Source organism: Actinotalea sp. Marseille-Q4924 (genome assembly GCF_916618755.1).
In the GTDB taxonomy this organism is placed as follows: domain Bacteria; phylum Actinomycetota; class Actinomycetes; order Actinomycetales; family Cellulomonadaceae; genus Actinotalea.
In genome coordinates this window covers 173,015-229,838 of sequence record NZ_CAKAKB010000002.1, presented here as the reverse complement: position 1 = coordinate 229,838, position 56,824 = coordinate 173,015, and the positions used below count along the sequence as shown (strand labels likewise).

Sequence of the window (56,824 nt, the reverse complement as noted above, 5' to 3'; positions counted from 1 at the left end):
CCATCGCCATGGCCATCGCGGCCGGTGCAGTGGAGCGCGGCATGACGCTCGGCGAGGTCGGCGACTTCCGCAGCACCCCGGGTCGGGGCGTCGAGGGCGTCGTCGAGGGGCGCACGGTCCTGGCCGGTCGCCCGGCGTGGGTCACGGAGGCCGGTGCCGCCCTGCCGTCGGTGCTCGCGGCCGCCCTGGAGGAGGCCGAGGACGCCGGCCGCACCGCCGTCGTCGTCGCCTGGGACGGCGCGGCACGCGCGGTCCTCGTCGTGGCGGACACCCTCAAGCCGACGTCCGCGGAGGCGATCAGCCAGCTGCGCCGACTCGGCCTGCGGCCCGTGCTCCTCACCGGCGACAACGCCCGCGCCGCCCGCGCGGTGGCCGCCCAGCTCGGGATCGAGGACGTCGTCGCGGAGGTGCTCCCCGAGGACAAGGTCGCCGTCATCACGCGGCTGCAGGCCGAGGGCCGCACGGTGGCGATGGTCGGCGACGGCGTCAACGACGCGGCCGCCCTCGCGCAGGCCGACCTCGGCCTCAGCATGGGGACCGGCACGGACGCCGCCATCGAGGCGTCCGACCTGACCCTGGTCCGTGGCGACCTGCGGTCGGCCGCGGACGCGATCCGCCTCGCCCGCCGCACGCTCGGAACGATCAAGGGCAACCTCTTCTGGGCGTTCGCCTACAACGTCGCCGCGATCCCGCTCGCGGCGTCCGGCCGCCTCAACCCGCTCGTCGCGGGCGCCGCGATGGCGTTCTCGAGCGTGTTCGTCGTGTCCAACTCGCTGCGCCTGCGCCGCTTCGCCGGGTGGTCGCAGCAGGGTGGGGAGTCCTGATGCCCGCCACCGTCGAGCTGCCGGTGCAGGGCATGACGTGCACGGCCTGCGAGCGGCGCATCGCCAAGGCCCTGACGAAGGTCCACGGCGTCAGCGACGCCCGTGTCTCCGTCCGGCGCGGGCGCGCGACCGTCCGCACCACGGGCCGGGTGCCGCGCAGCGCCCTGGTCCGCGCCGTCCGTGCCGCGGGCTACGAGGTCGGGGAGGACGCGAGCGCCTGGTTCAGCCGCGACCGGACCGTCTGGCGGGACCTCGCGGTCGCGGTCGCCGTCCTCGTCGTCCTCGGGCTCGCGCTCGAGGCCAGCGGGCTCACCGGTCTCGCCGACCGCGTGGGCGGCCTCGCCTCCTCGGGCAGCCTCGCGCTCGTCGTCGTGCTCGGCCTGGCCGCCGGGTTCTCGACGTGCATGGCGCTCGTCGGCGGCCTGGTCCTGGCGGTCTCCGCCCGGCACGCCGAGCAGCACCCGGGCGGGTCCACGCGGCAGCGGATGCGCCCGCACGTGGCGTTCAACCTCGGCCGCGTCGCCGGGTTCGCGGTGCTGGGCGGTCTCACCGGCGCCCTCGGCTCGGCGCTCAGCCTGAGCGGGCACATGGTGGCCGTCCTCATGGTGGCCGTGTCCGTCGTCATGGTCGGCCTGGGCGTCCGCCTCACCGGCCTGTCGCCGCGCCTGTCCCGCAGCACCGCGGTGACCCTGCCCACCGGCCTCTCGCAGGGGCTGGGGCTGGAGAGCACCGGCAGCAGCTACTCCGACCGCCGCGCCGCACTGCTCGGGGCCGGGACGTTCCTGCTGCCGTGCGGGTTCACGCAGGCGGTGCAGGTGTACGCGCTGTCGACCGGCGACCCGCTCCAGGCGTCGGCGATCATGACGCTGTTCGCGGTCGGCACGATGCCGGGCCTCCTCGGCGTCGGTGGGCTTGCCGCGCTGGCCCGCGGCGCCTCCGCGACCCGCTTCTTCCGGTTCGCCGGCGTGGCCGTGCTGGCGTTCGCCGCCGTCAACGTCAGCGGCGCCCTCGGCATCCTGGCGCCCGGGCTCGTCGCGCCGGCGACGGCGGCGTCGGGCGGTGCGGGGTCCGGCTCGTCGGCCGCCGGCCCGGGCGCGGTGTCCGAGAACGTGACCCTCACCGAGGACCTCCAGACGGTCCGCACCACGCAGGTCGCCGCGGGGTACGAGCCGTACGAGGCGGTCGTCGTCGCCGGGGTGCCGATCCGCTGGGAGATCGACTCGGTCGCCGTCAGCTGCGCCGCGTCGCTGTGGGCGCCGGACCTCGGCATCGAGCCGCAGGTCCTCCGGCCCGGCGTGAACGTCGTCGAGCTGGTCCTGGACGAGCCGGGGACGTACGCCTACTCCTGCGGGATGGGCATGTACTGGGGCGCGATCACGGTCGTCGAGGCGGAGGCGGCGGGCGTCGGCGCGGCGGGGTGACAGGGGTTCCCGGGGAGCGACCGCTCCCCGGTCTTCATCGAACCTTCATCGGACGCGACGGGTCCCGCCCGGGGTCGTCACGGAGGGTGGACCGGTACTCGCCGGTCCACCGGGCCGGCCCCGCACCACCCCTGGGAGCCCGCCGATGACCCGCCGCCTCGCCACCGCGTCCGGAGCCCTCGCCCTCACCCTCGCGCTCGGCGCGTGCGGCTCGACCGCCGAGACGGTCGACGCGCCGACGCCGTCCAGCGTCTCGGAGCAGGGCGTCGACGACCCGGCGACCTTCGCGGAGGCGGACACGGAGTTCGCCCAGATGATGGTCGTCCACCACGAGGGCGCCATCGAGATGGCCGGGTACGCCGCGGAGGATGCGACCACCGAGGAGGTGCGGGCGCTCGCAGAGCGCATCGAGGCGGCCCAGCAGCCCGAGATCGAGCTCATGACGGGCTGGCTGCAGGAATGGGGCCAGGACATGCCGGACGACGCCGACATGAGCGGCATGGACCACGGCGGCATGGACATGGACGGCATGGACCAGGAGGGCGCCATGGCCGAGCTCCGCGACCTGTCGGGCGCCGACGTCGACCGCCGGTTCCTCGAGCTCATGATCGACCACCACCGTGGCGCGGTGGAGATGGCGGAGACCCAGCGCTCGTCCGGCGAGAACGCCGAGGCGGTCGAGCTGGCCGGCCGGATCATCGACGACCAGCAGGCGGAGATCACCGAGATGGAGCGGCTCCTCGCGGACCTGTGACACGCAGGTGGGAGGGTGTCGCCATGACACCACCCCCCAGGGACGACCCGGTCCCCGCGCCCGGGGCGGGGCGCGAGGGCGGCGCCGCACGCCGCCCCCGGTTCGAGGAGCTCGGCTGGGAGCGCACGCCGATCGGCGACATCAGCCTCCGCCGCCGCGTGGACCCGCGCTCCGGCGAGGACGTGTACGAGGTCAAGCTCGACGAGGCGTACCTCATGTCGAGCCTCTTCACGGCCGGCGAGGTCGAGCTGAGCCGCCTCGCCCTCGCGCACGCCCCCGCGCGGGCCGGTCTGCGCGTCGTCGTCGGCGGCCTGGGGCTGGGCTGCACGGCGGCGGCGGTGCTGGACGACCCGCGCGTCGGAGAGCTCGTCGTCGTGGACGCGCTGCGACCCGTCATCGGCTGGCACGAGGCGGGGCTCGTCCCGCTGGGGCGGCGGGTGTCGGGTGACGCGCGCTGCCGGCTGGTCGAGGGCGACTTCTTCGCCCTCGCGGCCGGTGACGGGGCCCTGGACGGCGGCGCCCCGCGCCGCTTCGACGCCGTCGTCGTGGACATCGACCACTCCCCGCGCCACGTCCTGGACCCGGCCAACGCGACGTTCTACACCGAGGCCGGCACGCGCCGGCTGCTGGACCACCTCGAGCCCGGCGGCGTGTTCGCGCTCTGGTCCGACGACCCGCCCGACGACGACTACCTGCGCGTCCTGCGCACAGGGTTCGCCGAGGCGACGGCCACGACCGTCGACGTCCCCGGGGCCGTGGCCGGGCTCCGCTCGGCCAACACGGTCTACGTGGCGGTCGCCCCGGCCTGAGCGTCGTCCACCCGGTCGTCGTCCGCCGTCTCGTCGTCCTCCGCGCGCGCCCGCTCGTCGGAGCCCGCCTCGGCCTGGAGCTCCGGCAGCAGCTCGTACCGCGTGCGGTAGAGGTTCAGGAGGGACAGCAGCATCGCGACGACGGGGATCGCCAGGAGCGCCCCGGCGACGCCGAACATGGACACGCCGAGGATGACCGACGCGAAGCTCACCGCCGGGTGGATGTTCACGGCGCGCGCGCTGATCCGCGGCTCGATCGTCAGGTTCTCGATCTGCTGGTAGACGATGCCCCAGGCGAGCACGATGACGCCGAGCCACGGGTTCGGGCTGAGCAGCCCGACCAGCACCGGCAGCACGATCGAGATGTACGTGCCGATCGCGGGGACGAACTGCGCCACCAGACCCGTCCACAGCGCGAGGGCGAGCCACGACGGCAGCCCGATGACGAGGAAGACGATGCCGCTCGCGGTCGAGTTCACCGCGGCGAGCAGGACCCGGGCCGCCACGTACCGGCCGGTCTTCTCCGCCGTGGTGTCCCACACGACGAGGGTGGTGCGCTGCGCCGCAGGCGGGAAGAGGGAGGCGATCCAGCGGCGCAGCCGGGGGCCGTCGGCGGACAGGTAGAACAGCAGCAGCGCGAAGGTGAAGAACGTCGCAACCGCCCCGGCGACGGAGCCGAGGATCGCCAGGACGCCCCCCGCGAGGTCGCTCGCGACGCCGGCCGCACGCTCCGGCGACAGGTCGATGGACGACATCAGCGCGCGCAGCTCGTACTCGGTGCCGAAGGTGCGGTTGACCCACGCGAGCCCGTTCTCGACCAGGTCCGGGACGCTGCGGACGAGGTTCGCGACCTGCTCCACGACGAGCTGGCCGAACAGCCCGAAGAACAGCACGAGGAAGACGACGACGCCGAGCATCACCAGACCGGTCGCCGCGCCGCGCCGCATGTGCTGGGAGAGCCGGCTCACCGCCGGCTCCATCGCGAGCGAGAAGAACCACGCCATGACGGCGGTGAACAGCAGCGAGCTGCCGTGGTCGAGCACGAACCGGACGACGACGACGAGGACGAGCAGGCCGACGACGACCAGGCCGATCCGCCACACGTTGCCCGGGTCGAGCTCGACCCGTCGCCGGACGCCGACCTGCGTGACCCTGCTGCGGTTGCCGACCACCCCGCCTCCTTCGCTCACGACGATCCTGCCGGACCGTACGGGCGCGCCCCGTGAGGCGCGCGTGGACGATGCCCTGCCATGCCCGAGCCGGCGGGCGTCCGGAGGGGGCCCGCACCCACCTGTGGATCGGCTGGCCGGCGCCCGGCCCGCCGCGCGGTCCGGCACCCGCCCTCCTAGCGTGGCCTGGTCCCGTCGTCGGCAGGTCTGGAGCGTGAACCGGTCATGAGCACCCCGCGGCACCACGACGTCGTCGTCATCGGCGGCGGGAACGCCGGGATCTCGCTCGCCGCGCGCCTGCAGCGCGACGGCTGCCGCGACGTCGCGATCGTCGACCCGAGCCTCGTCCACCACTACCGGCCGCTGCTCTCGTACGTCGCGGGCGGCATGGCGACGCTGGAGGACCTGCGTCGCCCGCAGGAGGACGTGGTCCCCGCGGGGTGCCACCGGTACGTCGACCGCGTCGTCGGCGTGGACCCGGAGCGGTCGGTGGTGCGGCTGTCCGGCGGGGAGGAGCTCGGTTACGGCGACCTCGCCGTCTGCCCCGGCTCGGAGGTGGACTGGGACGCGATCCCGGGGTCGCGGGAGGCGATGGACACCCCGGCGGCGTCGACGAGCTACCTGCCGGAGCACGCGGCGGACACCTGGACGATGCTGTCCGGGCTGCGCGCGGGTCGGGCGGTCTTCGCGATCGCGGACCGGCACGTGCCCTGCGCCACCGTGGGGCTCAAGCCGCTGTTCCTCGCGGCGGACCACTGGCGGCGCGAGGGCGTGCTGGAGGGGGTCGAGATCGAGCTGCTCGTCGAGAGCGACGACCTGGTGCCGTTCGGTCGTGCGGACCGGCTGCTTCGCGAGGCGGCCGCGGAGCACGGCGTGCGCGTCCGCACCGGGGTGCGCCTCGAGACGGTGGACCCGGTCGAGCAGGTGCTCCACGTCACCACCGACGGCGCGGCGGCCGACCGGTCCGCGGAGGCCGTGCCCTACGACGCCCTCTACCTCGCTCCCCCGCACCGCGCTCCCGGGTGGGTCGCGGCGAGCGGGCTGGCCACGGACGACAGCGCCGGCTTCGTCGCCGTCGACCCCGGGACGCTCCAGCACGTCCGGCACCCGCGCGTGTGGGGGCTCGGGGACGCCGCCGCGACCGACGCGCTGCCGTCGGGTGGTGCGCTGCGCAAGCAGGTGCCGGTCGTGGCCGAGAACATCGCCGCACGACGCACCGGCCGGCCGATGCGCCGCTACAGCGGCTACTCCGTGGCGCCGGTGACGACGTCGCGCCGTCGGCTGCTGCTCGCCGAGTTCGACCGGGCCGGACGCGCGGAGCCGACGGTCCGCCTGCCCGACCTCGTCCGTCCGCGCCGGAGCCTGCTCCTCTTCGACCGGCACGTCGAGCCGCAGGTGTACTGGCACCGGCTGCTGCGCGGGAAGGTGTCCTGAGGCGCGTCCCGCCGTCCGGGACCCGCTGCTCTGGATGCGCCGTGCCCCGTCGCGCGTAGTGTCGTGAGAAGGACTACGGGAGGGGCGCACGTGAGGCGGGACGTCGTCGGCTCGTCGGCAGGCGGGGTGCAGACCCTGGTCGCGCGCCCAGCCCTGCGGAGCGTGCAGTGACGGCGGCGGCACAGCCGGACCGCGCGACCGGGCGCCAGGCGCTCACGACGGTGCCCGTCCTGGGGACCTACGTCCGCATGGCCGCCGCCCGGCTCGCCGTGCGTCTCGGTCCCGGTGTGGCCGCGACGGCGGTCCAGCGGTCCGCGGGGCAGCTCACAGGTGTCGGTCGGGACCCGGGTCACGTGGCGCTCGCGACCCAGGTGGGACCGGTCACCGACGCGCTCTCGAGCTCGCAGGTCCTCGCCGTGCCCGACGTGCTCACCACGGACCGGTGGCCGGCGTGGCGCTCGGCGGCCGAGGAGGCACAGGTGCGCTCCGCCCTCGTCGCGCCCGCGCGGTCCGGGGCCCGCTGCGCGGTCGCGATCGCCGTGCTCGGACCCCGGCCGCGCCGGTGGACCGCCATGGAAGTCATGGCCGCCGACACCGCGGCGCAGGAGGTGGCGAGGGCGGTCCAGCTCTGCGAGAGCCTCCTCACGTCCGCTCCCGCACCGATCCGCCGCTCCGGCGAGGCAGCGCTCCTCGTGGACCAGGCCGTCCAGGCGCTCGTCGAGCAGACGGGTGTCGACGTCCTCCAGGCCCTCCGCGAGCTGCGACGCGCCGTCGCCGACCACGGTGGCGACGTGCCGGCGGCATGCCGCGCGGCGACGGGGGTGACGGGTCCCGCGGAGTCGGTGGCGTTGCCCGCCCCCTGACCCCGCTCACGGGCGTCGCGCGGCGTATCGTTCGCCGGTGCTCATCGACCCCGCGGCCGGCGCCCCGCGCCCCGACGTCCCCGGTCTCACCGCCTGCAGCCTGTGCGCCGGAGAGACGCTCGGCGAGGCCGACGCTCCGGGCGGCCAGCTCGCCCGCCTGCGCCGCCTGGCCGACGACGGCGTCGCGCGCCTGACGCTCTCCGAGTGCCTCGACCAGTGCGAACGCGGGGACGTGGTCGTCGCGCGGCCCGCGGCGGCGTGCCGGAAGGCCGGCGCGCGCCCCGTGTGGTTCGACCGGCTCGCCGGCGCCGAAGCGACCGCGCACCTGGCGACGTGGCTGAGAGACGGCGGGCCCGGCGCGGCACCGGTTCCGCGCCAGCTGCGCGCGAACGTCATCGCGCGGGTGACGACGGACCCCGAGGCGGACGGAGCGGGCCCGACGGACGACGCGGCCGGGGCCGACGACGCAGCCGGCTGACGACCCGCCCGAGGACCGACCTGCCCGGCCATCTGGGACCTTCGTCCATGTGAGCGCTCTCATCCCCGGTCGTAGCCTGGCGCACAGATCTCCGGACCCCCCACCGGTCGATCTGCTGGACGGGCGCCCCTCCCCCCTGCAGGGCGCCCGGACGCCTCGCCCACGACGCGCCACGACGCCGTCGGGGTGGGATGGACGGTGCCGCCCCCGCTGCGACGGGTGGACGGGGGCGGCGCCGGTCACCCGGGCGTGCCGGTGACGCGCCGTGCCGTCAGCCGCGCACGGTGACGCAGCAGTACCCCGCCTCCGGCGCGAGCCGTGCCTGGAGGTCTGTCGCCCCGACCCCCTCGAGGACGCCCTCCACCAGGGACACGTTCATGCCGCACACCAGGCCGGTGTGGTCGGCCGCGAGCCGGTCGAACGGGCAGTTCACCAGGCGCAGGTCGCCCCCGACGACGCGTGGCTCGTACCCGTTCCGTTCGAGCACCGCCCGCGCGCGCTCGAGGCCGCTGCCCCGCCCCACGGCTCCGGCGGCGTCGTCGTCGGCGAGCTCCCGACCGGTCTCGCGCGCGACGGCGGGCAGCGTCTCGGCCACCGGCACGCCGCCCCGCGTCGCCCGCTCGATGGCCTCCGCCATGACGTCACTTGCGAGGTCGTACCGGCGCGGCGGGACGGACAGGGAGACCTCCCTGTCCGAGCGGCGGTACAGCTTGGCCGGCCGGCCCGCTCCCGGCCCGGTGCGGCCGGAGAGCCGGCGGTACTCGACCTCCAGCAGACCCGCCGCGGCGAGCCTGTCGAGGTGGAACTTCGCCGAGTGCACCGGAGTGCCCAGAGCCTGCGCCGCCTGCTCGCGGCTCACCGGCTCCTGCTGGCGCAGGACGTACTCGTACAGCGCCCGGCGCGCCGGCTCGGCGAGGACACCGACGCCTTCCAGCCGACCTGAGAGATCGCCCACGGGAACCTCCATCCCTAACGGAGACAAGTATTGACGAAAACTCCTCGAACTTCTACCGTCGAGTCAGGAGTTCTTTAGAACGTCGAGGAGGTCGCCGTGCAGCACGCATCCGCCACCGGGCACGCCCCACCGGAGAGGTCGTGGCGTCCGAGACTCGTCCCCCAGGTCGCCGTCGTCGACCTCGCCGCCGCCGAGGCCGCTGCCGCGGCGCTGCTCAGGGCGCTCGGCCAGTCGCTCGACTCGCCGCACCTAACGGAGACGCCCCGGCGCATGGCGGCGGCCTACGCCGAGCTGCTCACCGCCGAGCCGTTCGACTTCACCACGTTCCCCAACGACGGCGGCTACGACGAGCTGGTCCTCGTGCGTGACATCCCCGTCACGTCCGTGTGCGAGCACCACATGCTGCCCTTCACGGGCGTCGCGCACATCGGCTACCTGCCGGGCGAGCGGGTGCTGGGCCTGTCCAAGTTCGCCCGGCTCGTCGAGGTGGTCAGCCACCGCGCCCAGACGCAGGAGCGGCTCACGACCCAGGTGGCGGACCACCTCCAGCAGCAGCTCGCGCCGCGGGGGGTCGGCGTCGTCGTCGAGGCGGAGCACAGCTGCATGAGCCTGCGCGGTGCCCGCGCCGTCGGCGCCCGCACCGTCACGTCCGCGCTGCTCGGCACGCTGCGCAGCGACCCCGCCTCACGAGCGGAGTTCCTCTCCCTCGTCCGATCCCACCAGGAACGACGATGAGCACCTCGAGCACCGACCACCGCACCTTCGTCATCGTCGGCGGCGGGCTCGCCGCCGCGACGGCCGCCGCGACGCTGCGGGAGGAGGGATTCGACGGCCGGCTCGTGCTGCTCGCCGCCGAGCGGCACCTGCCGTACGAGCGCCCGCCGCTGTCCAAGGGCTACCTCGCGGGTGAGGCGACGCTCGCGGACGCGACCGTGCACCCGGCGGACTTCTACGAGACGCACGGGGTCGAGCTGCGGCTCGGCACACCCGCGACCGCGCTCGACGTCGACGCCCACACGGTCACCGCCGGCGACGAGACGATCACCTACGACCGGCTGCTCCTCGCCACGGGCTCCTCCGCACGCCGGCTGCCGCTCGCCGACGACAGCGGTGCTCCCGTCGCGTACCTGCGCACGATCGACGACGCGGAGCGGATCGCGGCGGCGCTGCGGGAACGGGCCCGCCTCGTGGTTGTCGGCGGGGGCTGGATCGGGCTCGAGGTCGCCGCGGCGGCGCGGGCAGCCGGCTGCGACGTCGTCGTGGTCGAGCCGCTCGAGGAGCCGCTCCTGCGGGTGCTCGGGCCGCAGGTGGGGCACGCCTTCGCCCAGCTGCACCGTCGGCACGGCGTGGACGTGCGGACCGGCACGTCGGTGGAGGACATCACCACCGCGGGCGCGCCGGGTGTCGCCCTGGTGCGCCTCGGCGACGGCACCACCGTCGAGGCGGACCTCGTGCTCGTCGGCATCGGCGCGGTGCCGAGCACCACGCTGGCGGAGAAGGCCGGGCTCAAGGTCGACGACGGCGTGATGGTGGACGAGCACCTGCGGTCCTCCCACCCGGACGTCGTCGTCGCCGGGGACATCGCGCGGGCGCACCACCCGCTGCTGGGGCAGCACGTCCGCGTCGAGCACTGGGACACGGCCCTCGGGCAGGGGGCCGCGGCCGCGCGGACGATGCTGGGCACCGGCGAGCCGTACGAACGGCTGCCGTACTTCTTCACGGACCAGTACGAGCTCGGCATGGAGTACGTCGGGTACGTCGACCGCGACGGGTTCGACGAGCTCGTCGTGCGCGGGGACCTCGACGGCGTGTACCTCGCCTTCTGGGTCCGCCAGGGGCGGGTGCTGGCCGCCATGCACACCGGGGACTGGGACGCCATGGACGACCTGCGGGCCGTCGTGCGCGCCGGCGCGGTGGACCTCGACCGGCTCCGGGACCCGCAGGTGCCGCTGGGCGACGTGCTGGGCTGAGGCGGCGCGCTGCTGGGCTGGTCCGGGCGCCCTGCTGGCCGGAGCCCGACGGCGCCGTGCCGGCGAGCCCTCAGCCCCGCAGCAGCCGCTCGAAGAACGCGCCCTTCTGCGCCTCGTACTCCTGCGGGGACACCGCCCACGACGCGGCCTTGAGCGCGTTGAGCTCCGCGACTGCGTCGGGCTCGGCCGCGAGGCGCTGCCAGGTCCGGGTGAAGCGGACGTCGTGCTCCGAGCCCACAGGCGTGGCAGCGAGCCCCGCGGGCAGCCCGCCCGACAGCCCAGGGGGCACGGCGAAGGTCGCGAGCGTCGCGCACCAGATCTCCGGGTGGACGACCGGGAGGAGGTCCCGCAGGGCCGGCAGCGCCTCCTCCCACACGTCCGGCGGGACCCGTAGGTGGAGGTCGACGTCGCCTCGGGTCAGGACGCCGGGCACGGACAGCGCTCCGGTCAGGTGGACGGACCCGGGGACACGGCGGGCGCCCAGCCACCGGGCGACGTCGGCGTGGACCGCCGCTGCGGCGTCGTGCAGGTCCTCCGACCGGACGAGCCGTGCCGGTCCCCCGCCGTCTCGCGTCCGCCCCATGACCACCCGTCCGCCGACCCCGGACCGACCCGCCCGGACCGACCCGCCGGAGGACCGACCCGTCCGCCGTCCTCGCCGACGCTAGCCGCCGCGACGGGCGTGCGGGTCCGGAGTGCGCGACCCAGCGCGGGACGTCATCGCGCGGGGTGCCGTCCGCCCGGATACCGTCGATCGGTGAGTGCGGAGCCGCGGGGACCCAGCACACCGGCCGGTCGGGGCGACCGCTCGGTGACGGGGCGACTCGTCGCCGGCCGCTACCGCCTGGACCAGGTGCTCGGACGCGGGGGCATGGGGGTCGTCTGGGGTGGCCACGACGTCCTGCTGGACCGGCCCGTCGCCATCAAGGAGGTCGTCCCGCCCCGCGAGGCGGACGACACGGAGCGCGTCCTGCTCCGGGAACGCACGATGCGGGAGGCCCGGACGGCGGCGCGGATCTCCGCCGAGGGAGTCGTGGCGCTCTACGACGTCGTCGAGGACGACGCCCGGCCCTGGATCGTCATGGAGCGCCTGCCCGCCCACACCCTCGCCGACGAGGTGGCCCAGCGTGGCCCCCTGCCGCCGGAGGAGGTCGCGGCGATCGCCGACGCCCTCCTCGCCGGGCTCACCGCCGCACACGCCGCCGGGATCCTCCACCGCGACGTCAAGCCGAGCAACGTCATGTTCCGTCACGGCCCGGCGGGACGCCGCGTGGTCCTCGTGGACTTCGGGATCGCCCAGCTCGACGGGGACGCCAGCCTGACCGCGACCGGCCTGATGATGGGCTCGCCGGCGTTCCTGGCCCCCGAGCGCGCCCAGGGGCGTCCTGCCGGGCCGGCGGCGGACCTGTGGTCCCTCGGCGTGACCCTGTGGACGGCCGTCGAGGGGCACTCGCCGTTCCAGCGGGACAACGCCCTGGCGACGCTCACCGCGGTGATCACCGAGGACGTCCCCGCCGCCGAGCGCGCCGGACCGCTCGCGCCGCTGCTCGAGGGCCTGCTGCGCAAGGACCCGGCCGAGCGGCTCGACGCCCCGGCCGCGCGCGAGCTGCTCGACCGCCTCGACGCCGTGCCGTCCCGCCGGTCGGGAGGGACCTCCCAGCTTCCCGTCGCGGACCCCCGGGCGACCCAGGCCGCAGCGACACGGACCGCACCGACGCGCTCCGGCCCAGCGGGTACCCCGCCGGTCTTCGCGCCGACTCCCCCGTCGTCGGGCGAGGAGCGTGCCCACCCCGGTCTCGACGCCGCGGGCGGTGGGCCGGCGCCCCGGCAGGACCGTCGTCGTCGACGGCCCCTCGTGCTGCCGGTGGTCCTGGCGCTGCTGCTCGTCGCCGTGGTCGGGGGCTTCCTGGCGCTCGACGGCCTCCGGCCGGACGGCGACGGGTCGGCGACGCAGGACCAGGAGCAGGAGGCTCCGGCCGATCCCGGCGGCGCCGACACGGACCCCGAGCCTCCCGCCGACGGCGGCGAGCCGGCACCGCCCGCGGAGGAGCCTGCGGCGGAGGAGCCCGCGGCACCGGCGCCTCCACCCGCACCGGAGCCGCCGCCGGAGGGCGGCGCCGAGGAAGGGTCCGGTGCCGACGGGTCCGAGGGTGCCGCCGCGCCTCCGGGGATGGAGCTGTACACGGACCCGAGCGGCTTCAGCGTCGCGGTGCCGCAGGGCTGGGAGGCGGAACAGGACGGCCCGCGCGTCTACCTGCGGGACCCCGCCTCGTCGGCCTACCTGCTGGTGGACCAGACCGACACCCCCGCCGCCGACCCGGTCGCCGACTGGAAGCAGCAGGAGCCCGCCGTCGCCGGGCGGCTCACGAACTACGAGCGCATCGGCGAGATCGAGGCCGTGGACTTCCGGGGGTGGCAGGCCGCCGACTGGCAGTTCGTCTTCGGGGAGGACCAGGGCACGCGGGTCCTCAACCGGAACGTGGTCACGGCACCGGACCAGGCGTACGCGCTCTACTGGTCGGTGCCCACCTCACGGTGGGAGGAGATGCTCCCGGTCCACGAGCAGGTCGTCGGGAGCTTCCAGCCGCGGCCGTGAGCGGTCCGTGCGGTCCCGATCGGGACCACCCGCGTTCGCGGTCTTCCGGACCGCTGCAGAGACTGGGGTGATCCCACGACCCCGGCAGGAGGAGTACGGCATGTCGACCAGCAGCAGGACGATCCGCGCCACCGTGACGGCGGCCGCCGTCGCGGTGGCGGTCCTGAGCGGATGCGGGCAGGAGCCGCCGGCCCCCGGCGAGGACGTCACGGTCGCCGACGTGGCGGGCGCCGAGTTCAACGCGGGCGACGGGGAGAGCGGCTGGGACGAGCGGGTCGTCACGGTGCGCGGCCAGGTGCTGCGGATCCTCGATCCGGGGGTGTTCCTGATCGGCGATCCTGGCGCGTTCGAGCCGTCTGTGCTCGTGATGAGCCCGTCGACCGACTTCTCTGATCTCGGTCTGGACGTGACCGACGTGCTCATCGCGGAGGACACCGTCGTGGAGGTGACCGGGGCGGTCCGACGGCTGTCGCTGGGCGAGTTCCAGGAGGACTACGCCATCCCGTATGACGAGGACGTCTTCGAGGAGTACGCCGGTGACCCGGTCATCGTCGCCGACCGGCTCACGGCGGTCACCGGGGACTGAGCGCCGCGACGCCGGCCGCCGTGCTGAGCGGACACGCCCGGCTCCGCCGGGACCGTCGCTCGCGTGGTGGATCAGCCCTCCGGTGCCGGTGTCGGGGTGACCGCCTCGGCCGGGGTCACGTTCTCCGCCACGAGCACCAGGTCGCCCTCGTAGACCGAGTACACCCCGTCGTCCAGGTCCATCCCGAACTCCTCCTCCAGCTCTGCGATGTCGAACTGGCGGACGGTGCCCTGGACCTGGACGTACTCGCCGGTGTCCACGGCAGCCTGCTCGGCGTCCAGGACGACGACGTTCCACCCGGCACCGGCCAGCTGGAACGCCACGGTGCTGAGCACGCCCTGGACCTCACCGGCGATCGTGAGCGACTCGCCAGGAAGCGTCGCGACCTGGTCGGCCACGATGACGTTCTGGCCCTCGAACTCCTCGTAGAGCTCGTCGTCGTAGTCGACGTCGAGCTCCTCCTCGAGGTCCTCCTCGACGAACTCCCGGACGGTGCCCGTCACCTGCAGCACCCGGTCCTCGTCCGCGAGGTCCTGCGTGAGCTCGATCCCGAGGTCGGCGAAGGCCGGGGTGGAGCTGACGACGAGCACCGAGTCGCCGCCGAGGCCGTCACCACCGATGCGGAACGCCGTCTCGTCGACGATCTCGTCGATCTCACCGCTCACGGTGACCGTCTGGCCCAGCAGCTCCGCGCCGGGGTCGTTCTCGTCGGGGTCGGACTCGGCGACGTCCTCCACGCTGGTACCCGCCTCGGGCCCCGCGCTGTCGTCAGAGCAGGCGGTCAGCGTGAAGGCGGTCGCGATGGCGACCGGGGCGGCCAGGTACTGCTTGCGTGTGGCGATCATGGGGGTCTTTCCTTCCGTCACGAGCCTGGAGGCTCTGGCGTTCGGACTCCTCCACCGTGCGCAGCCGGTTCTGGACGTCGCAATCGCTGGCCGGCCGAGCGGTCGGAACGTTACGCCTTCGTGACTCCGGGGGCCACATTCCCAGGCCTTTTCCAGGCTCGTGCCAGGATATCCGCAGGTCAAAGTCCAGAATAATGATTCGAATTCCCAAGCAACGGTCATGTGGTCGTCGTAAAACAGACTTGCTGACAGGCGGGGCGCCACCGACGCACGTACCGTCATGACGGTTCCTCCAGCGAGAGAGGCTTTCGCCACCATGGCTGCCAGCGCGTCCAGTGATCCCCGACGACGCCGCGGGTCGCTCGAGGTCGAGTCGTCGCCGCGCACCCCGACGCCTCCTGAGGCCCACTCGGAGGCGGACCTTCGCGGCGTCGGGCGGTTCGGCGGCGCGGTGGCCCTGGGCCTGGTCGGCGTCCTGGTGGGTGCCGTGCCGTTCCTGGGCCTGCTGGCCCTGGTCGAGAGTCGGTGGGAGCCGCTGCACCGGCTGGATCTGGCGGTCGCGGACGGCCTCAACGCGCTGGTGGTGGGCACTCCGGTGGTCGTCCGGGTGCTCGAGGTCGTCTCGAGCTGGGCGGTGGAGCGGCGGCGAACCTCATCATGGCGGTGGCTGCGGTGTGGCTCCTGGTCCGCCACCAGCCACGCCTGGCCGCCTACGTCGCAGTGACCGGCGTGGGCCTGGCCGTCCTCGTCCCGGCGACGAAGTCCTGTCCCTCCTGTGGCTGACGGCCCTGCACCGCTACGTCCTGGCGCCGACGCAGCACCCCCCGAGGACGGCGACATGGCGGTACCGGGCGCGCGACGACCGCGCCGTCGGCGCCGCCGGCTCCTGAACGCCGCCGTCCGCACCGCGCGGGCCCGTCGCCGTGGCGGTGCTCATGGCGCCACGAGCTCGAAGAAGACGACCTGCGGTGCCGCGTTGATCCGGACCGGCACGATGCTGAAGCCGATGCCGCAGGTGACGAACAGGCTGTTGCCCTCCGCTCCGTACTCCTCGGGGGCGAAGCCATCGGCCACCACCTTCTCCTCCTCGGTCAGTGCGAGGTACGACCATCCCGGCGTCCCGGACAGCGCGATCTGGCCGCAGTGGGTGTGCCCGGCCACCGCGAGCGGCGCCGTACCAGCGGGCAGCCGGGGGAAGGCGGTGGGGTTGTGCACCATCACCACGCGCGGCGCGTCGGACGGCAGCCCACCCAGCGCTGCGTCGACATCCGTGAGACCGGGTCGGGTGGCCGCCAGACCGACGACGTGCAGCGGCTCCTCCCCCTCGGCACCGGCAGCGGGGGCCGGCGCGGGCACCTCGGCCGCCTCGTTCCGCAGGACCGTGAAGCCCATCTCCTCGAACGCCGCGGTGAGCTCCTCGGACGCCCCGACCGCGTGGTCGTGGTTGCCGAGGACGACGTACGTCGGCACACCGGCGTCGCGGAGGGGCTCGAGCAGCCGGGTCACCGTGTCGACCTGCTCCGACAGCCGCGGCGCCTCGCTGTAGACGAAGTCCCCGCCGACCAGGGCCGCGGCCGGGTCCTCCGCGACCACACGGTCGACGATCCGCTCGATCATCCCCTCGTTGGACCACCACATCCCGACCTGCAGGTCGGAGAAGACGGCCACCTCCGTACCGGCCCAGGAGTCGCCGAGACCCGGGACCGTGACCTCGTAGCGCCGGTCGTCCAGGACGAACCGCGGCTCCACGGCCACGCCGTACACCGCGAGCAGGAGCACGATCGACCCGAGGACACCGGCGACCCGCAGTGCCGTTCGGCGGCGGCTCCGACCGCGGTCCGCCATGTGGGTGTCCCTCCGTCGTCCGTCTTGCCCCTTGCGGGTCGCGGCCGTGTCACCGTGGCGTCCGGCCAGTCTCGCCCAGGAGCGGCGTGACCGCGCGGGGGGCCGCTCCGGGCGGGGCACGTCGGCAGCTCGGAGCCCGGGCCGTCGAGGCCGAGCTCAGCGCGCGCCCGCTGCACCCGACAAGCTCTCCGCCTGCGCGGATGCCGGGCTCCGAGACGTCAGGTGCCGGACGACGTACTGCGCGTCGGCCCCGGCGCCCCCGATCAGCATGGAGCGGAAGGAGGACTGGAAGGACAGGCCCGTGAAGTAGAGCCCCGGCTGGGACCGGACGACGCCACGGTGCTCGAGCGGCCACCCGTCGGGACCCGTCACGGGAAGGTCGATCCAGCTGAGGTCCTGCTGGAACCCGGTGCACCAGACGACGTTCTCGACCTCCAGGACGCGGCTGTCCCCGAGGACGGGCATCCCGTCGTGGATGCCGGTCATCCTCTCGGTGACGCGCTCGACGCCGGCGGCGGCGAGATCGGCCCGCTTGACGCGGGTGAAGGGCGCACCGTGATGGCGAGCGGCTTCGCGCTCCTTGCGGCCCATGGGGGTGCGGGTCGACAGGACGTGTCCCCACACGAACCACAGCACGGGCATCGCGACGCGCAGGCGCCGGCTCTCCCACGGGAGCGGGATCTGCCCGGTGTCGCGTCCGCAGAGCACCGTGGGATGCGACTGCGCCGCCTCCAGGGCGATGTCTCCGCCCGAGTGGGAGGCGCCGACGACGAGCACCCGTCCGGGACGCAGCTGCGAGGGATCCCGGTACTGCGAGGAGTGCAGCTGCAGCACGCCGGCGTCGAGATCCGCCGCGAAGTCCGGGACGGAGGGCGTCCGGCCGAACGTCCCGGTGGCGACCACGACGTTCTCGCACTCGACCCGGAGGTCACGTCGGTCGTCGCGCCCGTCGACGCTGCAGTCGACGACGTAACGATCCCCGTCGCGGCTGAGACGTCGGACGCGCGTCCCGCTCCGCACGGGGAGCCGGAAACGCTCGGCGTACTCCTCCAGGTAGTCCGCGACGTCGTCCTTCGCCGGGAAGGAGAAAGGGGGCGCAGGGAACCGCATGCCCGGCAGGCCGTCGTAGCCGGCGGGGCTGTAGAGCCGGAGCGTCGACCAGTGGGAGCGCCAGCTGTCGCCCACGCGACGACCGGCGTCGAGGATGACGAACGGCCGACCCCGCCTGGTCAGGTGGTAGCCGACGGACAAGCCGGCCTGACCCGCACCGATCACCACGGTCTGGGTCGTCTCCATGGTTCCTCCTGGTGTCACACCTGCATCTGCCTCGCGACGGTGCCGGAGCGCACGCCGAGAGAGGGGGGACGGGACACGTGGGTCCTCTGGTGCCGGTCCTGGTGCCGGTCCTGGTGCCGGCCTGCCCGGACCTCGTAGCGCACGTACCACGCGAGCATCAGGGCGGTCGAGACGAAGTAGAACGAGTGCAGGACCCAGATCGGGCCGGCGGGCAGGCTGAACACGTACGCCGAGTGGATGGCGTTCCCGAGGTTGGCCAGGCCGATGTTCCCGAGGCTGTAGGAGCGCAGGTCCCTGCTCCGACCGGCCTTCACGAGCATGGGCAGCATGCTGGCCGCGAAGATCGTGGTCGAGACGGAACCGGCGATCACCGCCAGGTCGAGGTCCACCGACATCACTCCCGCCCTCGTCGATGTCGAGGACTCTAGGAAGGGACCGGCGGGCGCCGCGTCGGACGAAGCGCGCAGACGCCATGGCGCAGACGTGGGTATTTCTGCGCAGTGCCGCCCCTACACCAGGTGGTGCTCGTAGGCGTAGGCCGTCGCGGCGGCCCGCGAGGAGAGGTCGAGCTTGGTGAAGATGTTGCTGACGTGGCGCGCGACGGTCTTCTCGCTCAGGAGGAGATCGCGGGCGATGGCTCGGTTCGTCTTGCCGGTCGCGACCTCCCGGATGACCTCGAGCTCGCGGGCGGTGAGGGGCCCGGTGCTCATCCCCTCGACCTCGGCACCGAGACCCGTCGCCGTGGCCAGGTCCAGCTCGGCGCCGAGTCGGCGGAAGACCCGAGCGGCAGCGTCCAGCTCCAGCTGCGCTGCGTCGTCGTCACCGAGCGCACGGCACGCCAGGGCATGCAGCTGCTGCACCCGGGCACCCAGGTACGGCGCGCCCAGCTCCCGGTAGCCGGCCAGCGCCCTGCGCAGCTGACCCGTCGCCGAGCGGGCGTCGCCCTCGGCGAGGAGGACCGCACCGTGCGCGTGCGCGTCCATCGCCGACAGCATCGTCGTCGCGTGGTCACGGGCGACGGCGGCCAGCGCGGCACAGGCCCGACGGGCCTCCTCCAGGTCCTCGGCGGCCAGGGCGATCTCCACGCACGCCATCAGCGTCCTGGGGTCGTCGCGCAGCAGCGGGTCGTCGAGCGCCCGGAGGATCCCTGCCCTCGCCGCGGCGTGGTTCCCCTGGGCGAGGCGCAGCAGAGCGAGTCCGGGCTGCGGCTCGTGGCCCACCTCGCTCGCCTGGAGGTACACGTCCTGGGCGGCCGCCAGCTCCCCGCGCAGGCGGTGCAGCTCCGCCTGCTCGTACAGGGCCATGCCGATGGCGTCCTGGCCGTCGGGCCCCGCGAACCGCAGACGGGCCAGCCGCACCTGCTCCATGGCATCGGGCCACGCCCCGGCCAGCAGGAGCAGCTGTGCTCGGTGCACGAGACACCGACCGCGGAAGGCCACGAGGCCGGGCTGGCTCTCGCACCACCTGCTGAACGAGCGGGTCCACTCGTTCGCCCTCTCCATCTCGTACGTCTTGTGGCATGCCCCCAGCACGGCGCAGTAGACGACGCCGGAGACGATCGGGTCGACCTCGTCGGCGGTCACGGCCACCATCACCTCGTCCAGCGAGGCGAACGCCCCGGTGTGGTCGCCGAGCAGGAGCATCGACTGTCCGCGACCCAGTCCGCCGAGGGCGCTGAGACCGGCGTCCCTGCAGCGCCGGCCGATCGACCAGGCTCTCGTGAACACGGAGAGGCTCTCTGCGGCATCGCCATGGAACAGGCTGTGAAGCGCACGGGGGACGAGGAGCAGCCCGGCGATCGGGCGGTCGGTGAACTGCTCGTCCGCCAGCTGGTGCGCCCTGGCCAGCCACCCCCCTGCCCGCGCCGTCTCCCCGCGGTTCAGCAGCTGGAAGGCGATCCAGAAGGCGCTGTGAGCGGCGTCCTCGGCCCGGCCGTGCCCGAGGTGGTCGTGGTAGGCGCGTTCGAGCAGACGCACACTGCGGTCCTCCTCGCCGAGCAGGTAGGCGGCGCGCGCGAACGCGTCGAGGTCTGCGGCCTCGAGGCCCGACTCCCCGTCCGCCGTCTCGAACAGCCGGTGGACCTGCTGCCACGCGTGTGCCCGGTATGCGTCTCGCGCCTGGCGCAGAACAGCGTCACTGCTCATCAGCGCTCCCGTCCTGAGCGCTCCCCTGCGCTCTCGAACGCGGACCTCCGTCCTCCGCACTCTACCGCCGGCCCCCCGGCAGCATGGAGGGGCGTCGTCGTCGCCGGCAGTCGCACGAGCCGGCAGCGGGCCGGGGGTACCGCTCCCGCTCCGACGGTGCTCGGGCACGGTGACGGGGCCTGTCGTAGCGTCGACATCTGCGTCGACACCCGTGCGGACAGATCCGACCACCGCACCCAGCGAGCTGCCCGGAGGAACTGGATGGCCAACCGCCTCGCCCGCAGCACCAGCCCGTACCTGCAGCAGCACGCCGACAACCCCGTCCACTGGTACGAGTGGGGCGAGGAGGCGTTCGCCGAGGCGCGCCGTCGCGACGTCCCGCTGCTGATCTCCGTCGGCTACGCGGCGTGCCACTGGTGCCACGTCATGGCGCACGAGTCGTTCGAGGACGACGCGACCGCTGCCGTGATGAACCGGCACTTCGTCACCGTCAAGGTCGACCGGGAGGAGCGCCCGGACGTCGACGCCGTCTACATGGAGGCGACCCAGGCCATGACCGGCCGCGGTGGGTGGCCCATGACGGTCTTCGCGACGCCCGACGGGCAGCCCTTCTACTGCGGCACCTACTACCCGCCGCGTCCGGCGCACGGCATGCCGTCGTTCGGCCAGGTGCTCGAGGCGATCGCCGACGCGTGGGGCAGCCGTCGGTCGGAGGTCACCGACACCGCCGTCGGCATCCGCCAGGCGCTGGCCGCACGGCCGCCGGTCGCGCCTGACACCGGACCGGTCACCCCGGACCTCACCCGCGCCGCCCTGGCCGCGCTCGAGCAGACCTTCGACGCCACCCGCGGCGGCTTCGGCGGCGCACCCAAGTTCCCGCCGTCGATGGTGCTCGAGTGGCTGCTGCGGCACTCCGCGCGCACGGCCGCGGCGCGCGTCCGCGACCTCACCGAGGACCCGTCGCTGACCACCGGTACGCCCGCGCGCGACCACGACCACGCCCTCGCCATGGCGGAGCGCACGCTCGAGGCGATGGCCCGCGGCGGGATGTACGACCAGCTCGGCGGCGGGTTCGCCCGCTACTCCGTCGACGCCGACTGGGTCGTCCCCCACTTCGAGAAGATGCTCTACGACAACGCCCTCCTCCTGCGCGTCTACGCGCACTGGTGGCGCCAGACGTCGTCCCCGCCGGCGGCGCGCGTCACGACCGCGACCGCCGCGTTCCTCCTTCGGGAGCTGCGGACCCCTGAGGGCGGCTTCGCGTCGTCGCTCGACGCGGACAGCCTCGACGAGCACGGGCAGCCCGCCGAGGGGGCGTTCTACGCCTGGACCCCCGCGCAGCTCACCGAGGTCCTCGGCGACGACGACGGCGCCTGGGCGGCCGACCTGCTGCGCGTCACCCCCGCGGGGACGTTCGAGCACGGCAGCTCCGTCCTCCAGCTCCGCACGGACCCGGAGGACGACGACCGCTGGGAGTCCGTGCGGGAACGCCTCCTCGCCGCCCGCGAGCGCCGGCACCGCCCCGGCCGGGACGACAAGGTGGTCGCCGGCTGGAACGGCCTCGCGATCGCGGCCCTCGCCGAGGCGGGCGCGCTCCTCGACCGCCCGGAGTGGGTCGACGCCGCACGAGACGCGGCGCGGCTGCTGCTCGACGTCCACCTGGTGACGGGCAGCGACCCCGTCCGCCTCCGCCGGACCTCGCGCGACGGCGCCGTCGGTACCGCGCCCGGTGTCCTCGAGGACTACGTGCACGTCGCGGACGGCCTCCTCACCCTGACGCAGGTGACCGGCGAGACCTCCTGGGCCGGGCACGCCCAGGCGCTGCTGGACTCGGTGCTCGCCCGGTTCGGCGACGGCACGGGCGGCCTGTACGACACCGCCGAGGACGAGACGGACTCGGTGCTGTCGGCGATCCGTCGTCCGCGCGACGTGGGCGACGGCCCCGCGCCGGCCGGTCAGTCCGCCGCCGCGGGGGCGCTGCTCACCTCGGCGGCCCTCACCGGTTCGAGCCCGCACCGGACGGCCGCAGAGGCAGCACTCGCCGAGCCCGCGGCGGTCGGCGCCCGCATACCCCGCGCCGCCGGGTGGGCGCTCGCCGTCGCGGAGGCCCTGCTCGACGGGCCGCGCGAGGTCGCCGTCGTCGGCCCGGCGGACGACGGGCGCACCCACGCGCTCCTGGCGGAGGCGCGACGGTCGGCCGCACCCGGCGCCGTCGTCGTCCACGGGGAACCGGGCGCCGATCCGGGACCGGTGGCGCTCCTCGCCGACCGGCCGCTCGTGGACGGCGCCCCGGCGGCGTACGTGTGCCGCGGCTTCGTCTGCGAGCGCCCGACGACGGAGCCGGCGACGCTGCGGGCCCAGCTGCGCGCCTGACGCCAGCTCCTCACATCGCGTGGGGCACCGCTGTGCGGTGACCGTTCCCGGGAGGTAACACCCCCGGAACGGCGACCGAACAGCGGCTTCCTAGCGTCGGCAGCACGGTCACTCCGACCGTCCTCAGCCCGCCGACGCAGGAGGACGCGATGTCCGCTCCGACGCTCAGCACCCCGCCCGGCAGCGCCCCCACGAGCACCACCCCGTGCCGGCACCACCCCCGCCGGCACGACGACGACGCCCGACGCCCCCGTCGTCCACCGGCGCCGCGGCCGCTGGATCGACCACTGGGAGCCGGAGGACCCGCACTTCTGGGAGAACGGCGGCCGCCGGACCGCCCGACGCAACCTCGCGCCGTCGATCTTCGCCGAGTTCCTCGGCTTCGCGATGTGGGCGTCCTGGAGCATCGTCGTCCCGCAGCTCGCCTCGGTCGGCTTCACGCTGACGGTCGACCAGCAGTTCTGGCTCATCGCGCTGCCGAGCCTCGTCGGCGCGACCCTGCGCATCCCCTACACGTTCGCCGTCCCGCTGTTCGGCGGGCGGAACTGGACGATCGTCTCGGCGCTGCTCCTCCTGCTGCCCGCGAGCGCGCTGGCGTTCGTCGTCACCCGGCCGGAGACGTCGTTCGCGACCCTCATGCTCGTGGCGGCCCTGGCGGGCCTCGGGGGCGGCAACTTCGCCTCCTCGATGGCGAACATCTCCTTCTTCTACCCCGAGCGGGAGAAGGGCAAGGCGCTCGGACTCAACGCCGCCGGCGGCAACATCGGCACGGCCGCCGTCCAGCTCGTCGTGCCGATCGTCATCGTGCTGGGCGCCGGGCTGCACCTCGAGCGCGCCGGCCTCATGTTCATCCCGCTCGTCCTGCTCGCCGCCGGGTGGGCGTGGCGTCGGATGGACAACCTGTCCGGGGCGACGAGCGACTACAAGGCGTTCGGCGCCGCGGTGCGCCACCCGCACACCTGGATCATCTCGTTCCTCTACATCGGGACGTTCGGCTCGTTCATCGGCTTCTCCGGTGCCTTCCCGACGCTCCTGGCCACCCAGTTCCCCGCGGTCGCGCTGAGCATCGCCTTCCTCGGCGCGCTCGTCGGCTCGCTGGCCCGGCCCTCGGGCGGGATGCTCGCGGACCGCGTCGGGGGCGCCCGGGTCACCATCGGCGCCTACGTCGTCATGGCGCTGGGCACCCTCGGCGCGATCCTCTCGCTGCACGGGGGGAGATTCTGGGCCTTCCTGCTGTCGTTCCTCCTGCTCTTCCTCGCGACGGGCGTGGGCAACGGCTCGCTGTACCGGATGATCCCGGCGGTCTTCCAGGTCGGGGCGACCGACGCCGACGACGCCACCCGCCGCCGCAAGGCCGCCGCCGGCTGCATCGGCATCGCCGGCGCCGTCGGGGCGTTCGGCGGCTTCCTCATCCCCCGCGGCTTCGCGGTCTCGAACGGCGCGACCGGCAGCCTCGAGCCGGCGCTGTGGGCCTTCATCGGGATGTACGCGGTGATGGCCACCGTGACGTGGGCGCTGTACCTGCGCCGGGGAGCGGCCCTGACGACCGCAGGCATCTGATGACGGCCACGGTGAACGGGCGGGACGCGGTGGGCGGGGCGGCCCCGGCGGACGGGACGGCCACCCACTGCCCGTACTGCGCCCTGCAGTGCGCGATGACGCTGACCCCGGCCCCCGCCGGCCCCCTGCCGGTCACCGTCACGCCGCGCGACTTCCCCACCAACCGCGGCGGGCTGTGCCAGAAGGGCTGGACGAGCGCCGAGGTGCTCACGACGCCGGACCGGCTCACCACTCCTCTGGTCCGTCGCGCCGACGGCGCGCTGCACCCGGCGTCGTGGGACGAGGCGCTCGACCTCGTGGCCGACCGGCTGCGGCGGATCCAGGCGGAGGACGGGCGTGAGGCGGTCGCCGTCTTCGGCGGCGGGGGGCTGACGAACGAGAAGGCGTACGCGCTGGGGAAGTTCGCGCGCGTCGTCCTCCGCACGCCGTTCATCGACTACAACGGGCGCTTCTGCATGGCCAGCGCCGCAGCGGGCGCGAACCGGGCGTTCGGCGTCGACCGGGGCCTGCCGTTCCCCCTCGCGGACGTCGGGGGGGCCCAGGCGGTGCTGCTCCTCGGCTCCAACCTCGCAGAGACGATGCCCCCGTCGTCCCAGCACCTGGCCGCCGCGCGGGCGGCCGGGGGCGTCGTCGTCGTCGACCCGCGGCACTCCGCGACGGCCGCGCTCGCCGACGACGGCGCGGGGCTGCACCTGCAGGCGGTCCCGGGCACCGACCTCGCGGTCCTCCTCGCGCTGCTGCACGTCGTGTGGGCCGAGGGCCTCGTCGACGCCGGGTACCTCGCCGACCGCACCACCGGGGCCGACGACGTCCGGCGCAGCGTCGCCGCGTGGTGGCCGGAGCGCGCGGAACGGGTGTGCGGCGTCCCTGCGGAGGACCTGCGCCGCGCCGCGCGGCTGCTCGCCGCCGCGGCACCCGTGAACGGCGGCACCGGCGCGTACGTGCTCACCGGCCGCGGCGCCGAGCAGAGCACGCAGGGCACCGCGACCGTCACCGCGGCGATCAACCTCGCCCTGAGCCTCGGTCTGCCCGGGCGCGTCGGGAGCGGGTACGGCGCCATCACCGGGCAGGGCAACGGGCAGGGCGGGCGCGAGCACGGCCAGAAGTCCGACCAGCTGCCCGGCTACCGGCGGATCGACGACCCGGCGGCCCGCCGGCACGTCGCCGGCGTGTGGGGCGTCGACCCCGACGACCTGCCCGGCGCCGGGGTCCCCGCCGTCGAGCTGCTGCGCCGCTGCGGCACCCCCGGCGGGCCCCGCGCGCTGCTCGTGCACGGCTGCAACCTCGTCGTCAGCGCGCCCGACAACCAGGCCGTCCGCGAGCGGCTGGCGGCGCTGGACCTGCTCGTCGTGTGCGACCTCGTCCCATCCGAGACGACCGAGCTCGCGGACGTCGTCCTCCCCGTCACGCAGTGGGCGGAGGAGACCGGGACGATGACGTCGCTCGAGGGCCGCGTCCTGCGGCGGCGTCGGGCCGTCGACCCGCCGCCGGGCGTGCGCTCCGAGCTCGAGGTGCTGCACGACCTCGCCGCCCGGCTCGGGGTGACGCGCGGCTTCGACACGGACCCGGCCGTCGTCTTCGACGAGCTGGCCCGCGCCAGCGCCGGCGGGGTGGCGGACTACTCCGGCCTGTCGCACGCGCGGCTGGACGCGGCCGAGGCCGCCGGTGAGGGCCTGTTCTGGCCGGTCCCCGCCACGCCCGACGACGAGCCGGACCACCCGGGGACGCCGCGCCTCTTCGCCGACCGGTTCCCGACGCCGGACGGCCGGGCCCGCATGGTCGCCGTCGACCACCGCGGACCGGCCGACGACCTGCGCCCCGACGCGCCCCTCTACCTCGTCACCGGGCGGGTGCTCCAGCACTACCAGTCCGGGGCCCAGACCCGCCGCGTCCCGGCGCTCGCCTCCGCCCAGCCCGAGCCGTTCGCGGAGGTGCACCCCCTGCTCGCCGATCGGCTGGGGGTGGCCGACGGAGAGCTGCTCGAGGTCACCTCGGCACGGGGCACCGCGGTCGCCGTCGCGCACGTCACCACGACGGCGCGCCCCGACACGGTGTTCATGCCGTTCCACTGGTCCGGCGAGGGCAGCGCCAACCGCCTCACCACCGACGCGACCGACCCGGTCTCCGGCATGCCCGAGTTCAAGGTCTGCGCCGTCCAGGTCCGCGCCGTCCAGCTCAGTCCCGCCCACATCGGCGCCGCCCGACCCCAGGAGGTCACGCCATGAGCGTCACGAGGGTCGTCGTCGTCGGGAACGGCATGGTGGGGTCCCGCTTCGTGGAGGAGCTGCTCGGACGGGTCGCGGGCGACGCGCGGGAGTCGCTCAGCGTCACCGTCCTGGGTGCGGAGGAGCACGAGCCCTACAACCGGGTGCTCCTCAGCGAGGTCGTCGCCGGCAAGGTCGACGTCGCGTCGATCACCCTCCCGTCGCCGGCCGAGCCGCGACCGACCGTGCTGCGGGGCGTCGCCGCGGTCCGCCTGGACCGGGCCGCCCGCGTCGTGCACGCCTCGGACGGCGGCACGCACCCCTACGACGTGCTCGTCCTCGCGACCGGAGCGCGTGCCCGCGTCCCCGCACTGCCGGGCCTCGAGGCGTGGCGGACGCGCACCGGGTCCGACGACGACGCCCTCCCCGCCGGCGTCCACGCCCTGCGCACCCTCGACGACGCCCGCGAGATCGTCGCCGCCACGCTCAACGCACGCCGCGCCGTCGTGCTGGGCGGGGGCGTCCTCGGGCTCGAGGCGGCATGCGGCCTCGCCCGCCGCGGGGTGGCCGTGACCGTCGTCCACGGCGGCCCGCACCTCATGGAGCGCCAGCTCGACGACGCCGCGGCGGCCGCCGTCGGGCGCGGACTGGACCGCCTCGGCATCGCCCACCGGGTCGCGACGTTCGCCGACGACGTCGTCCTCGACGACGACGGCCGGCTCACCGGGCTGCGGGTCCGTCCCGCGGACGGCACGGCCCCGGACGCGCGGACGGCCGTCGTACCGGCCGACCTCCTCGTCATGACCGCGGGCACGCTGGCCGAGACGTCCCTCGCCGCCGACGCGGGGCTGGCGGTCCGCCGCGGTGTCGTCGTCGGACCGGACCTGGCGACCGCCGATCCGGCCGTCCTCGCGATCGGGGACTGCGCCGAGCCGCCCGAGGGCGGCAGCGGGCTCGTCGCACAGGGGTGGGACCAGGCGCGGCGCCTGGCCGCCGCGCTCGCCGACGGTCTGGCGGCGTCGGGTCGCGACGGCGCGGACCGTCCCGCGGCCGCACCGGCCGACGGTGCCCCCGGGACCGACCTCGTGCGGGTCAAGGCGCACGGGCTGGACGTCGTCGCGATGGGGGTGTGCGGCCCCGACGACGGCCCGGCCGACCGCGACGTCGTCGGGCGCCGCAGCCTCGCCCTGAGCGATCCGCGCACCGGGCGGCACGTCGAGGTGGTCGTCGCGGGCGGCGTCGTCGTCGGGGCCACGTGCGTGGGTGACCCGCGCGCCGCCGCCGACCTGACGACCGCCTACACGCGCCGCACCCCCGTTCCCGCCGACCCCGCGCACCTGCTCCTGCCCGCCGTGCGCGGGGCGGCGGTGCCGGCGGCCGAGCCGTCGCCCACGCTCATGCCCGACCGCGCCACGGTGTGCCGGTGCAACGGCGTGACGAAGGGCGAGATCGTCACGTGCTGGCACGACGGTGCCCGCGACGTCCCCGAGGTGGCCCGGCGCACCCGTGCGACGACCGGCTGCGGCGGCTGCACCGACGCGGTCTGCGGGATCGTCGACTGGCTCGCACGCAGCGAACCCGGCACGGCCGGGGACGAGCCGGCGGCCGTCGGTGCGCGGCGCGCCGAGGTCCGGAGCGCTGTCCCTGTACTCGCCGCGGGTCCGCCGCCGGGAGCGTGACGGCCGCGGTCGTCACGCCGCGACCCGGGCGGAGGGCCCGTTCGACGTGCGGACCTGCGCGAACGGAGTTCACTGTGCGCCATGAGCACCGTCCGTACCGGCACCGGGCGACGGCTGGGGCCGCTCGTCACAGCCGGGACGCTGGCGGCCGCACTCGCCGGCTGCGCGCTGGTCCCGGACCACTTCCCCGCCGACCCCCAGGGCACGTTGAGCCGCGTCGAGGGCGGCTTCCTGCGCGTCGGCGTCTCACCGCACCCGCCCTGGGCCGAGCTCCCCCAGGGCGCCGAGGCGGACCCCCTCGAGCCGACGGGGGTCGAGGTCGACCTGGTGACCGGCTTCGCACGGACCGTGGACGCCGAGGTGGTGTGGGCGGCCGGCACGGAGGAGCAGCTCGTCGGCGACCTGGAGGCGGGCAAGCTGGACGTCGTCGTCGGGGGGTTCACCGCGCGCACACCGTGGAGCTCGCACGCCGCCACGACGCGTCCGTACGCGAGCGTGCCGGGCGAGACGGGCGAGGAGGAGCTGCACGTCATGCTCACGCCGATGGGCGAGAACGCGTTCCTCGTGGCCCTGGAGCGGTACCTGCTCGAGCAGGAGGTCGGCGGATGACCGCCGCACCGGCCGGCCGCTCCCCCGCGACCCCCGACGACCACCGCGACCGCGCGCGGTTCGGCCACACCGAGCTGCCGGAGGAGCAGGAGCGCGCCCTGCGCCGGGCCGTACGTCTCGCGTGGCTGACGATCGGCTTCCTCGTCACTGCCGTGGTGCTGCTCTACCTCGTCATGGGGAGCTCCCAGGCCATGAAGGCCGCGTGGGCGGAGGACATGCTGTCGTTCATCCCGCCGTTCGCGTTCCTGGTGGCGCTGCACCTGACGCGCAAGCCGCCGTCCCCGCAGCACCCCTACGGCCACCACCGGTCGGTCGGGGTCGGTCACCTCGTGGCGGGCACGTCGCTGGTCATCATGGGCACGTTCCTCGTCTGGGACAGCGGGTCCGGCCTGCTCAAGCAGGAGCACCCGCCCATCGGGCTCATGGAGGTCGCCGGCCAGCAGGTGTGGTCGGGCTGGCTCATGATCGGTGCCCTGGCGTACACGCTCGTCCCCCCGGTCCTGCTCGGACGGGCGAAGATGCCCCTCGCCGAGCAGCTGCACGACCGGGTGCTCCACGCCGACGCGGACATGAACAAGGCGGACTGGATGACGGCCGCCGGGGGCATCGTCGGCATCCTCGGCGTCGGCGTGGGCCTGTGGTGGGCGGACGCCGCCGCCGCCCTGTTCATCTCCGCGAGCATCCTGCGCGACGGCGTCACCAACGTGCGCACCGCGGTCACCGCCCTCATGGATGCCCGGGCGAGCACGGTGGACGGGACGCAGGTCCACCCGCTCGTGGGTCGCATCGACGCCCGCCTGCGGGAGCTGCCCTGGGTGGAGCAGGCCCGCTCGCGGGTCCGCGACGAGGGCCACGTGTTCCACGTCGAGTCCTTCGTCGTCCCGATCGCGGGCATCCCACCGGAGCTCGCGCAGCTGCGGGAGGCGCGCGAGGCGGTCTGCGCGCTGGACTGGAAGGTGCAGGACGTCGTCGTCGTCCCGACCGAGCAGCTCCCCGGGGACCTCCTGCCCGCGGTCGGCGCGGAGCGGGAGGAGCGCGCCGTGGAAGGGCACGACGCAGGCTGAGGGCGGCCCGCTGGGGGCGCTCGGGGCGGCGTGCCCGCCGGCCGTTCGGAGCCCCGCGTCAGCCCCACCCGGGCCGTACGTCCCCGCCGCGACCGGCGGCGGCGCCGGACGATGGACGGGCAGAGGGACCGCCCCGGTCGACGGCGACCGGGCGGAGCGGTGGGGAGGTGCCGTGGCAGCGCGCGTGGTCGTCGTCGGCGGTGGGTACGGGGGCTCTGCCGTGGCACGACAGCTCGACGACGTGGCGGACGTGGTCCTCGTCGAGCCCCGGGACGGCTTCGTCCACACGGTCGGGGCCTTGCGCGCGGCCGCCGACGCGGCGTGGGAGGACCGGGTGTTCCGGCCGTACGACGGCCTCCTCAAGCGCGGCCGCGTGCTGCAGGACTGGGTGCGCAGCGTCTCGCCGGGCGTCGTGCTGCTGTCGACGACGCAGCGCCTCGAGGCGGACTTCGTGGTGCTCGCCACGGGGACGAGCTACGCGTTCCCCGCGAAGACGGGCGACCTGACGCGCGACGGCGCCGTGGCCGCGCTCGCCCGGATGCGGGACGACCTCAGCCGCTGCGACGCCGTGCTCGTCGAGGGCGGCGGGCCGGTGGGGCTCGAGCTCGCCGGGGAGCTGACGCACGCGTTCGAGGACCTGCACGTCGTCGTCGTCGAGCGGGAGGACCGGGTCCTCCCCGGGGAGGACGTCGAGCCGGAGCTGCGCGAGTCGGTCGTCCGGCAGCTCACCGACCGGGGCGTCGAGCTGGTCACGGGCGCCGCGCTGGTCGCACCCCCGCCGTACGAGGTCGGCCGGTACGGCCCGTTCGTGGCCGAGACCGCCGCGGGCGTGAGCATCGGTGCGCAGATGTGGTTCCGCTGCCACGGTGCCCGCCCCCTGACGGACTACCTCGACGACGACCTCGTCGCGCTCCGCCGGCGGGACCGCACGGTGCGCGTGACGCGGCACCTCTCCCTCGTCGGCGAGGACCGGCTCTTCGCCGTCGGGGACATCACCGACATGCCCGAGGACAAGCGCGCGACCGTGGCGCACGAGCACGCCGGGGTGGTCGTGCAGAACATCCGCGACCTCATGGCGGGGCACCCCCCGTCGGCGGCGCACCGTCCGGCGCGCCGGCGCCTGGTGCTGGCGCTCGGCCCCGACGCCGGAGCGGCACAGGTCGAGCAGGCGGACGGCTCCGTCGTCGTCCTGGGCGCACGCGACACCGTGCGCCTCAAGGAGGACGACCTCACCCGCACCGACCTGCCCGCGCCCGTGGCGCTGGTCGGCGTCCCGCCTCAGCCGAAGAGGCCCACGGCGTAGCCGAGGAAGTACAGCGCTCCGAGCACCGTGAACGCGATGATCACGCCATAGATGATCTTGTTCGTCCGCTCGCTCGGCAGGTCCGGCTGGTGCTGGGTCACGCCCGGCGTCGTGCTCGCCTCACCGGGCGGGGTGTCCCCCGGAGCCACACCGCCGCCGGGCTCCAGGCCCGCGGTCTGGGCCGGGTCGGGGTCGGCCGGGTTCGGTGAGTGCGTCATGTCCCGACGGTAGGTCGCGCCTCGCCCGGGCGCGCGCCGACGACGCCTCGGGTCAGGCGAGCAGGTCCCGGACCATCGGTCCGACCCGGGTCCCGTACAGCTCGATGCTGCGGACCAGCTGCCCGTGGGGCATCGGGCCGGTCGCGTACTTGAGGTCGAACCGGCGGATCCCCAGCGCCCGGACGGTCTCGGCGATCTTCCGCGCGACGGTCTCCGGGGAGCCGACGTACAGGGCGCCGTCGTCCGCCTCGGCGTCGAACTGCGCTCGTGTCGTCGGACCCCAGCCGCGCTCCCGGCCGATCCGGGAGTACATGGCCTCGTAGTGCGGCCACAGCTCCTCGCGGGCCCGCTCGTCGGAGTCGGCGACGTGGCCCGGCGAGTGGACGCCCATCGGCAGGTCCCCGACGCCCAGCTCCGTGAGCGCCCGGCGGTAGAGGTCCGCCAGCGGGACGAAGCGCTCGGCCGGCCCGCCGATGATCGCCATCATGAGCGGCATCCCGTAGCGGGCGGCCCGGACGACCGACTCGGGGTTCCCGCCGACGCCGATCCACGTCGTCAGGTGCCCGGACGCGGTGCGCGGGTGCACCTCGATGCCCTCGACGGCGGCCCGGGTGCGGCCGGCCCACGTCACCGGCTCCTCGCGGAGCAGGTGGCTGAAGAGGTCGAGCTTCTCGGTGAACAGCACCTCGTAGTCGGACAGGTCGTAGCCGAAGAGGGGGAAGGACTCGACGAAGGACCCGCGGCCGAGGATGACCTCGGCGCGGCCGCCCGAGAGCCCGTCGAGCGTCGCGAACCGCTGGTACACCCGCACGGGGTCGTCGCTCGACAGCACCGTGACTGCCGACGAGAGCCGCAGCCGCGAGGTGCGCCCGGCGATCGCCGCGAGCACGACGTCCGGCGCCGTCACCGCGAAGTCGGGGCGGTGGTGCTCGCCGATGCCGAGGACGTCCACGCCGGCCTGGTCCGCGACGACACCCTGCTCGAGGACCTCCCGCAGGGTCACGGCGGGGTGCTGGAGCGCGCCGTCGGCGCCGAGCGTCACGTCGCCGAACGTGTTGAGGCCGAGCTGGAGGGCGGGGGCGTCCGGCGCCGTGGCGGCGGGGGCCGGGGTGGGGTGCGTGTCGTCGCTGCTCACGCCAGGTGAGAACACGACGCCGCCGACCCGCATTCCGGGGCGCCACCTTGATCGACGCGCCGAGCGGGACGACCCCGGGTAGGACTGGGGGGTGCCGTACACCCCTGACCCCGACGCGCCCGCACCCGGCGACCCTGCCGCGGGCGGTGACCGCGCGCCGCGTGACCCCGCGGCCGCCGGCTCGGCCCCCGAGGACCCGCGCGTCACCGTCGTCGTCGCGAGCATGAACCGCCGCGACGAGCTGCTCGAGAGCCTCGGTCGGCACCGCGCTCCCGTGGTCCTCGTCGACAACGGCTCGACCGACGGCACCGCCGCCGCCGTCCGGTCCGCCCACCCCCACGTCGAGGTCGTCGAGCTGCCGCGCAACGTCGGTGCCGCGGCCCGCACGATCGGGGTCCGCCGGGCCGCGACGCCCTACGTGGCGTTCGCCGACGACGACTCGTGGTGGGGCGAGGGCTCGCTGCGCACCGCCGCGGACGCCCTGGCGACCCACCCGACGGCTGCCCTGGTCAACGCGAGCGTGCTCGTCGGGACCGGTGAGCGCCGCGACCCGTTCTGCGACGTGCTGGCCGGGTCACCGCTGCACGGCACCGACCGGCTGCCCGGACGCCGCGTGCTCGGGTTCATCGCCTGCGCGGCGATGGTGCGGCGGGACGCCTTCCTCGCGGTGGGCGGGTTCGACGACGTCGTGCGGTTCCCCGGCGAGGAGGAGCGGGTCGCGTGGGACCTCACCGCGGCCGGCTGGGACCTCGCCTACCTGCCCGACGCGGTCGTGCACCACCACCCCTCGCCGCGGCGGCACTCCCCCGACGCCCGTGTCCGCGCCATCACGCGGTCCGCGCTGCTGAGCGCCGTCCTGCGCCTGCCCTGGCCGGACGTCGCCGCCCGCTGGCGCGGCGCCGTCGTCGGCGGGGACGAGGCCCTGCGCCTCGGCGCCCGCGACGCCCTGCGGGACCTGCCGCGGGCGCTGCGCCACCGTCGCGTGCTGCCGCCGCAGGTGCTGGCCGACCTGGACCTGCTGGCCCGCGAGGACGAGCTGACCGAGGACCGCCGAGGAGGGCACTGATGAGGAGCATCGACGAGGCACGCCGCAGGACGGACGGTGGCCGGACCGGCCGGGCAGTCGTGACCGGCGGCGCCGGGTTCCTCGGCAGCCACCTGTGCACCGAGCTGCTGGCCCGCGGGTGGGAGGTCGTCTGCCTGGACAACTTCCTCACCGGGTCCCCGGCCAACGTCGCGCACCTTCTCGGCGACGAGCGCTTCCAGCTCGTGCGCTGCGACGTCACCGACTTCATCCACGTGCCCGGCGACGTGGACCTCGTCCTGCACTTCGCCTCGCCCGCCTCCCCGGTCGACTATCTCCAGCTGCCGATCCACACGCTCAAGGTGGGGTCGATCGGCACGGGGCACGCGCTGGGGCTGGCGATGGAGAAGGGCGCGCGGTTCCTCATCGCGTCCACGTCGGAGGTCTACGGCGACCCGCAGGAACACCCGCAGCGCGAGGACTACTGGGGCCACGTCAACCCCATCGGCCCGCGCGGCGTCTACGACGAGGCGAAGCGCTACGCCGAGGCGCTGACGACGGCGTACCGCACGACGCACGGCGTCGACACGGCGATCGTGCGCATCTTCAACACCTACGGCCCGCGGATGCGGCCGTACGACGGGCGCGCCATCCCGACCTTCATCCGCCAGGCGCTCGCCGGGGAGGCGCTCACCGTGGCCGGGGACGGCAGCCAGACCCGCTCCGTCTGCTACGTCGACGACCTCGTGCGCGGCATCCTCGCCCTGGCGGACAGCGGCGAGGCGGGCCCGGTGAACATCGGGAACCCGTCGGAGCGGACGGTGCTGGAGATCGCCCAGGACGTCGTCGCTGCGACCGGCTCGCGCTCGACCATCGAGTTCATCGAGCGGCCCGTCGACGACCCGACGGTGCGCCGGCCCGACACCACCAAGGCGCAGCAGCTGCTCGGCTGGGAACCGGAGGTCGACTGGCGTGAGGGCCTGGTCCGGACCGTCGCGTGGTTCCGCCAGGAGCTGGCGACGTCCGCGTGACCGGGACCGACCAGCTCGAGGCCCTCGTCGCCGCCTGCGCCGACGAGCCCATCCGCATCCCCGGCTCGATCCAGCCGCACGGGGTCCTGCTCGCGGCGCACGCCGCCGCGCTCGACGTCGTCGTCGCGTCCGCGAGCGTCCAGCAGCACCTCGGCCGGCGGCCGGAGGACCTGCTCGGCACCCGGCTGCCGGACCTGTTCGGCCAGAGCTGGCCGCGCGACGGCCTGAGGTCCCTCGACCCCTCCGAGCCGCGCCGCCTGCACGTCGTCGGCGGTGGCGTGCGCCGGGTGTTCGACGCGCTCGGGCACGAGCGGGACGGGCTCGTCGTCGTCGAGCTGGAGCCGGCCGCCGACGCGCCGGAGGAGGTCGCCGTCCAGGCCCGCGCCTCGCTGCGTGCGCTCCAGGAGGCCGGGACGGGGCCGGCCCTGACGCAGATCATCGCGCGCGAGGTGCGGGAGCTGACGGGCTTCGACCGGGTCATGGTCTACCGGTTCGACGAGCAGTGGAACGGCACGGTCGTCGCGGAGGAGACCCGCCCCGACCTCGGCCTGGACCCGTACCTCGGCCTGCGGTTCCCCGCCTCCGACATCCCGGCCCAGGCGCGGGAGCTCTACACGGCGCAGTGGCTGCGGTCCATCCCGGACGCGGCGTACACGCCCAGCCCGCTCGTGCCGTCGTTCCACCCCGTGACCGGAGCCCCGCTGGACCTCTCGGCGTCGGCGCTGCGCAGCGTGTCTCCCGTGCACCTGCAGTACCTGGCGAACATGGGCGTCGCCGCCTCGATGTCGATCTCCCTCATCACCCACGGGCGGCTGTGGGGCCTCATCGCGTGCCACCACTACGCCGGCCCGCACTACCCGACGCAGGCCGAGCGCGGGGCCGCGGAGTTCCTGGGACGTACCGCCAGCGTGCTGCTGGAGGGCGACGAGCACCGGCGTCGCTACCTCGGCTCCCTCGGCGTCAGCGCCACCGCGAGCAACCTGGCTGCCGTCGTGGGCACGCACGACCGCGAGCCCCTCACGGCACTGACCCGCGACGGGCTGCTGCTCGAGCTCGTCGACGGCGCCACCGGCGCGATGGTCCGGCTCAACGGCCGCACCGTGCTGCTGGGGCGCACCCCGGAGACCGCCGACGTCCAGGCGCTGCTGGCGCGGCTGTGGCCGACGGGCCACCGGACGACGGTGGTCAGCACGTCGGTCGGCACGCTCCTGGACCGCGACGGTCGCGGCGCCGACGACGGCGCGCTGGCCGACCGTCTCGCGCCCGCCGCGAGCGGGGTGCTCGCGCTGCCCGTCCTGTCCGGCTCCGGGGGTGACGCCCTCGTGTGGTTCCAGCCCGAGGTGCTCGCCGAGGTGCGCTGGGCGGGCGACCCGCAGGAGAAGGGCTGGAGGCGACGCCGAGCGGGCTGCGCCTGACCCCGCGGGCGTCGTTCGAGACCTACGTGGAGCAGGTCCGCGGCACGTCCGTGCCGTTCGACGCCGCCGAGGTGGAGGCCGCGGAGCGGCTCGCCACGACCGTCGGGGACGTCCTCGCGCGGCGTTCCGCGGAGGACGCGCGACTGGCCGGTGCGTTGCAGCAGCTCATGCTGACGACCCGGCCGCCGGTGCCGGACGGGTACGGCCTCAGCAGCCGCTACCGCCCCAGCGGCTCGGACGCCGTGGGCGGCGACTGGTTCGACGTGACGTCGATGCCCGACGGGCGGCTCGTCCTCATGGTCGGGGACGTCGCCGGGCACGGCATGGGCATGGCCGCCGTCACCGCCCAGCTGCGGCACGCGCTGCGGGCCTACCTCATCGACACGGGCGGCGCTGCGGGTGCCCTGGAGCGGCTCGGCGGGCTCATCGCCGAGCTGCTGCCGGGCGAGCTGGCGACCGTCACCGCGGTCGAGCTGGAGCCGGGCACGGGCCGGACCACCGTCGTGTCGGCCGGGCACCCCCCGCCCGTCCTGCGCACGCGAGGCGGCGCTGTGCTCCTGGACCAGGCCCGCGGGCCGGCGCTCGGGCTCGGCGTGCACCCGACGCACGAGGTGCACACGGTCGACCTCGAGCCCGGCGACGCCATCCTGCTGTACACGGACGGGCTGGTCGAGCAGCGCCGCCGGCCGCTGAGCGAGTCGCTCCGGGAGCTCCAGGACCACGTGCGGGCGGCACCCCGGGACCCCGAGCGCATGTGCGACGCGCTGCTCGCCGGCGCGCCCCTGACCGACGACGACGTGACGCTCGTCGCCCTGCACCGCCTGGGCTGAGGGCGCCTGGCTCCTAGGTCAGGAACAGGCAGAACAGGTGGCCCTCCGGGTCCCGCAGGACGCGGTTGTCCTCCTGGGGCTGGTGGTCCTCGAGCGTCGCGCCGAGCTCGAGCGCGCGGCGGACGGCCGCGTCGACGTCGTCGACCTGCACGTCGAGGTGCATCTGCATCTGCTGCTCCCCGTCGCCGGCCGGCCACGCGGGCGGAACGTGGAGCTCCTCCCGCTGGACGGAGAGCCCCGGCTGCCCGGACGCGGGGCGGACGCGGCACCACGTCTCGTCGTCGACGAACAGCTCCCAGCCGAGCAGCTCGGCCCAGAACCGACCCAGCCGCTCGGGGTCGCGTGCCCCGAGGACCGTCGCGCGCAGCTGGAAGGTGGGCTCCGTCGCACTCATCAGCGCTCCCCCGTCAGGTCGTGAGCATCTCCTCGACCGCAGCGTGCACCTCGTCGAGGGTCAGCGCCAGCAGAGCCGGGTCGGGCTCGTCGCCGTGCGGGTCTCCGGGCCGGTCCGGGTCGCCGCGGTGGAGCACGCGGTGGCGCGCGACGTCGGTCGCCGGGCCCCAGCGGTGCGGCGGCGTCGGGCCGAAGAGGAGGACGGACGAGGTCCCCGCGGCCGTCGCGACGTGCGCGACCCCGGTGTCCCCGCAGACGACGAGCGCGGCGCGCGCGACGACGTCGGCGAGGCCGGGCAGGTCGAGCCGGCCCGCGGTGACGACCGCGCGCTCCGCGGGCAGGCCCAGCACGAGCGACTCCGCGAGGGCGATCTCGTCCGACCCGCCGGTGACCACGACGCGGCGGCCGGCGCGGACCAGGCGGTCGGCGAGGTGCGCCCACCGGTCCGCCGGCCACCGCCGGGACCCCGACGCCGCGCCCGGGTGGAGGACGACGGCGCCGTCGCCGTCCTCCGCCCGCAGCGCGGCGGCCGGCAGGTCGGGGCGGGGGTCGAGCCGGAGGTCGAGCCTCAGGTCCTCCGGCCCGCACGATGCACCCGTCGTCGCCCGCACCAGGCGGCACCACCGCTCGACCTCGTGCTCGTCCTCGTCCCACGCGGGACCGTCCGGGAACCCGTCGGCGGCGAAGGCCAGCAGCCGACCCGGTTCCGTCGCCGCCAGCACCCGGTGGCTCTGGGGACCGCGCCCGTGGAGGTTGACGGCGACCGCGGGCGGACCGCCCACGACCTCGGCCACGAGGGCCGGGTCCAGCGGCTCGACGGCCCGCACGCCGGACGCGGGCAGGACCGCGTCGACCACGCCGAGGTCCCGCAGCCACCCGCCGAGGCCCGCGGGGGCCGCGAGCACGAGCCGGTGGTCCGGGAACGCCCGGCGCAGACCGCGCAGGGCGGGGACGCCGGTGAGTGCGTCGCCGAGCCCCAGCGCGCGCAGGACCAGGACGGTCGCCGGCGCCGACGCGGCATCGCTCACGGCCAGGACGACTCGCCCGACGCCATGACGAGCATCTCGCGGATCTCCGACCCGACGGGCTGCTGCAGCGCCGTGACGACGGTCGCGGCGGTGTGGCGGGGGTCGTTGAGGTCCGCGTCCGGGCCCGGCTTGTACTGCTCGGTGCGCCCGTCGAAGAACGCGGTCCGCATGCCGCCGGGGATGAGCAGGGTGACGCCGACGCGTCCGGCGTACTCCGCCGCCAGGGCGTGGGTGAACCCGCGGACGGCGAACTTGGAGGCGCTGTAGGCCGTGGCGTCGCTCATGCCGCGCAGCGACAGCGTCGACCCGACCGTCACGACCGTCCCCCGGACCGCCTCGAGGTGCGGGAGGGCGGCGCGGACGACGGCGACCGTCCCGAAGAGGTTGACGCGGACGACCTTCTCCCACGTCTCGGTGTCGATCTCGGTGAGCGGCCCGCACGCGTCGGTCCCCGCCGCGGTGACGACGGCGGTGGGCGGTCCGACCTGCTCGACGAGGCGCGCGACGGCCTCCTCGGCAGCGGCCGAGTCGGAGAGGTCCACCTCGACGTGCGCCACGCCGTCCTGCTGCGGCGGGACGCGGTCCAGCACGGCGGGCGTGCCGCCGGCCGCGAGCACGGCGTCGACGACGGCGGCCCCGAGGCCGCTGGCCCCGCCGGTGATGTAGACGGTGCCGACGGTGCGGGGGGTGGGCGGGCTGGTGGTGCTCGTGGTCACGAGGGTCCTTCCGGGTCGGTGGTCGGGTCCGGCCGCGCGGCCGGGGCGTGCCGGGTGTCAGGCGGTGAGCGAGGCGGACCGGGCGAGGATCGACGTCGTCGACCGTCCGCCCAGGTACGGCAGGAGGACGACGCGCCCCCCGTGCTGACGGACGACCGTCGCCTCGGGCAGCTCGGCGTCGCCGTAGTCGCCGCCCTTGGCCCAGACGTCGGGCCGCAGCTGTGCGAGCGCGGCGCGCGGGTCGTCCTCCTCGAACACGACGACGGCGTCGACGCAGTCGAACGCCTCGAGCACGCGGGCCCGGTCCCGGGCGGTGACGACGGGGCGCGACGGGCCCTTGAGCCGGCGCACGGACTCGTCGGAGTTGACGAGCACGACGAGCACGTCGCCGAGCCGGCGCGCGGCCTGCAGCGTCGCGACGTGGCCCGCGTGGACGATGTCGAAGCACCCGCCGGTGGCCACGAGGCGGCGACCGCCGGACCGCAGGCGTGCCGCCAGTGCGGCGAGGTCCTCGCCCTCGCCCGGCACGGCCCGGAGCGCGGGCCCGTCGTCACCGTCCGCGTCACCGACGTCGGCCGTCGCGAGGTCGCCGCCGCCGCGCGCCGGCGCGGGGCCGGCCGGTGCGCCGACCTGACCGGCACGGTCGGCGCGCTGCCGGTAGCCCTCCGCGCCGCCGTCGGCGACCCACTGCGAGGCGTCCTGGACGGCGGCCCCCACGGCCTCGCCCACGGAGCCGCCGCGCGCGAGCACCACGGCGACCGTGGCCGCGAAGCGGTCACCGGCGCCGCAGGGGTCGCCGCCGCTCACGGCGGGGGCAGGCACGAACAGCGGCTCGGAGCCGGAGCTCGCGACGAACGCGCCGGTCGAGCCGGACGTCACGCACACGGCCGCGGCGTCCCAGCGGGCGCGCAGGCGGGACGCCATGACGTCCTCCGTCGCGAGGCACGCGGCGTCGGGCAGGTCGGCGACGGCGCCCCGCGCCTCGGCGGCGTTGGGCGTCGCGACGGCGACGCCGGGGACCGGGTCACCGCCCTTGGGGTGCGGGTCCCACACGACCGGGCGGTGGCGGGCGGTCTCGGTGAGCAGCCGGCGCACCACCGCGTCGCGGGTCGTGCCGGCGCCGTAGTCGGACACCAGCACGACGTCGGCGGACGCGAGCAGCTCGCGCAGCCGGTCCACCGGGACCTCGGTGGGCGAGCCGGGCCCGCCGTCGTCGACGCGGACCAGCGACTGCCCGGCACTGCGGATGCGGATCTTGCGCCGCGTCCCGCCGGCGTGGCCCAGCGGCAGCACGGCCATCCGTGCGCCGAGGTGCTCGAGGATCGTGCGGCCGCCGTCGTCGGTCGCGACGGGCGCGACGAGGGTGACGCGCGCGCCCGACGCAGCGACGAGCAGCGCGGTGAGCCCCGCGCCGCCGGGGCTCGTGCGGCGTGCCGTGACGTCGAGGACGGGGACGGGCGCGTCCGGGCACAGGCGCTCGGTGCGCCCGTCGACGTCCTGGTCCAGGACGACGTCACCGACGACGACGACGTGCGGGCGCCCGTCGGGGCCCTGGCCCGCGCTCATGCCGTCCTCCTGGCCCGTCGGGTGGTGACGCGCAGCCCCGGGCGGTCGCGGTCCGCCCGGACGCCGACCCGCGGGTGCTCGCTGAGCACGCCCACCCGCGCGTCGACCGCGGCGCAGACGCCGTGCACGGCGACGAGGTGGACGGCCTGCACCGCGGCCGTCGAGGGTGCGGGCACCGCGATCGCGTCGTCGCACAGGCGGGTCAGCGGGTTGGGCCCGGCGCCGGTCAGCCCCCACACGGTGACGCCCGCGTCACGCGCCCGCTCCGCGGCGCGCAGCACGTTGGGGCTCTTGCCGGACGTGGACAGCAGCACGAGCACGTCGCCGGGCCGGCCGTGGGCCTCGACCTGGCGCGCGAACATCTCCTCGGCGCCGTAGTCGTTGACGATGGCCGTGAGGCTCGACGTCTCCGCGGACAGCGCGATCGCGCTGAGCGGGCGTCGCTCGGCGAGGAAGCGGCCGACGAGCTCGGCCGTGAGGTGCTGCGCCTCCGCGGCGCTGCCCCCGTTTCCGGCGGCGAGGAGCCGTCCGCCGTCCCAGAGGACGTCGGCGAGGTGGGTGCCCCACGCGTCGACGACGTCCGACTGCTCGCGCAGCGCCGCGAGGGCGCCCGCCAGCTCGTCCGTGTGGTCCTCGATCCAGCTGCTCATACGGCCCTCACCCCCACCATGTCGTCCCGCTGCCTGTCCGTCCGCCGGCCCGCGCGCCGCCGGTCCGCGCCGCTCCCGTGGTGGCCGCCCCGTGCCTCGACCAGGCTGCGGTAGGCCGTCTCGGTGTCCCGCGCGACGCAGTCCCAGCCGAACAGCTCCACCACCCGTCGACGCGCCGCGGCCCCCATGCGCTGCCGCGCCGCCGGGTCGTCGAGGAGGCCGCGGACCGCCTGCGCCAGCGCCCCCGGGTCCCGGGGCGGGACGAGCAGCCCCGTGACGCCGTGCTGGACGCTGTCGAGCAGGCCGCCCACCGCGGAGCCGACGAGCGGTCGGCCGCACGCCGCCGCCTCGAGCGGGACGATGCCGAACGGCTCGTACCAGGGCGTCGCGACGACGACGTCGGCGCTGCGGATGAGCGCGGGGACCTCGTCGCGCGCGACGCTGCCCACGAAGCGGACGCGGTCGCGCACGCCGAGCTCGTCCGCGAGGGCGGCGAGCCGGCGGGCCTCGGGGTCCTGGTCGACCTCCTCCGCGGACGGGCCGCCCGCGATGACGAGCTCGGCGTCCGGCAGCGCGGCCAGGGCCTCGACGGCGGTCCCGACGCCCTTGCGCTCCACGAGACGCCCGAGGCACAGGAGCCGGAAGCGTGCGGCGGCGGCACCGTCGGCGTCGGCCGGGTCCACGCGACGGCCGTGCCGGGGGTCGGCGGGCAGGAAGCGGTCGCGGTCGACCCCGCACGGCACGACGGTCACGCGCTCCGCCGGGATCCCGAGGCGTCGCAGCTCCGCCACCTCGTCCGTGCACGTGGCGATGACCAGATCGACCGACCGCCCCAGGGTCGCCTCGGTCTCGACCCGGCCGGACGGCGACGTGTCCGCCGCGCCCTGGTGCCGCCGCTTGACGGAGCCGAGGGCGTGGAACGTCTGCACCACCGGCACCGGCCGAGGCATCGCGCGGGCGGCCTGGAGCGCGGCGAGCCCGGACATCCAGAAGTGGGCGTGGACGACGTCGGGGATGCCGTGCCGCTCCCAGTCGGCCGCGAGCCAGCGGCCGAAGTCGGCCATCCAGGGCAGGAGGTCGTCCTTGGGGACGTGGTCGGCGGGTCCCGCGGGGACGTGCACGACCACGACGCCACCGGGCATGGTGACCCGCTCGGGCAGGTCCGCGTCGTCGCGGCGGGTGTAGACGCTTACGTCGTGGCCACGGGCGGCGAGCTCGCCGGCGAGGGCCGCGACGTGGACGTTCTGACCTCCGGCGTCGACCCCGCCGAGGGTTGCCAGCGGGCTCGCGTGCTCGGAGACGAGGGCGATCCTCATCGCGTGACCTCCTTCAGCAGGGACTGCCAGTCGGCGAGGAAGCGCTCCAGGCCGTAGTGGGCGAGGACGTGCTCGCGGGCGGCGAGGCCGCGCTCGCGCGCCTCGTCGGGGTCGCGGACCCACCGGCGTCCGGCGGCGACGAGCGCGTCGACGTCGTTGGTGACGACGCCGGCCGTCGGCGGGACCGCCTCGGGGGCCTCCGTCGTCGACAGCGCGAGGACCGGCAGGCCCAGGGCCATCGCCTCGAGCAGCGACAGGCCGAGGCTCGTCCAGCGGTACGGGTGCAGGTAGGCGCGGTCCCGCGCGAGGAGGTCGTGCATGGCGGCCTGGGGGACGTCGTCGTGCGTGACGAGGTCCGGTCCCGGTCGCCGTCCGTGACCGGCACGGCGACCGGAGGTCTCCCGCCGCTCGCCCCCCGCGGCACCGGGCCCGTCACGGTCCCCCGGCTCGCTGCCCCAGCGCTGCGCGGCCTCCTCGAGAGCGGCCATCCCCATGCCGTAGACGTCGACCGGCAGCCGGGTCGCGACGTCGAGGACGATGTCGGTCCCCGCGACGCGCCACCGGCGGATCGGCTCGTTGACGACGACCCCGAGCCGCTCCCGCTCGCCCGTCCACCGGTGGCCGGGGTCGACGATGCCGTGGTCGACCACCGTGGTCGGCGCGATGCCGCAGTCCCACATGAGCCGGTTGAACGCCGTGACGTGCGCGACGGGGACGTCCCGCCGGTCGGCGAGCGGGTGGCGGGTCCGGGCGGCGTGCTCCGGGGGCGCGTTGTGCTCGACGTAGACGGCCGGCAGGTCCACGCCCGGGCGTCGGCCGGTCCACCGCTCGGCGAGCTCGAGGTCCTCGGGCCGCTGGAGGACGACGACGTCGACCTCCTCGTCCCGCAGCTGCTCGGGCGTCACCTCCCGAGCGTTGGCCGGCCAGTCCCAGGTCCGGGCGCGACCGCGGCCCTCCGGCCCGCGGTCGGGGACGACCGGCAGCAGGTACTCGTCGGTCCCCTGGACGAACGACGTCGTCCAGGAGCCGTGGACGTGCCACACGAGGACCCTCATGCGCCCGCCTCCACGACCACGTCGGCGACGCCGGCGGGGCGCCCGGTGAGCGCGGCGACGGCGTCGACCACCTCCGACGGCGCCACCGACGTCAGGCACGGGTGGCCCGCGACCGGGCACTCGCGCGCCCGGGTGTCGCGGCACGGCGCGGCCTGGTCGCCGAGCAGGACGGTCGGGACGCCCCAGGGCGCCCAGCGGTCGGCGGGGACGACGGGCGAGAAGAGCGAGACGACGGGCGTGCCGACGGCGGCCGCGAGGTGGGCCGGCCCGGTGTTGCCGACGACGACGCACGACGCGCCCGCCAGCACGGCCGCCAGCTCCGCGAACGTCGTGCGGCCGCCGAGGTCCACGACGGGCGGCGTCCGCGTCGCGGCGGGACCAGCCTGCGTCGCCGCAGCCACCACCGCCGCGGTCAGCCCGGTCTCGCCCGGGCCGCCCGTGACGACGACCCCGTGCCCGGCGTCGGCGAGGGCCCGCGCGATCGCGGCCGCGTGCTGTCCCGAGAGCGCGCGCGACGGCACCGACGCCCCGGGGTGCAGGACGACGTACGGGCGTCCGCTCCCCGGGTGGCCGTCGGGGCCGGCCACCGCACCGGTGCCGACGAGCGCTGCGACGTCGGGCAGCGGTCCGCGCACCGCGAGCGGGTGCGTGCCGGACGCCACCGCGACGCCCGTCGCCCGGACCAGGTCCAGCGCGGCCTCGACCTCGTGCAGGCCGTGCGGACGCCGGTGCCGCACGTCGAGCAGCGCGCCGGGGTAGTCCTCGCTGGTCCCTGCGACGAACGGCACGCCGGCGAGCCGGGCCAGCAGCGCCATGGGCAGCGGGCTCTGGTGGAACGAGGTGAGCACGAGGCAGCGGTCGTACGCCCGCTCGGCGAGGTCCGCGACGAGCGCCTGCACCGCCGCGGCGTCCACCGGCGGGGGGCGGGAGCCGGACCAGGGCGCCGCGAAGGCGAGGACCTCGCCGACGCCGGGCAGGAGCTCGGCGGCGTGCCGGCCCGCCGGGGAGACGAGCAGGTCGACCTGCGCCACGCCGTCGTCGGCCGCGAGCGCCCGCACGGCGGGACCGGCGAGCAGGACGTCGCCGTCGCTGTCGAGGCGGACGACGAGGACGCGCTCGCCTGCGCCCTGCCTCCGGCCGCTCACGCCGCGACCTCCCCCGGCTCGACCGGCGCGCCGGCGCGCGGGACGTCCCCCTCGGCGCCCAGGCCGAGGAGCTCCACGGCCTCGGCGAGGCCGGCCGCGACGAGGGGAGCCTCCGCGACCTCGGCCTCGCGGGTCACCGGGGTGGGCACGAGGACCGCGCACGCGCCGGCGGACGCGGCGGCACCCATGTCCGCCCCGATGTCGCCGACGACGGCGCACTGCGCCGGGAGCAGGCCCAGCTCGGCCGCGGCGCGCAGCACCATGACGGGGCCGGGCTTGCGGCACGCGCACGCGTCCTCGGGCCCGTGCGGGCACTGCTGCCACGTGTCGAAGGGGCCGAGCTCGGCCTCGATGCGCGCGTTGACGGCGGCCACCTGCTCCGCGGTCACGATCCCGCGGGCGATGCCGGACTGGTTCGTCACGACGCCGACCCGGACGCCCCGGGTACGCAGCGCGTCGAGCACCTCGCGGGCGCCGTCGACGACCCGCACCTGGTCCGGGTCGCCGTTGTACGGGACGTCGTGCACGAGGGTGCCGTCCCGGTCGAAGAGGACCGCGGCGACGGGCAGCGGCCACGGGGGCGCAGTGGCCGGTCGGCCCAGCACCCCGCCGTGCGCGAGCGTGCCCACGACCCGGTGCCGCACGGCGGCGAAGGGGATCTGCGCGCTGGTGAGGAGCATGCGGCGCCACTCCTCGGACCAGCCCTCCTCCCCCGGGCGCGGCCCCGGCTGCAGGCGGACGCGCGCGAATTCGGCGAAGAGTGCGAGCCACGCCGTCGCGCCGGCGGCGGCCAGGGAGCGGCGACGCAGCAGCCCGCCCCCGGCGGCGAGCGCCGCGGCGCCGACCGTCGCGACGTGCCACGGGAGCCGGCCGCGACCGGTCTCCGCGATCTCGCGCCAGCGGGGCCCGTGCAGGGCGCGCATGAGGGCGTCGTCGGCGGTCCCCGCCTGGACGCGGACGCTCACGGCGTCGTCGGCCGGGCGCACCGGGTGGGTGGTCACCCGGTCGCCGCGCTCGAGCCGCCAGCCGGCGCCCCGCACGCGCAGCGCGAGGTCGGCGTCCTCGCGGTAGGCGCGCGGGAAGCGCTCGTCGAAACCGTGGACGGCCTCGAGCGCCTCGCGCCGGTAGGCCATGTCGGCGGTCGCCCAGCGGGCGTCCTCCAGGCCGCGGGTGCTGCGCTCCCAGTCGGTGGGTCGGCGGTGCGCCGGCAGGGGGACCTCGAGCCGGCCCTGCACGGCGCCGACATCCGGGCCGGCCGCGGCGAGGTCTCGCGCGAGGCCCTGGAGCCAGCCTGCGGGCAGGACGACGTCGTCGTCGACGAACGCCACCCAGGGCGCCGTCGCCGCGCGCCACCCGGCGTTGCGGGCGGCCGCCGGGCCCCGCCCCCCGGTGCGGACGACGACGACGGGCCACGGCGCCCCGGGCACGAGGGACGCCACGTCGAGCGGCGCGGGCCAGGTCGCCGGATCGCCGTCGAGGTCGAGGCGCCGGTCGTCGGCGACGACGACGACCTCGGGCGCGGGTGCGGCGGACGTCACCTCCTGACCGGCGAGGCTGCGGAGCGTCACGCCGAGGGAGGGTCGCCCGATCGAGGGCAGCACGACGGCGACCCGGGCCGGCGTGGGAGCCGTGGCCCGGTGGCGCGGGGCGGTCGTCATCGCTCGCCCCCCCGCTCGCCCCCTCCCGCGAACAGCGCGGAGCGCCGGACGAGGTGGGGCCCGAGGACGAGGGCGTCCACCGGTGCGGACCCGAACAGCTCCAGGGCGTCCCGCGGGTCGTCGACCATGGGACGCCCGGCGGTGTTGAGGCTCGTGTTGATGACGACGGGCAGGCCGGTCCGTGCACGGAAGGCCTCGAGCGTCGCCCCGAGGCGGCGCTGGCGTGCCGGGTCGACGGTCTGGATGCGGGCGGTGCCGTCGACGTGGACGGCGGCGGGGATGCGGTCGCGCCAGGCCGGGTCGACGGTGTGGACGAAGAGCATGTACTCGCTCGGGATGGGACCGTCGCTGAAGATCTCGGCGGCGTGCTCGAGCAGGACCATGGGAGCCACGGGGCGGAACTGCTCGCGGCCCTTGACGACGTTGAGGTGCTCGAGGTTCTCCGGGTGGCCCGGGTGCGCGAGGAGCGACCTGTGGCCGAGGGCCCGGGGGCCGAACTCGCTGCGGCCGTCGAACCACGCGATGACCCCGTTGCGGGCCAGGACGTCCGCGACCTCGCCGCCGAGGTCCTCCGGGGTGGTGAACGGCACCGCGGCGCTGCGCAGCCACGCGGCGAGCTCGTCGTCGGACCACTCGCGCCCGAGGTCGGCGCCGGGCATCGGCTCGGGCACCTCGCCGCCGTCGGCGGAGACCTGCAGCGCGGCGCCGAGGCTCGTACCGGCGTCCCCCGCGGCCGGCTGGACCCAGACGTCCTCGAACGCGGTCTCGCGCCAGATCCGGGAGTTCGCCACGCAGTTGAGGGCGGTGCCGCCGGCCATCGTGAGGACCGAGTCGCCCGTCTGCTCGTGGACCCAGCGGGCGAGCTCGACGAGCACCTCCTCGAGGCGCTGCTGGACCGAGCAGGCGAGGTCGGCGTGGGGACCGCGCCACGACTCCTCGCTGAGGGTCGCGTCGGCCGCGCGGGGCGGGGCCCAGCGGGACCAGTCGGGTGCCTCCGCGAGGAAGCCGCCGTCGCCGGTGGGGCGGATGATCTCCCGCAGCTCCTCGAGGAAGCGGGGTTTGCCGTAGGAGGCGAGCGCCATGACCTTGTACTCGTCGCTGGAGCGCAGGAAGCCGAGGTGCTCGGTGAGGGACTCGTACACGAGGCCGAGGGAGTGCGGCAGCTCCTGCTGGAAGAGGACCTCGAGGCGGCCGTCCTCGTAGCGACCGGCCAGGTGCGAGGCGCGCTCGCCCCGGCCGTCGAGGACGAGGACGCTGCTGCGGCGGTGCGGGGACGCGAGGGCTGCCGAGGCCGCGTGGGCGACGTGGTGCGGGACGTAGCGGACGCGCGACTGGTCCAGCCCGGGCAGCGCAGCGGCGAGGAAGCCGGGGGCGCGCTGCGCGTACATGATCCGCAGGTGGTCCCACGGGTCGTGGAGGCCGAGCTCCTCGGCCGGCTTCGACAGCGCGGGGTCGAACGAGTACGCCACGGCGTCGAGGTCCTGCGGCTTCAGCCCGGCCTGGTCGAGCACCCACCGCATCGACAGCTCAGGGAGCTCCCAAGCGGCGAACGGGACGGGACGCTTGCCCTTCTTGCGGCGCGAGAAGCGCTCCTCCTCCGCAGCCGCGACGACCGTGCCGTCGACCACCAGGGCGGCGGAAGGGTCGTGGTAGATGGCGTTGACGCCCAGCACACGCATGGGTCGCGGAGTCCCCTTCTCCTCGGAGCGTCGAGCGTCTGCCCGACCGGGCCACGATCGGGCGGGTGCGCCTAGATCGCATCTTGAAGTGGTTCCGAGACCACATCCCCGGCGCGTCGCCTGGGTGCCGAGCTGCGTTCGGGATGCCGACGCGGCCGCGCCGTGATGGTCTCGGACGCAGCAGCAGGTCGGGGCGCGCGCGTGCGGTGGCAGCGCCCGACGGCGCCCAGGAGCTCGACCGCCGACCGGCTGACACCGACCGGCTGACCACCGACCGGCTGACCACCGACACCACCGAGGGCCGTCCCCGCGGCCCGCACGAAGGAGACGCTCCCGATGACGCAGACGAGCAGCACGCCGCACGGCGCCGTGGACACCGCGCGGGACAGCTCGATGGCGGACCACCCTGCCGGCGGGGGCACCGAGCGGCTGGCAGAGCACTGGATCGGCGGGCACGCCGTCGTCGCGGCGGGCGAGCGGACCGTGGACCGTCGCGACCCGCGCGACGGCAGCGCGGGCGCCGTCGTCGTCGCGGCCACGGCCGACGAGGTGGACCGCGCGGTGACGGCGGCGTGGGAGGCGCGTGCGGCGTGGCGGCGCACCCCGCCGGCCGAGCGCGCGGCAGCGCTCAAGGCGGCGGCCGCGGCGGTGGCCGAGGCCGCGCCGGAGCTCGGCGCGTCCCTGACGGCGACCACCGGACGCCTGCTGCGGCAGTCGGTGGAGTCGGCGCAGGTCGCCGCGTCCCTGCTGGAGGAGGCGGCGACCACGGGTCTGGGTGCGACGGGTCGGACGCTGGCCGGGGCGTCGTCGGCGGTGGACGTGGTGCGGCGGGAGCCGCACGGCGTGGTCGCGGTCGTGACACCCTGGAACGACCCGTTCCCGGCGGCGGCCGGGCTCATCGCGGCGGCACTGGTGACGGGCAACACCGTGGTGCACAAGCCGTCCGAGCGCAGCGCGGTGCCGGGGTGGCGGATGGCGCGGATCATCGCCGAGGCCCTGCCGGCCGGAGTGCTCGACGTGGTCAACGGGGACGGCGAGACCGGTGCGGCGCTGGTCGCGGACGAGCGGGTGGCGCTCGTGGCGCAGGTCGGCTCCTCGGCGACCGGGCGGCGGATCGCCGCGACCGCCGGCGCCCGGGGCGGCCGGGTGCTCCTGGAGAACGGGGGCAAGGACCCGATCCTGGTCGACCGAGGCGTCGACGCACGGTGGGCGGCGGAGCAGATCGCGATCGGGGCGTTCACGAACTCCGGGCAGCTGTGCACCTCGGTGGAGCGCGTGTACGTCCACGAGGAGGTCGCCGACGCCGTCGTGGCGGAGCTCGTGCGGATCGCGGAGGCCATGACCGTGGCCGACCCGTCGGACGACGCCAGCGACCTGGGGCCGATGGTCGACGACGAGCAGCTCGCCGTGGTCGACCGGCACGTCCGCAAGGCGGTCGCCGCGGGTGCGCGGTGCGTGACGGGCGGCGAGCCGCTCCCTCGCGAGGGGGCCTGGTACCCGCCGACCGTCCTGGACGGCTGCCCGGACGACGTCCAGCTCATGACCGAGGAGACGTTCGGTCCCGTGGCGGCGGTGCGGCGCGTGTCGACGTTCGACGAGGGGCTCGCCCTCGCCGGGTCGGGTCGGTACGGGCTCGCCGCGACGGTCCTCACGCCGGACATGGGCCGGGCCCTGCGGGCGGCCGACGAGCTGGAGGTCGGCACCGTGAAGGTCAACGCCGTGTTCGGTGGGGCCCCGGGCGGCTCGGCCGACCCGCGGCGCGACAGCGGGGCGGGCGCGGGGTACGGCCCCGACCTCCTGGCCGCGATGACCGTCCTGAAGGCGGTCCACCTCGAGGCTGCACCGGAGCCCCGGCGGCCCTGAGGTCGCTCAGTCGCCGTCCCTGACCGGTGAGCCGGCGGGGGCAGGCTGGACGGCGACGGATCTGCCGACGACCGGAGGAGCTCGATGACCGAGTCACGGGGTGAGCGTGAGCGGCTCGTCCTGGTCCACGGGGCGACCAGCGGGCCATGGGTGTTCGACGGCTGGCCGGGCGCCTTCCCCGGCTACGACGTGCGCGTCCCGGACCTGCAGGAGGGACTCGACGTCGCGCAGGCCCGGATGAGCGACTACGTCGACCGCGTGCTCGGCGAGGTCGCTGACCGCCCTTCCGTCGTCTGCGGCTGGAGCATGGGTGGTCTGGTGGCGCTGATGGCCGCGCAGCGGTCCACGATGGTGGCCGCCTTGGTCGTCATCGAGCCCAGCCTGCCCGTGGAGCTGACGGGTGGAGATCCCCGTCGGGCCCTGCGCTCGGGCACCTACGACGCCGAGTCCGCGTACGGCCCGGTGGCACCCGGAACGCGGCACCGCCCGGAGTCCCTGCTCGCCTTCGACGAGCGGAAGCGGGGCATCTCGGTCCCCTCGGTCACCTGCCCCCTGCTCGTGGTGGCGGGCCGGAGCGGACCGCCGCGAGGGCGACAGGTGGCGCAGCACTACGGCGCCGACCTGGTGGAGTTCCCGGACCTGGGCCACTCCGACCTGGTCGCCGACCCTGGCGTCATGGCAGGCATCGCATCGTGGCTCGCAGGGGTCGAACGCCGCCGGTAGTGCCGACGGGGCCGACGGTCGCCCCCTCAAGGGGCACAGCCAGTCAGAACGGCGGCTCCCCGCCCTCATCGCCGGTCGGGTCGTCGTCCCAGCAGGGCGACGCGTCGTCCGGAGCGGGCACGCCGACCTGCCGCTCCGGCTCCTGGAGGTAGACGTGGCCCATCGCGGTGCGCACCACGAAGGATCCGGGGCGCGGCTGCTCCAGGTGGTACCCCGCATGGGTCTTCATCTGGTGGTGGCTCGTGCAGAGCGGACCGAGGTTGTCGGCCGCGGTCGGCCCGTGCGGGAACGGCACGGTGTGGTCGATCTGGCACGAGGCGGCGGGGACCGAGCACGTCGGGAACACACAGGTCCTGTTCCGCAGGCGGACATGGTCGACGATCCCGGCCGGTGGGCGGTACCTCCGCCGGTCGACGTCGAGCAACGCGCCGGTGGGTTCGTCGACCACCAGCCTCCGCCACGTGCCCTCCGTGGCGAGCATGCGCGCGACGTCCGCACCGATGGGGCCGTACCCGGCCAGCTCACCCGGACGGTCGTCGAGCCCGAGCAGGGTGCCGAAGCCCACGGTCACCGAGATGAGGGTGCCGCGGCCGGCGTTCTGCGCCAGACGCATCGGCGCTCCGACACCACCGGACCACGGGATCGCGGATCGGTGCGCACCGGCGGTGGCGCCCGCGCGCGCCTCGGGCACGTCGGTCGGAGGCGCCTCGGTCGCGGGAACGTCGCTCAGGGGCGGAGCACCGATCCATCCCGCGCCCCAGGCGGCACGCGCCAGCGTGTCCAGCGCATCCGCGCGCAGCTGGTCGGTCGTCCGCCCGTCGCCGTCGCGCCGGGCGGAGACGGCAGCCGCCTGCAGGCACGCATCGAGCCGGACGGCAGCCTCCGCCGGGAGGATCGCCGTCATGGCCGCCATGCCGTCGGGCAGCACGCGCGGACGGCCCACCCGCCGACGGGCGCGCGCCCGGGCATGTCGCTCCGCGGCGTCGCGGTGGTCGGCGCGCTGCAGCGCCCGCTGAGCGGCCCGTGCGAGCTGGGGGCGGGTCAGCGCCCCCGCCAGCGGCAGGACCGCCGCCTGGACGTCGACCGCGACGGGCAGCGGAGCATCCCGGAGGAGCTCGGCCAGGGAGCAGGCCTTCTCCCAGTCGATGTCGCCGGCCTCCAGGGCGGCGCCGGTGTCCTGCAGCGGTCCGCTGAGCGCCCTCCCTACCTCGTAGAGGGTGCGGGCAGCATGACGGGTCACCCCCAGCCGGAGGGACAGGTCGGTGGACGCGGTGCACTGCTCGGCGACGACGCCCGCGGCAGCCGGCCACTGCGGCCGGACCTCGGGTCGCTCCGTCAGCAGGGCCGCTGCACGCGCGGCACCCGCGCGGGCCCAGGAGGCCACCCGCTCGAAGGCCGCGACGACCTCGACCAGCGAGCCGGCGTCGACCTCGTCCAGGCGCGTCCAGTCCGGCTCCCCCAGGCGGACCGCCTCGTCCAGCCGGTCGGCCTCGTCCAGCCAGGCCGCCTCGTCCAGGCGGTCCGCCTCGCCTCGGCGCGTCCGGCTCCCCATCGCTTCCCTGTCCGGACCGGCCGCGCCGCCGATGGTTCCGTCCGTCGCGGCACGCTCGGTCGATCTCGATGATGACCCTGACCGGGTGGGCACGACCCCCAGGAGGTCCGCCAGGGCGCGGACGAGCAGCGGCCCGCCGCGGAGCCCCGCAAGGTCACGGCCCACGCGACCGACCTCGGCCGCACCGGATCGGTCAGCGGCTGCGGCGAGCCGGACCGAGCCCGAGAACGCCCACTCGGGCACGCCGCCGTCATGCGCCGCCCGGCGCCCGCGCCCCCCGCTGTCGAACATGTGTTCGACTCTAGGCCCCGGCACCGACACGGAGCAGGGATCCACCGATCCGACGTAGCGCCCAGCGACCTGAGGGGCGCGGCCCCGCGGGCCGTGGCGCTCCCGCCGCGGGCCCGCCCCACTCACGACAGGCTCGACTTCCCCGAACCGTCAGACCCTCATGCCCCAGCGCCCATCCCGACCACCTCGACCGGCCGCGCGGGCTCCTCGAACCGTCGCAGGAGCAGCGCCACCGCCTCCCGCCCCATGGCGACCGCCTCGTCCGGGTCCACCAGCAGGCCCGTCGCGCGGCGCTCCCCACCGGCGACGACGGCGTCGCAGCGGCCCGGCGCGAACTGACGCCCGACCTCGACGACCGGTACGGCGTACCCCGACAGGTAGGCGACGGGCTCGACCGAGACGGGGCACAGCACCGAGCCCGCGACGCCGAACGCGACGAAGTCACGCAGCGCCTCCAGGGCGTCGAGCGGCCGCCCGGCGAGGTCCGCGACCATCGTGGCGAGCCCGCTCTCGCGCGCGGCGGCACACACCCCCGCGACGACGGCGGCGTCCTCGGGCCGCCGGACGTCCAGGGTGAGCACGCCGACGCACCGGCTCACCCGGTCCTTGAGGTACCGCGCGCTCATGTGCGGCACGTAGCCCAGCTCGGCCGCGGCCTCCAGGACGCGCCGCCGGGACTCCTGACCGACGTACCCCGTCCCGCTCAGCGCCCGCGACGCCGCCGACCGTGAGACACCCGCGAGCGCCGCGACGTCCTTGACCGTGGGCCGGGAGGTCGCGCCGACGAGCCGGGCGGGCCGGAGCCGTGGCTCCGCTCGCTCCGTCGCCCCCACGCCCACCTCCGCACCGCCTCCACTGCGCCGGTCGCCCGGGTCACAGAACGGAACCACAGGACCGCTCCCCCGGCATCCCGGAGGTGCGCGGCACGACGGGCCTGCCGATGGCAGACGGCGGCGCCTGGACGGCGCCTCACCACCCTTCGAGGTGCTCCGGCCGCAGGCCGCCGCCACTGCCGGCGGTCTGCAGGGCCGTCTGCAGCGAGACGAGGCCCGCGACGGCTCGCGCCGCCGGCCCGACGGCGGCCGCGACGGCGGCGCTGAGGCCCTCCCGACGTGCGAAGGCGGTGCCCTCGACGCCGACGAGCACCAGCCGTCCCGGCAGCCGGTGCAGGGCCCGCCCCAGCTGCACCGCAGCCGCGAGCCCGAACGCGTACCGACCGACGCCGCCGCGCATCCAGGCACCGTCCGGCACCCCGGGACCGACCCCGCTCAGGGCACCGTCGGTGAGGTCGAGCACGGTGATCGACCCCGGTGGCCCGCCGGCGGCGATGGCGTCGACGACGACGGCGACGTCCGCCGTCCCCCACAGCGGCACGAGGCCGGCCGGGTCCTCCACGGCCGCCACGTGGACGCCGGGGAGCCGCAGCTCCTCCACCGCGCCGGCGACGGCGGGTCCTACGCCGTCGTCCCCGCACCCCCGGCACCCGAGCCCGATGACGAGCCGGCTCACGTCCGCTGTCCCATGTGCGCCCCTGACCGTGTGTGCCGGTGCGCCCAGGCCGGCGCGTCCGTGCTGCCGACCCCACCGTCCACCGGCGCCCGAGCGCTCACCAGGGACCAAGGGCCGATGCGCAGCACGGACGCACCGGGTGCGCGTCAGGCGCCGCCGGCCAGCAACCGCTCGAACGGGGTCGGGTCGGCGAACGGGTCGCGGTGCTCGCGGGGCGTCCGCGCCGCCATCAGCGGCGCCAGCTCACGCGCCGCCCGGTCGACCCGCACGGCGACGGCGGGCGTGCCGTCGTCGGCTCGAGCAGTGGAGGCGCCCGCGCCACCCGAGGCGCCCGACGACGCCCCGAAGTCCTCCGTCGCGCCGAACACGCCCGTGGGCACGACGACGGCGCGGTGGTAGACGAACAGCGGACGCAGGGCGTGGTCCAGCGCCAGCGAGTGCCGGGCGGTCCCGGCGGTCGCGCCCAGCAGCGTCGGCATCCCGGCCAGCGACCCGGCCTCCATGACGTCGAAGAAGGTCTTGAACAGCCCGTTGTACGAGCCGCTGAAGATCGGGCTGACGGCGATGAGGCCGTCCGCCCCGACGACGGCGTCCAGGGCCTCCTGCAGCTTCGGCACCGCGAACCCGGTGAGCAGCATGTTGGTCAGGTCGTGCGCGTGCTCCCGCAGCTCCACGAGCTCGACCCGCGTCGTGATCCCCTGCTCACCGAGCGCTCGCACGGTCGCCTCGGAGAGGCGGTCGGCGAGCAGGCGCGTCGTCGACGGCTGCCGCAGACCGCCGGAGACGACCGCGAGCGTCCGGACCTCGCCCGCGATGCTCACGCGACGGCCTCCGCCCGGCGACCGGTGACGCCGTCGACGGCGTACACCGTGACGTCCCGCGGGCCGCCCGCCTCCGCGACGAGCGACGCGTGCGTCGGTGCGTCAGGGACGTGCGCCGGACGGCCGACGGCCAGCTCGCGACGCAGCACCGGCACGACCTCGGTGCCGAGGATCTCGATCTGCTCGAGGACGACCTCCAGCGGCAGGCCGGCGTGGTCGATGAGGAAGAGCTGGCGCTGGTAGTCCCCGACCTCGTCGCGCATGGCCGCGTACCGGTCGATGACCTGCTGCGGGCTGCCCACGGTCAGCGGCGTCATCTCGGTGAACTCCTCCAGCGACGGCCCGTGGCCGTACACCGGCGCGACGTCGAAGTAGGGCCGGAACTCGCGCACCGCGTCCTGGCTGTTCGGCCGCATGAACACCTGGCCGCCCAGCCCGACGATCGCCTGGTCGGCGCTGCCGTGCCCGTAGTGCTCGAAGCGCTGGCGGTACAGCCGGACCATCTGCCGGGTGTGGTGGATGGGCCAGAAGATGTTGTTGTGGAAGAAGCCGTCGCCGTAGTAGGCGGCCTGCTCGGCGATCTCGGGGGTGCGGATCGACCCGTGCCACACGAACGGCGCCACGCCGTCCAGCGGCCGCGGCGTGGAGGTGAAGGACTGCAGCGGGGTCCGGAACCGGCCCTCCCAGCTGACGACGTCCTCGCGCCACAGCCGGTGCAGCAACGCGTAGTTCTCGACGGCCAGCGGGACGCCGTTGCGGATGTCCTGGCCGAACCACGGGTACACGGGCCCGGTGTTGCCGCGGCCCATCATGAGGTCGACGCGCCCGCCGGACAGGTGCTGGAGCATCGCGTAGTCCTCGGCGATGCGCACGGGGTCCGTCGTCGTGATGAGCGTCGTGGCCGTGCTCAGGACGATCCGCTCGGTCTGCGCAGCGACGTACGCCAGGAGCGTCGTCGGCGCCGAGGTCACGAAGGGCGGGTTGTGGTGCTGCCCGGACGCGAAGACGTCGAGGCCGACCTCCTCCGTCTTCCTCGCGATGGCGACCATCGCCTGGATGCGCTCGTGCTCGGTCGGGATCCGGCCGGTGGTGGGGTCGCGCGTGATGTCGCCGACCGAGAAGACTCCGAACTGCATGAGGGCACTCCCGTCGCTCCGTTGGTACAACATTCAACCATCTGACGGTGTGAAGGCGCCAGCCCTCCGCGATATTCCGCCGGGCCGACGACGACGCCGCAGCGCGCCCTGGGGGCGCTCCCCTGTCGAGCCGCTCACTCGGGGCCGGCGTACCCCTGCTCCAGCAGACCTCGGACGTACGCCGCCTGGCCGGCGTGCTGCAGGTCGTCGGCGACCACGCTGACGAGACGGACGCCCAGCGTCACGGGCGGGTCCCACGCCCGGTCGACGACGCGGTCGAGCGCCGCGGCGTCGACGCCGCGCAGGTGCCGCAGCGTCTGGGCGTGCACCGCGTCGTGGTAGCCCAGCAGCAGCGCAACCGGGGCGACGACGGCCGCCACCTCCTCGGGGCCGTGCCCGTACCCCGTGTCGGCCACGGGCAGCGGCAGCCCGAGCCGCTGCGCCCACCCGCCCGCGACCCACACCTGCTCGCCACCGAACGCGTCGGCGACGTGGTCGTCCTGGACGCGCGTGAGGTGCCACACGAGCCAGGCCACCGAGTTCACGGTGCCGTCCGTGCCACCGGGCGTCGTCGTGAGCAGGGCTTCGTCGACGTCGGCGAGGACGCCGTGGACCACCTCGTTCACCCGGCCGAACGCGTCCACCAGGACGTCGGAGACCTCCATCGCACCTCTCCTCCGCCGTCGGGCCGCTGCACTCGGCACCGCCCACGCTACGTCGACGACGGCGCTCCCGGCCCGGCGGGCAGGCCAACCAGGCGGATCAGACAGGCCCATCCCGGCTGGCACCTCCGCCGGACACGACCGGGCCCCGCGGACCACCAGGTCCGCGGGGCCCTCCCCGTCGCGTCGGGTCAGCTGCTCGAGCGGACCGGTACGCGCCCCGCGCCGCCGCCGCCGGCGGCGTCGTCGTCCCGACCGCGGTCGGTCTCGCGGCCCCGGCGCCGCCACACCGGCTCCACCGCAGCCATCTCCTCCTCCGTCGCCAGCCGGAACGGGGGCGTCGTCGGCGCCTCGAGGGCCTTGCGGCCCTGACCCCGCGTCGCCCGCAGGCTCGCGACGATCGAGACGCCGATGATCGTGGCCACGACGGCCAGGGACACCGTCGTCGGGATGTAGAAGAGGTCGATCTTGAGCATCATCTTGATGCCGACCCAGATGAGGACCAGCGCCAGGCCGATCTTCAGGTACACGAACCGGTGGATGAGGTCCGCGAGCAGGAAGTACATCGCCCGCAGGCCGAGGATCGCGAAGGCGTTGGCGGTGAAGACGAGGAAGGGCTCGCTCGTC

General features: G+C 75.5%; 51 protein-coding genes and 1 pseudogene (2 of these 52 cut by a window edge). 25 read left to right on the top strand and 27 right to left on the bottom strand.

Features of this window, described 5'->3' with window-relative positions; genetic code table 11:
* The 4 genes from LG379_RS05325 to LG379_RS05310 form a co-directional block, all read left to right on the top strand.
* Positions 1-824 carry the final stretch of a heavy metal translocating P-type ATPase gene (locus tag LG379_RS05325; protein ID WP_370634434.1) on the top strand. 1,540 nt of this gene lie to the left of the window's left edge, so the window shows 824 of its 2,364 coding nt (coding positions 1,541-2,364); its start codon lies off the left edge, out of view; its stop codon occupies positions 822-824.
* Positions 824-2,245: a sulfite exporter TauE/SafE family protein gene (locus tag LG379_RS05320; protein ID WP_225753553.1), complete on the top strand. Its 1,422-nt coding sequence runs from the start codon at positions 824-826 to the stop codon at positions 2,243-2,245. Before LG379_RS05325 ends, LG379_RS05320 begins: the two co-directional genes overlap by 1 nt.
* Before the next feature lie 145 nt (positions 2,246-2,390).
* A complete protein-coding gene (locus tag LG379_RS05315; RefSeq protein WP_225753552.1) occupies positions 2,391-2,999 on the top strand; it encodes a DUF305 domain-containing protein in 609 nt (202 codons plus the stop codon).
* Positions 3,000-3,022: 23 nt separating this feature from the next.
* The gene (locus LG379_RS05310; protein WP_225753551.1) at positions 3,023-3,808 is read left to right on the top strand and encodes a spermidine synthase; all 786 of its coding nucleotides are present in this window, start codon (positions 3,023-3,025) and stop codon (positions 3,806-3,808) included.
* Here LG379_RS05310 and LG379_RS05305 read toward each other — a convergent pair.
* Positions 3,784-4,980: an AI-2E family transporter gene (locus LG379_RS05305; protein WP_225753550.1), complete on the bottom strand. Its 1,197-nt coding sequence runs from the start codon at positions 4,978-4,980 to the stop codon at positions 3,784-3,786. The genes LG379_RS05310 and LG379_RS05305 overlap by 25 nt on opposite strands.
* 222 nt (positions 4,981-5,202) lie before the next feature.
* Here LG379_RS05305 and LG379_RS05300 point away from each other — a divergent pair, with 222 nt between their 5' ends.
* The 3 genes from LG379_RS05300 (at position 5,203) to LG379_RS05290 (ending at position 7,752) form a co-directional block, all read left to right on the top strand.
* A complete protein-coding gene (locus LG379_RS05300) occupies positions 5,203-6,411 on the top strand; it encodes an NAD(P)/FAD-dependent oxidoreductase (RefSeq protein WP_225753549.1) in 1,209 nt (402 codons plus the stop codon).
* Positions 6,412-6,578: 167 nt separating this feature from the next.
* Positions 6,579-7,274 carry a GAF domain-containing protein gene (locus LG379_RS05295; protein ID WP_225753548.1) on the top strand — a complete coding sequence of 232 codons (696 nt, stop codon included), beginning with the start codon at positions 6,579-6,581 and terminating at the stop codon, positions 7,272-7,274.
* 37 nt (positions 7,275-7,311) lie between these two features.
* On the top strand, positions 7,312-7,752 hold the full coding sequence (locus LG379_RS05290; RefSeq protein ID WP_225753547.1) for a hypothetical protein: 441 nt from the start codon (positions 7,312-7,314) through the stop codon (positions 7,750-7,752).
* A gap of 271 nt (positions 7,753-8,023) precedes the next feature.
* Here LG379_RS05290 and LG379_RS05285 read toward each other — a convergent pair whose 3' ends face one another.
* Positions 8,024-8,707, bottom strand: a complete 684-nt coding sequence (locus LG379_RS05285) for a metalloregulator ArsR/SmtB family transcription factor (protein ID WP_225753546.1) — start codon at positions 8,705-8,707, stop codon at positions 8,024-8,026.
* 96 nt (positions 8,708-8,803) lie between these two features.
* Between LG379_RS05285 and folE the strand changes: the two genes are divergently transcribed.
* Positions 8,804-9,442: a GTP cyclohydrolase I gene (folE, locus tag LG379_RS05280; protein WP_225753545.1), complete on the top strand. Its 639-nt coding sequence runs from the start codon at positions 8,804-8,806 to the stop codon at positions 9,440-9,442.
* Positions 9,439-10,677, top strand: coding sequence for an NAD(P)/FAD-dependent oxidoreductase (locus LG379_RS05275; protein ID WP_225753544.1), 1,239 nt, complete (start codon positions 9,439-9,441; stop codon positions 10,675-10,677). The genes folE and LG379_RS05275 overlap by 4 nt, the downstream gene beginning before the upstream one ends.
* 70 nt (positions 10,678-10,747) lie before the next feature.
* Here LG379_RS05275 and LG379_RS05270 read toward each other — a convergent pair whose 3' ends face one another.
* Positions 10,748-11,260 carry a hypothetical protein gene (locus LG379_RS05270; protein ID WP_225753543.1) on the bottom strand — a complete coding sequence of 171 codons (513 nt, stop codon included), beginning with the start codon at positions 11,258-11,260 and terminating at the stop codon, positions 10,748-10,750.
* Positions 11,261-11,434: 174 nt separating this feature from the next.
* Between LG379_RS05270 and LG379_RS05265 the strand changes: the two genes are divergently transcribed.
* Positions 11,435-13,273 (top strand): serine/threonine-protein kinase, encoded by a 1,839-nt coding sequence (locus LG379_RS05265; RefSeq protein WP_225753542.1) that lies wholly within the window; start codon positions 11,435-11,437, stop codon positions 13,271-13,273.
* A gap of 100 nt (positions 13,274-13,373) precedes the next feature.
* On the top strand, positions 13,374-13,859 hold the full coding sequence (locus LG379_RS05260; protein WP_225753541.1) for a hypothetical protein: 486 nt from the start codon (positions 13,374-13,376) through the stop codon (positions 13,857-13,859).
* Positions 13,860-13,930: 71 nt separating this feature from the next.
* Here LG379_RS05260 and LG379_RS05255 read toward each other — a convergent pair whose 3' ends face one another.
* Entirely contained in the window at positions 13,931-14,704 is a 774-nt protein-coding gene (locus LG379_RS05255; protein ID WP_225753540.1) for a hypothetical protein, read from the bottom strand.
* 316 nt (positions 14,705-15,020) lie between these two features.
* On the opposite strand from LG379_RS05255, the gene LG379_RS05250 reads away from it, so the two are divergent.
* A complete protein-coding gene (locus LG379_RS05250) occupies positions 15,021-15,428 on the top strand; it encodes a hypothetical protein (RefSeq protein ID WP_225753539.1) in 408 nt (135 codons plus the stop codon).
* Between the two features lie 209 nt (positions 15,429-15,637).
* On the opposite strand, the gene LG379_RS05245 is transcribed toward LG379_RS05250, so the two are convergent.
* The 4 genes from LG379_RS05245 to LG379_RS05230 all read right to left on the bottom strand — a co-directional run bounded on the left by LG379_RS05245 (position 15,638) and on the right by LG379_RS05230 (position 19,989).
* On the bottom strand, positions 15,638-16,549 hold the full coding sequence (locus LG379_RS05245) for a metallophosphoesterase (RefSeq protein ID WP_225753538.1): 912 nt from the start codon (positions 16,547-16,549) through the stop codon (positions 15,638-15,640).
* 156 nt (positions 16,550-16,705) lie between these two features.
* Positions 16,706-17,845: an NAD(P)/FAD-dependent oxidoreductase gene (locus LG379_RS05240; protein WP_225753537.1), complete on the bottom strand. Its 1,140-nt coding sequence runs from the start codon at positions 17,843-17,845 to the stop codon at positions 16,706-16,708.
* Positions 17,846-17,859: 14 nt separating this feature from the next.
* Positions 17,860-18,240, bottom strand: a complete 381-nt coding sequence (locus LG379_RS05235) for a hypothetical protein (protein ID WP_225753536.1) — start codon at positions 18,238-18,240, stop codon at positions 17,860-17,862.
* Between the two features lie 114 nt (positions 18,241-18,354).
* The gene (locus tag LG379_RS05230; RefSeq protein ID WP_225753535.1) at positions 18,355-19,989 is read right to left on the bottom strand and encodes a LuxR C-terminal-related transcriptional regulator; all 1,635 of its coding nucleotides are present in this window, start codon (positions 19,987-19,989) and stop codon (positions 18,355-18,357) included.
* A gap of 261 nt (positions 19,990-20,250) precedes the next feature.
* On the opposite strand from LG379_RS05230, the gene LG379_RS05225 reads away from it, so the two are divergent.
* The 7 genes from LG379_RS05225 (at position 20,251) to LG379_RS05195 (ending at position 30,781) form a co-directional block, all read left to right on the top strand.
* Complete coding sequence (locus LG379_RS05225; protein WP_225753534.1) at positions 20,251-22,362, top strand: thioredoxin domain-containing protein; 2,112 nt, start codon at positions 20,251-20,253, stop codon at positions 22,360-22,362.
* 387 nt (positions 22,363-22,749) lie between these two features.
* Complete coding sequence (locus tag LG379_RS05220; protein WP_370634432.1) at positions 22,750-23,922, top strand: MFS transporter; 1,173 nt, start codon at positions 22,750-22,752, stop codon at positions 23,920-23,922.
* Entirely contained in the window at positions 23,922-26,147 is a 2,226-nt protein-coding gene (locus LG379_RS05215; protein WP_225753533.1) for a molybdopterin oxidoreductase family protein, read from the top strand. The genes LG379_RS05220 and LG379_RS05215 overlap by 1 nt, the downstream gene beginning before the upstream one ends.
* A complete protein-coding gene (locus LG379_RS05210) occupies positions 26,144-27,805 on the top strand; it encodes an FAD-dependent oxidoreductase (protein ID WP_225753532.1) in 1,662 nt (553 codons plus the stop codon). Before LG379_RS05215 ends, LG379_RS05210 begins: the two co-directional genes overlap by 4 nt.
* Positions 27,806-27,886: 81 nt before the next feature.
* Positions 27,887-28,414: a transporter substrate-binding domain-containing protein gene (locus LG379_RS05205; protein WP_225753531.1), complete on the top strand. Its 528-nt coding sequence runs from the start codon at positions 27,887-27,889 to the stop codon at positions 28,412-28,414.
* Entirely contained in the window at positions 28,411-29,478 is a 1,068-nt protein-coding gene (locus LG379_RS05200; RefSeq protein ID WP_225753530.1) for a cation transporter, read from the top strand. The genes LG379_RS05205 and LG379_RS05200 overlap by 4 nt, the downstream gene beginning before the upstream one ends.
* Before the next feature lie 172 nt (positions 29,479-29,650).
* Complete coding sequence (locus tag LG379_RS05195) at positions 29,651-30,781, top strand: FAD-dependent oxidoreductase (protein WP_225753529.1); 1,131 nt, start codon at positions 29,651-29,653, stop codon at positions 30,779-30,781.
* On the opposite strand, the gene LG379_RS05190 is transcribed toward LG379_RS05195, so the two are convergent.
* Both LG379_RS05190 and LG379_RS05185 read right to left on the bottom strand, forming a co-directional pair.
* Positions 30,757-30,999 (bottom strand): DUF6480 family protein, encoded by a 243-nt coding sequence (locus tag LG379_RS05190; RefSeq protein ID WP_225753528.1) that lies wholly within the window; start codon positions 30,997-30,999, stop codon positions 30,757-30,759. The two genes, LG379_RS05195 and LG379_RS05190, sit on opposite strands and share 25 nt — an antisense overlap.
* Before the next feature lie 52 nt (positions 31,000-31,051).
* The gene (locus LG379_RS05185) at positions 31,052-32,134 is read right to left on the bottom strand and encodes an LLM class flavin-dependent oxidoreductase (protein ID WP_225753527.1); all 1,083 of its coding nucleotides are present in this window, start codon (positions 32,132-32,134) and stop codon (positions 31,052-31,054) included.
* Positions 32,135-32,225: 91 nt separating this feature from the next.
* On the opposite strand from LG379_RS05185, the gene LG379_RS05180 reads away from it, so the two are divergent.
* From LG379_RS05180 to LG379_RS16930, 4 genes and pseudogenes are all read left to right on the top strand, one after another.
* A complete protein-coding gene (locus LG379_RS05180) occupies positions 32,226-33,200 on the top strand; it encodes a glycosyltransferase family 2 protein (protein WP_225753526.1) in 975 nt (324 codons plus the stop codon).
* Complete coding sequence (locus LG379_RS05175; RefSeq protein WP_225753525.1) at positions 33,200-34,189, top strand: UDP-glucuronic acid decarboxylase family protein; 990 nt, start codon at positions 33,200-33,202, stop codon at positions 34,187-34,189. Before LG379_RS05180 ends, LG379_RS05175 begins: the two co-directional genes overlap by 1 nt.
* Positions 34,156-35,669 (top strand): annotated as a pseudogene (locus LG379_RS05170) (GAF domain-containing protein); the annotation flags it as partial. The gene LG379_RS05175 and the pseudogene LG379_RS05170, both read left to right, overlap by 34 nt.
* 102 nt (positions 35,670-35,771) lie before the next feature.
* On the top strand, positions 35,772-36,434 hold the full coding sequence (locus LG379_RS16930) for a PP2C family protein-serine/threonine phosphatase (RefSeq protein WP_370634456.1): 663 nt from the start codon (positions 35,772-35,774) through the stop codon (positions 36,432-36,434).
* Between the two features lie 13 nt (positions 36,435-36,447).
* Here the strand turns inward: LG379_RS16930 and LG379_RS05160 are convergent, their stop codons facing one another.
* Genes LG379_RS05160 through LG379_RS05110 form a run of 10 tightly spaced genes read right to left on the bottom strand, consistent with a single transcriptional unit; the run spans position 36,448 to position 47,640 of the window.
* A complete protein-coding gene (locus LG379_RS05160) occupies positions 36,448-36,828 on the bottom strand; it encodes a VOC family protein (RefSeq protein WP_225753524.1) in 381 nt (126 codons plus the stop codon).
* Between the two features lie 13 nt (positions 36,829-36,841).
* A complete protein-coding gene (locus LG379_RS05155; protein ID WP_225753523.1) occupies positions 36,842-37,855 on the bottom strand; it encodes a glycosyltransferase family 9 protein in 1,014 nt (337 codons plus the stop codon).
* Positions 37,852-38,571 (bottom strand): SDR family oxidoreductase, encoded by a 720-nt coding sequence (locus LG379_RS05150; protein ID WP_225753522.1) that lies wholly within the window; start codon positions 38,569-38,571, stop codon positions 37,852-37,854. Before LG379_RS05150 ends, LG379_RS05155 begins: the two co-directional genes overlap by 4 nt.
* A gap of 57 nt (positions 38,572-38,628) precedes the next feature.
* Positions 38,629-40,137 carry a PfkB family carbohydrate kinase gene (locus LG379_RS05145; RefSeq protein WP_225753521.1) on the bottom strand — a complete coding sequence of 503 codons (1,509 nt, stop codon included), beginning with the start codon at positions 40,135-40,137 and terminating at the stop codon, positions 38,629-38,631.
* Positions 40,134-40,787 (bottom strand): SIS domain-containing protein, encoded by a 654-nt coding sequence (locus LG379_RS05140; protein WP_225753520.1) that lies wholly within the window; start codon positions 40,785-40,787, stop codon positions 40,134-40,136. Before LG379_RS05140 ends, LG379_RS05145 begins: the two co-directional genes overlap by 4 nt.
* Complete coding sequence (locus LG379_RS05135; protein WP_225753519.1) at positions 40,784-42,103, bottom strand: glycosyltransferase; 1,320 nt, start codon at positions 42,101-42,103, stop codon at positions 40,784-40,786. Before LG379_RS05135 ends, LG379_RS05140 begins: the two co-directional genes overlap by 4 nt.
* Positions 42,100-43,158: a glycosyltransferase gene (locus LG379_RS05130; protein ID WP_225753518.1), complete on the bottom strand. Its 1,059-nt coding sequence runs from the start codon at positions 43,156-43,158 to the stop codon at positions 42,100-42,102. The genes LG379_RS05135 and LG379_RS05130 overlap by 4 nt, the downstream gene beginning before the upstream one ends.
* Positions 43,155-44,303 (bottom strand): glycosyltransferase family 9 protein, encoded by a 1,149-nt coding sequence (locus tag LG379_RS05125; RefSeq protein WP_225753517.1) that lies wholly within the window; start codon positions 44,301-44,303, stop codon positions 43,155-43,157. The genes LG379_RS05130 and LG379_RS05125 overlap by 4 nt, the downstream gene beginning before the upstream one ends.
* Complete coding sequence (locus tag LG379_RS17065) at positions 44,300-45,961, bottom strand: HAD-IIIA family hydrolase (RefSeq protein WP_370634431.1); 1,662 nt, start codon at positions 45,959-45,961, stop codon at positions 44,300-44,302. Before LG379_RS17065 ends, LG379_RS05125 begins: the two co-directional genes overlap by 4 nt.
* Entirely contained in the window at positions 45,958-47,640 is a 1,683-nt protein-coding gene (locus LG379_RS05110) for a carbamoyltransferase C-terminal domain-containing protein (RefSeq protein WP_225753516.1), read from the bottom strand. Before LG379_RS05110 ends, LG379_RS17065 begins: the two co-directional genes overlap by 4 nt.
* Before the next feature lie 336 nt (positions 47,641-47,976).
* Between LG379_RS05110 and LG379_RS05105 the strand changes: the two genes are divergently transcribed.
* A complete protein-coding gene (locus tag LG379_RS05105) occupies positions 47,977-49,503 on the top strand; it encodes an aldehyde dehydrogenase (RefSeq protein ID WP_225753515.1) in 1,527 nt (508 codons plus the stop codon).
* 84 nt (positions 49,504-49,587) lie between these two features.
* Complete coding sequence (locus LG379_RS05100; RefSeq protein WP_225753514.1) at positions 49,588-50,226, top strand: alpha/beta fold hydrolase; 639 nt, start codon at positions 49,588-49,590, stop codon at positions 50,224-50,226.
* A gap of 43 nt (positions 50,227-50,269) precedes the next feature.
* Here LG379_RS05100 and LG379_RS05095 read toward each other — a convergent pair whose 3' ends face one another.
* From LG379_RS05095 to LG379_RS05065, 7 genes are all read right to left on the bottom strand, one after another.
* Positions 50,270-52,069: an HNH endonuclease signature motif containing protein gene (locus tag LG379_RS05095; protein ID WP_225753513.1), complete on the bottom strand. Its 1,800-nt coding sequence runs from the start codon at positions 52,067-52,069 to the stop codon at positions 50,270-50,272.
* A 158-nt stretch (positions 52,070-52,227) separates the two neighbouring features.
* The gene (locus LG379_RS05090; protein WP_225753512.1) at positions 52,228-52,902 is read right to left on the bottom strand and encodes a LacI family DNA-binding transcriptional regulator; all 675 of its coding nucleotides are present in this window, start codon (positions 52,900-52,902) and stop codon (positions 52,228-52,230) included.
* 136 nt (positions 52,903-53,038) lie between these two features.
* Positions 53,039-53,578 carry a hydrogenase maturation protease gene (locus tag LG379_RS05085; protein ID WP_225753511.1) on the bottom strand — a complete coding sequence of 180 codons (540 nt, stop codon included), beginning with the start codon at positions 53,576-53,578 and terminating at the stop codon, positions 53,039-53,041.
* A 146-nt stretch (positions 53,579-53,724) separates the two neighbouring features.
* Positions 53,725-54,399 carry an FMN reductase gene (locus LG379_RS05080; protein ID WP_225753510.1) on the bottom strand — a complete coding sequence of 225 codons (675 nt, stop codon included), beginning with the start codon at positions 54,397-54,399 and terminating at the stop codon, positions 53,725-53,727.
* Positions 54,396-55,535 carry an LLM class flavin-dependent oxidoreductase gene (locus LG379_RS05075; RefSeq protein ID WP_225753509.1) on the bottom strand — a complete coding sequence of 380 codons (1,140 nt, stop codon included), beginning with the start codon at positions 55,533-55,535 and terminating at the stop codon, positions 54,396-54,398. Before LG379_RS05075 ends, LG379_RS05080 begins: the two co-directional genes overlap by 4 nt.
* A gap of 134 nt (positions 55,536-55,669) precedes the next feature.
* Positions 55,670-56,200, bottom strand: coding sequence for a DUF664 domain-containing protein (locus tag LG379_RS05070; RefSeq protein ID WP_225753508.1), 531 nt, complete (start codon positions 56,198-56,200; stop codon positions 55,670-55,672).
* Between the two features lie 188 nt (positions 56,201-56,388).
* Positions 56,389-56,824 carry the 3' end of a TerC family protein gene (locus LG379_RS05065; protein WP_225753507.1) on the bottom strand. 653 nt of this gene lie beyond the right edge of the window, so only the last 436 of its 1,089 coding nucleotides appear in the window; its start codon lies off the right edge, out of view; it ends in the stop codon at positions 56,389-56,391.

Bases quoted from the DNA above. Each gene is read 5' to 3' on its own strand.
- LG379_RS05140 (WP_225753520.1), bottom strand. From the start codon at position 40,787: ATGAGCAGCTGGATCGAGGACCACACGGACGAGCTGGCGGGCGCCCTC.
- LG379_RS05315 (WP_225753552.1), top strand. From the start codon at position 2,391: ATGACCCGCCGCCTCGCCACCGCGTCCGGAGCCCTCGCCCTCACCCTC.
- LG379_RS05310 (WP_225753551.1), top strand. From the start codon at position 3,023: ATGACACCACCCCCCAGGGACGACCCGGTCCCCGCGCCCGGGGCGGGG.
- LG379_RS05145 (WP_225753521.1), bottom strand. From the start codon at position 40,137: ATGAGCGCGGGCCAGGGCCCCGACGGGCGCCCGCACGTCGTCGTCGTC.
- LG379_RS05250 (WP_225753539.1), top strand. From the start codon at position 15,021: ATGGCTGCCAGCGCGTCCAGTGATCCCCGACGACGCCGCGGGTCGCTC.
- LG379_RS05215 (WP_225753533.1), top strand. From the start codon at position 23,922: ATGACGGCCACGGTGAACGGGCGGGACGCGGTGGGCGGGGCGGCCCCG.
- LG379_RS05160 (WP_225753524.1), bottom strand. From the start codon at position 36,828: ATGAGTGCGACGGAGCCCACCTTCCAGCTGCGCGCGACGGTCCTCGGG.
- LG379_RS05255 (WP_225753540.1), bottom strand. From the start codon at position 14,704: ATGATCGCCACACGCAAGCAGTACCTGGCCGCCCCGGTCGCCATCGCG.
- LG379_RS05205 (WP_225753531.1), top strand. From the start codon at position 27,887: ATGAGCACCGTCCGTACCGGCACCGGGCGACGGCTGGGGCCGCTCGTC.
- LG379_RS05100 (WP_225753514.1), top strand. From the start codon at position 49,588: ATGACCGAGTCACGGGGTGAGCGTGAGCGGCTCGTCCTGGTCCACGGG.
- LG379_RS05225 (WP_225753534.1), top strand. From the start codon at position 20,251: ATGGCCAACCGCCTCGCCCGCAGCACCAGCCCGTACCTGCAGCAGCAC.
- LG379_RS05070 (WP_225753508.1), bottom strand. From the start codon at position 56,200: ATGGAGGTCTCCGACGTCCTGGTGGACGCGTTCGGCCGGGTGAACGAG.
- LG379_RS05175 (WP_225753525.1), top strand. From the start codon at position 33,200: ATGAGGAGCATCGACGAGGCACGCCGCAGGACGGACGGTGGCCGGACC.
- LG379_RS05075 (WP_225753509.1), bottom strand. From the start codon at position 55,535: ATGCAGTTCGGAGTCTTCTCGGTCGGCGACATCACGCGCGACCCCACC.
- LG379_RS05240 (WP_225753537.1), bottom strand. From the start codon at position 17,845: ATGGAGACGACCCAGACCGTGGTGATCGGTGCGGGTCAGGCCGGCTTG.
- LG379_RS16930 (WP_370634456.1), top strand. From the start codon at position 35,772: ATGCTGACGACCCGGCCGCCGGTGCCGGACGGGTACGGCCTCAGCAGC.
- LG379_RS05200 (WP_225753530.1), top strand. From the start codon at position 28,411: ATGACCGCCGCACCGGCCGGCCGCTCCCCCGCGACCCCCGACGACCAC.
- LG379_RS05260 (WP_225753541.1), top strand. From the start codon at position 13,374: ATGTCGACCAGCAGCAGGACGATCCGCGCCACCGTGACGGCGGCCGCC.
- LG379_RS05320 (WP_225753553.1), top strand. From the start codon at position 824: ATGCCCGCCACCGTCGAGCTGCCGGTGCAGGGCATGACGTGCACGGCC.
- LG379_RS05230 (WP_225753535.1), bottom strand. From the start codon at position 19,989: ATGAGCAGTGACGCTGTTCTGCGCCAGGCGCGAGACGCATACCGGGCA.
- LG379_RS05275 (WP_225753544.1), top strand. From the start codon at position 9,439: ATGAGCACCTCGAGCACCGACCACCGCACCTTCGTCATCGTCGGCGGC.
- LG379_RS05300 (WP_225753549.1), top strand. From the start codon at position 5,203: ATGAGCACCCCGCGGCACCACGACGTCGTCGTCATCGGCGGCGGGAAC.
- LG379_RS05220 (WP_370634432.1), top strand. From the start codon at position 22,750: ATGTGGGCGTCCTGGAGCATCGTCGTCCCGCAGCTCGCCTCGGTCGGC.
- LG379_RS05190 (WP_225753528.1), bottom strand. From the start codon at position 30,999: ATGACGCACTCACCGAACCCGGCCGACCCCGACCCGGCCCAGACCGCG.
- LG379_RS05210 (WP_225753532.1), top strand. From the start codon at position 26,144: ATGAGCGTCACGAGGGTCGTCGTCGTCGGGAACGGCATGGTGGGGTCC.
- LG379_RS05130 (WP_225753518.1), bottom strand. From the start codon at position 43,158: ATGAGGGTCCTCGTGTGGCACGTCCACGGCTCCTGGACGACGTCGTTC.
- LG379_RS05245 (WP_225753538.1), bottom strand. From the start codon at position 16,549: ATGGCGGACCGCGGTCGGAGCCGCCGCCGAACGGCACTGCGGGTCGCC.
- LG379_RS05105 (WP_225753515.1), top strand. From the start codon at position 47,977: ATGACGCAGACGAGCAGCACGCCGCACGGCGCCGTGGACACCGCGCGG.
- LG379_RS17065 (WP_370634431.1), bottom strand. From the start codon at position 45,961: ATGACGACCGCCCCGCGCCACCGGGCCACGGCTCCCACGCCGGCCCGG.
- LG379_RS05270 (WP_225753543.1), bottom strand. From the start codon at position 11,260: ATGGGGCGGACGCGAGACGGCGGGGGACCGGCACGGCTCGTCCGGTCG.
- LG379_RS05095 (WP_225753513.1), bottom strand. From the start codon at position 52,069: ATGTTCGACAGCGGGGGGCGCGGGCGCCGGGCGGCGCATGACGGCGGC.
- LG379_RS05110 (WP_225753516.1), bottom strand. From the start codon at position 47,640: ATGCGTGTGCTGGGCGTCAACGCCATCTACCACGACCCTTCCGCCGCC.
- LG379_RS05235 (WP_225753536.1), bottom strand. From the start codon at position 18,240: ATGTCGGTGGACCTCGACCTGGCGGTGATCGCCGGTTCCGTCTCGACC.
- LG379_RS05135 (WP_225753519.1), bottom strand. From the start codon at position 42,103: ATGAGGATCGCCCTCGTCTCCGAGCACGCGAGCCCGCTGGCAACCCTC.